Origin of the sequence: Actinoplanes sp. NPDC023801, assembly GCF_040639655.1 — a bacterium.
GTDB lineage: Bacteria > Actinomycetota > Actinomycetes > Mycobacteriales > Micromonosporaceae > Actinoplanes.
This window is the reverse complement of the sequence record NZ_JBFAAI010000002.1, coordinates 55,645-112,199: the sequence shown is the minus strand read 5'-3', so window position 1 is coordinate 112,199 and position 56,555 is coordinate 55,645. Positions and strand designations below refer to the sequence as shown.

53 protein-coding genes and 1 riboswitch (2 of these 54 only partly in view) are annotated in these 56,555 nt (G+C 70.8%); of the genes, 32 read left to right on the top strand and 21 right to left on the bottom strand.

Annotated features, from left to right (window positions below):
- Both AB0G04_RS05040 and AB0G04_RS05035 read left to right on the top strand, forming a co-directional pair.
- A protein-coding gene (locus AB0G04_RS05040) for a hypothetical protein (RefSeq protein ID WP_360976600.1) crosses the window boundary here: on the top strand, positions 1-346 show its 3' portion. The gene continues 341 nt to the left of window position 1, outside the view; 346 of the gene's 687 nt are visible here — the last part of the coding sequence; its start codon lies beyond the left edge, outside the window; its stop codon occupies positions 344-346.
- A gap of 80 nt (positions 347-426) precedes the next feature.
- Positions 427-1,116 (top strand): PilZ domain-containing protein, encoded by a 690-nt coding sequence (locus AB0G04_RS05035; protein ID WP_360976597.1) that lies wholly within the window; start codon positions 427-429, stop codon positions 1,114-1,116.
- 4 nt (positions 1,117-1,120) lie between these two features.
- On the opposite strand, the gene AB0G04_RS05030 is transcribed toward AB0G04_RS05035, so the two are convergent.
- Complete coding sequence (locus tag AB0G04_RS05030; RefSeq protein WP_360976594.1) at positions 1,121-1,495, bottom strand: spore germination protein GerW family protein; 375 nt, start codon at positions 1,493-1,495, stop codon at positions 1,121-1,123.
- Positions 1,496-1,521: 26 nt separating this feature from the next.
- Positions 1,522-2,592 carry a LacI family DNA-binding transcriptional regulator gene (locus AB0G04_RS05025; RefSeq protein ID WP_360976591.1) on the bottom strand — a complete coding sequence of 357 codons (1,071 nt, stop codon included), beginning with the start codon at positions 2,590-2,592 and terminating at the stop codon, positions 1,522-1,524.
- Between the two features lie 99 nt (positions 2,593-2,691).
- On the opposite strand from AB0G04_RS05025, the gene AB0G04_RS05020 reads away from it, so the two are divergent.
- The 4 genes from AB0G04_RS05020 to AB0G04_RS05005 are packed head-to-tail and all read left to right on the top strand — an operon-like array spanning position 2,692 to position 7,774.
- Positions 2,692-3,558, top strand: a complete 867-nt coding sequence (locus AB0G04_RS05020) for a sugar ABC transporter permease (RefSeq protein ID WP_360976588.1) — start codon at positions 2,692-2,694, stop codon at positions 3,556-3,558.
- Positions 3,555-4,415, top strand: a complete 861-nt coding sequence (locus tag AB0G04_RS05015; protein ID WP_360976585.1) for a carbohydrate ABC transporter permease — start codon at positions 3,555-3,557, stop codon at positions 4,413-4,415. Before AB0G04_RS05020 ends, AB0G04_RS05015 begins: the two co-directional genes overlap by 4 nt.
- A gap of 27 nt (positions 4,416-4,442) precedes the next feature.
- Positions 4,443-5,786, top strand: a complete 1,344-nt coding sequence (locus AB0G04_RS05010) for a sugar ABC transporter substrate-binding protein (protein ID WP_360976582.1) — start codon at positions 4,443-4,445, stop codon at positions 5,784-5,786.
- A complete protein-coding gene (locus tag AB0G04_RS05005) occupies positions 5,783-7,774 on the top strand; it encodes a beta-galactosidase (RefSeq protein ID WP_360976579.1) in 1,992 nt (663 codons plus the stop codon). Before AB0G04_RS05010 ends, AB0G04_RS05005 begins: the two co-directional genes overlap by 4 nt.
- Before the next feature lie 85 nt (positions 7,775-7,859).
- Here AB0G04_RS05005 and AB0G04_RS05000 read toward each other — a convergent pair whose 3' ends face one another.
- Positions 7,860-8,609 (bottom strand): AbfB domain-containing protein, encoded by a 750-nt coding sequence (locus AB0G04_RS05000; RefSeq protein WP_360976576.1) that lies wholly within the window; start codon positions 8,607-8,609, stop codon positions 7,860-7,862.
- Positions 8,610-8,958: 349 nt separating this feature from the next.
- Between AB0G04_RS05000 and AB0G04_RS04995 the strand changes: the two genes are divergently transcribed.
- Complete coding sequence (locus AB0G04_RS04995) at positions 8,959-10,155, top strand: hypothetical protein (RefSeq protein WP_360976573.1); 1,197 nt, start codon at positions 8,959-8,961, stop codon at positions 10,153-10,155.
- Positions 10,152-10,754, top strand: a complete 603-nt coding sequence (locus AB0G04_RS04990) for a class I SAM-dependent methyltransferase (protein WP_360976570.1) — start codon at positions 10,152-10,154, stop codon at positions 10,752-10,754. Before AB0G04_RS04995 ends, AB0G04_RS04990 begins: the two co-directional genes overlap by 4 nt.
- 122 nt (positions 10,755-10,876) lie before the next feature.
- On the opposite strand, the gene AB0G04_RS04985 is transcribed toward AB0G04_RS04990, so the two are convergent.
- Complete coding sequence (locus AB0G04_RS04985; RefSeq protein ID WP_360976566.1) at positions 10,877-12,073, bottom strand: hypothetical protein; 1,197 nt, start codon at positions 12,071-12,073, stop codon at positions 10,877-10,879.
- 199 nt (positions 12,074-12,272) lie between these two features.
- Between AB0G04_RS04985 and AB0G04_RS04980 the strand changes: the two genes are divergently transcribed.
- Genes AB0G04_RS04980 through AB0G04_RS04970 form a run of 3 tightly spaced genes read left to right on the top strand, consistent with a single transcriptional unit; the run spans position 12,273 to position 14,595 of the window.
- A complete protein-coding gene (locus tag AB0G04_RS04980; RefSeq protein WP_360976563.1) occupies positions 12,273-12,848 on the top strand; it encodes a sigma-70 family RNA polymerase sigma factor in 576 nt (191 codons plus the stop codon).
- Entirely contained in the window at positions 12,841-13,551 is a 711-nt protein-coding gene (locus AB0G04_RS04975; protein WP_360976560.1) for a hypothetical protein, read from the top strand. The genes AB0G04_RS04980 and AB0G04_RS04975 overlap by 8 nt, the downstream gene beginning before the upstream one ends.
- Positions 13,552-13,590: 39 nt before the next feature.
- Positions 13,591-14,595, top strand: a complete 1,005-nt coding sequence (locus AB0G04_RS04970; protein ID WP_360976557.1) for a glycoside hydrolase family 6 protein — start codon at positions 13,591-13,593, stop codon at positions 14,593-14,595.
- A 13-nt stretch (positions 14,596-14,608) separates the two neighbouring features.
- Here the strand turns inward: AB0G04_RS04970 and AB0G04_RS04965 are convergent, their stop codons facing one another.
- Both AB0G04_RS04965 and AB0G04_RS04960 read right to left on the bottom strand, forming a co-directional pair.
- On the bottom strand, positions 14,609-16,555 hold the full coding sequence (locus AB0G04_RS04965) for a galactose oxidase early set domain-containing protein (RefSeq protein WP_360976554.1): 1,947 nt from the start codon (positions 16,553-16,555) through the stop codon (positions 14,609-14,611).
- Positions 16,552-18,282: a glycosyltransferase family 2 protein gene (locus AB0G04_RS04960; RefSeq protein WP_360976551.1), complete on the bottom strand. Its 1,731-nt coding sequence runs from the start codon at positions 18,280-18,282 to the stop codon at positions 16,552-16,554. Before AB0G04_RS04960 ends, AB0G04_RS04965 begins: the two co-directional genes overlap by 4 nt.
- 180 nt (positions 18,283-18,462) lie before the next feature.
- Here AB0G04_RS04960 and AB0G04_RS04955 point away from each other — a divergent pair, with 180 nt between their 5' ends.
- The gene (locus AB0G04_RS04955; RefSeq protein ID WP_360976548.1) at positions 18,463-18,744 is read left to right on the top strand and encodes a hypothetical protein; all 282 of its coding nucleotides are present in this window, start codon (positions 18,463-18,465) and stop codon (positions 18,742-18,744) included.
- 134 nt (positions 18,745-18,878) lie between these two features.
- Positions 18,879-20,843, top strand: coding sequence for an acyl-CoA dehydrogenase (locus AB0G04_RS04950; protein ID WP_360976545.1), 1,965 nt, complete (start codon positions 18,879-18,881; stop codon positions 20,841-20,843).
- A gap of 33 nt (positions 20,844-20,876) precedes the next feature.
- Here the strand turns inward: AB0G04_RS04950 and AB0G04_RS04945 are convergent, their stop codons facing one another.
- Complete coding sequence (locus tag AB0G04_RS04945; protein ID WP_360976542.1) at positions 20,877-21,440, bottom strand: hypothetical protein; 564 nt, start codon at positions 21,438-21,440, stop codon at positions 20,877-20,879.
- Positions 21,441-21,522: 82 nt separating this feature from the next.
- Between AB0G04_RS04945 and AB0G04_RS04940 the strand changes: the two genes are divergently transcribed.
- Genes AB0G04_RS04940 through AB0G04_RS04930 form a run of 3 tightly spaced genes read left to right on the top strand, consistent with a single transcriptional unit; the run spans position 21,523 to position 24,233 of the window.
- Positions 21,523-22,647 (top strand): hypothetical protein, encoded by a 1,125-nt coding sequence (locus tag AB0G04_RS04940; protein ID WP_360976539.1) that lies wholly within the window; start codon positions 21,523-21,525, stop codon positions 22,645-22,647.
- A 38-nt stretch (positions 22,648-22,685) separates the two neighbouring features.
- Positions 22,686-23,153: a hypothetical protein gene (locus AB0G04_RS04935; RefSeq protein WP_360976536.1), complete on the top strand. Its 468-nt coding sequence runs from the start codon at positions 22,686-22,688 to the stop codon at positions 23,151-23,153.
- Positions 23,154-23,171: 18 nt separating this feature from the next.
- Positions 23,172-24,233: a hypothetical protein gene (locus tag AB0G04_RS04930; RefSeq protein ID WP_360976533.1), complete on the top strand. Its 1,062-nt coding sequence runs from the start codon at positions 23,172-23,174 to the stop codon at positions 24,231-24,233.
- A 171-nt stretch (positions 24,234-24,404) separates the two neighbouring features.
- Here the strand turns inward: AB0G04_RS04930 and AB0G04_RS04925 are convergent, their stop codons facing one another.
- Positions 24,405-25,139, bottom strand: a complete 735-nt coding sequence (locus AB0G04_RS04925) for a hypothetical protein (RefSeq protein ID WP_360976530.1) — start codon at positions 25,137-25,139, stop codon at positions 24,405-24,407.
- Between the two features lie 418 nt (positions 25,140-25,557).
- Between AB0G04_RS04925 and AB0G04_RS04920 the strand changes: the two genes are divergently transcribed.
- Complete coding sequence (locus AB0G04_RS04920) at positions 25,558-25,869, top strand: PadR family transcriptional regulator (RefSeq protein WP_360976527.1); 312 nt, start codon at positions 25,558-25,560, stop codon at positions 25,867-25,869.
- Positions 25,869-26,636: a hypothetical protein gene (locus tag AB0G04_RS04915; RefSeq protein WP_360976524.1), complete on the top strand. Its 768-nt coding sequence runs from the start codon at positions 25,869-25,871 to the stop codon at positions 26,634-26,636. Before AB0G04_RS04920 ends, AB0G04_RS04915 begins: the two co-directional genes overlap by 1 nt.
- A gap of 26 nt (positions 26,637-26,662) precedes the next feature.
- Here AB0G04_RS04915 and AB0G04_RS04910 read toward each other — a convergent pair whose 3' ends face one another.
- Together AB0G04_RS04910 and AB0G04_RS04905 are read right to left on the bottom strand one after the other, a co-directional pair.
- A complete protein-coding gene (locus AB0G04_RS04910) occupies positions 26,663-27,445 on the bottom strand; it encodes a hypothetical protein (RefSeq protein ID WP_360976519.1) in 783 nt (260 codons plus the stop codon).
- Between the two features lie 251 nt (positions 27,446-27,696).
- Positions 27,697-28,584 (bottom strand): isocitrate lyase/PEP mutase family protein, encoded by an 888-nt coding sequence (locus AB0G04_RS04905; RefSeq protein ID WP_360976515.1) that lies wholly within the window; start codon positions 28,582-28,584, stop codon positions 27,697-27,699.
- A gap of 108 nt (positions 28,585-28,692) precedes the next feature.
- Here AB0G04_RS04905 and AB0G04_RS04900 point away from each other — a divergent pair, with 108 nt between their 5' ends.
- Together AB0G04_RS04900 and AB0G04_RS04895 are read left to right on the top strand one after the other, a co-directional pair.
- The gene (locus AB0G04_RS04900) at positions 28,693-29,334 is read left to right on the top strand and encodes a DUF2461 domain-containing protein (protein WP_360976512.1); all 642 of its coding nucleotides are present in this window, start codon (positions 28,693-28,695) and stop codon (positions 29,332-29,334) included.
- 24 nt (positions 29,335-29,358) lie between these two features.
- Positions 29,359-30,456 carry a DUF6348 family protein gene (locus AB0G04_RS04895; protein WP_360976509.1) on the top strand — a complete coding sequence of 366 codons (1,098 nt, stop codon included), beginning with the start codon at positions 29,359-29,361 and terminating at the stop codon, positions 30,454-30,456.
- Positions 30,457-30,559: 103 nt separating this feature from the next.
- Here the strand turns inward: AB0G04_RS04895 and AB0G04_RS04890 are convergent, their stop codons facing one another.
- The 3 genes from AB0G04_RS04890 to AB0G04_RS04880 form a co-directional block, all read right to left on the bottom strand.
- The gene (locus AB0G04_RS04890; RefSeq protein ID WP_360976506.1) at positions 30,560-33,100 is read right to left on the bottom strand and encodes a M14 family zinc carboxypeptidase; all 2,541 of its coding nucleotides are present in this window, start codon (positions 33,098-33,100) and stop codon (positions 30,560-30,562) included.
- A gap of 94 nt (positions 33,101-33,194) precedes the next feature.
- Entirely contained in the window at positions 33,195-35,144 is a 1,950-nt protein-coding gene (locus AB0G04_RS04885; protein WP_360977856.1) for an ABC transporter ATP-binding protein, read from the bottom strand.
- A gap of 2 nt (positions 35,145-35,146) precedes the next feature.
- Positions 35,147-36,922, bottom strand: coding sequence for an ABC transporter ATP-binding protein (locus tag AB0G04_RS04880; RefSeq protein WP_360976503.1), 1,776 nt, complete (start codon positions 36,920-36,922; stop codon positions 35,147-35,149).
- A gap of 99 nt (positions 36,923-37,021) precedes the next feature.
- On the opposite strand from AB0G04_RS04880, the gene AB0G04_RS04875 reads away from it, so the two are divergent.
- On the top strand, positions 37,022-37,972 hold the full coding sequence (locus tag AB0G04_RS04875) for a lamin tail domain-containing protein (RefSeq protein WP_360976500.1): 951 nt from the start codon (positions 37,022-37,024) through the stop codon (positions 37,970-37,972).
- 10 nt (positions 37,973-37,982) lie between these two features.
- Here the strand turns inward: AB0G04_RS04875 and AB0G04_RS04870 are convergent, their stop codons facing one another.
- The 4 genes from AB0G04_RS04870 to AB0G04_RS04855 form a co-directional block, all read right to left on the bottom strand.
- Complete coding sequence (locus AB0G04_RS04870) at positions 37,983-38,603, bottom strand: thymidine kinase (RefSeq protein ID WP_360976497.1); 621 nt, start codon at positions 38,601-38,603, stop codon at positions 37,983-37,985.
- Between the two features lie 69 nt (positions 38,604-38,672).
- Positions 38,673-40,079, bottom strand: coding sequence for an NAD(P)/FAD-dependent oxidoreductase (locus AB0G04_RS04865; protein WP_360976494.1), 1,407 nt, complete (start codon positions 40,077-40,079; stop codon positions 38,673-38,675).
- Positions 40,080-40,147: 68 nt separating this feature from the next.
- Positions 40,148-40,561 (bottom strand): MarR family winged helix-turn-helix transcriptional regulator, encoded by a 414-nt coding sequence (locus AB0G04_RS04860; protein ID WP_360976491.1) that lies wholly within the window; start codon positions 40,559-40,561, stop codon positions 40,148-40,150.
- Positions 40,562-40,565: 4 nt separating this feature from the next.
- Positions 40,566-41,423, bottom strand: coding sequence for an alpha/beta hydrolase (locus AB0G04_RS04855; RefSeq protein ID WP_360976488.1), 858 nt, complete (start codon positions 41,421-41,423; stop codon positions 40,566-40,568).
- Positions 41,424-41,472: 49 nt separating this feature from the next.
- Between AB0G04_RS04855 and AB0G04_RS04850 the strand changes: the two genes are divergently transcribed.
- From AB0G04_RS04850 to AB0G04_RS04840, 3 genes are all read left to right on the top strand, one after another.
- Positions 41,473-42,012: a hypothetical protein gene (locus tag AB0G04_RS04850; protein ID WP_360976485.1), complete on the top strand. Its 540-nt coding sequence runs from the start codon at positions 41,473-41,475 to the stop codon at positions 42,010-42,012.
- Between the two features lie 17 nt (positions 42,013-42,029).
- Entirely contained in the window at positions 42,030-42,395 is a 366-nt protein-coding gene (locus AB0G04_RS04845) for an Mth938-like domain-containing protein (protein WP_360976482.1), read from the top strand.
- Positions 42,396-42,576: 181 nt separating this feature from the next.
- Complete coding sequence (locus AB0G04_RS04840) at positions 42,577-42,915, top strand: L-rhamnose mutarotase (RefSeq protein WP_360976479.1); 339 nt, start codon at positions 42,577-42,579, stop codon at positions 42,913-42,915.
- A gap of 46 nt (positions 42,916-42,961) precedes the next feature.
- On the opposite strand, the gene AB0G04_RS04835 is transcribed toward AB0G04_RS04840, so the two are convergent.
- Entirely contained in the window at positions 42,962-43,420 is a 459-nt protein-coding gene (locus tag AB0G04_RS04835) for a DUF1877 family protein (protein WP_360976476.1), read from the bottom strand.
- A gap of 194 nt (positions 43,421-43,614) precedes the next feature.
- Here AB0G04_RS04835 and AB0G04_RS04830 point away from each other — a divergent pair, with 194 nt between their 5' ends.
- From AB0G04_RS04830 to AB0G04_RS04815, 4 genes are all read left to right on the top strand, one after another.
- Positions 43,615-43,848: a hypothetical protein gene (locus AB0G04_RS04830; RefSeq protein ID WP_360976473.1), complete on the top strand. Its 234-nt coding sequence runs from the start codon at positions 43,615-43,617 to the stop codon at positions 43,846-43,848.
- Positions 43,849-44,271: 423 nt separating this feature from the next.
- Positions 44,272-44,427, top strand: coding sequence for a hypothetical protein (locus AB0G04_RS04825; RefSeq protein WP_360976470.1), 156 nt, complete (start codon positions 44,272-44,274; stop codon positions 44,425-44,427).
- A 63-nt stretch (positions 44,428-44,490) separates the two neighbouring features.
- Positions 44,491-46,134, top strand: coding sequence for an ATP-binding protein (locus AB0G04_RS04820; protein ID WP_360976467.1), 1,644 nt, complete (start codon positions 44,491-44,493; stop codon positions 46,132-46,134).
- 39 nt (positions 46,135-46,173) lie between these two features.
- Positions 46,174-47,826 carry an ATP-binding protein gene (locus AB0G04_RS04815; protein ID WP_360976464.1) on the top strand — a complete coding sequence of 551 codons (1,653 nt, stop codon included), beginning with the start codon at positions 46,174-46,176 and terminating at the stop codon, positions 47,824-47,826.
- Here AB0G04_RS04815 and AB0G04_RS04810 read toward each other — a convergent pair.
- On the bottom strand, positions 47,812-49,413 hold the full coding sequence (locus AB0G04_RS04810; RefSeq protein WP_360976461.1) for a glycoside hydrolase domain-containing protein: 1,602 nt from the start codon (positions 49,411-49,413) through the stop codon (positions 47,812-47,814). The two genes, AB0G04_RS04815 and AB0G04_RS04810, sit on opposite strands and share 15 nt — an antisense overlap.
- Positions 49,414-49,653: 240 nt before the next feature.
- On the opposite strand from AB0G04_RS04810, the gene AB0G04_RS04805 reads away from it, so the two are divergent.
- Positions 49,654-50,208: an HD domain-containing protein gene (locus tag AB0G04_RS04805; protein WP_360976458.1), complete on the top strand. Its 555-nt coding sequence runs from the start codon at positions 49,654-49,656 to the stop codon at positions 50,206-50,208.
- Here the strand turns inward: AB0G04_RS04805 and AB0G04_RS04800 are convergent.
- Together AB0G04_RS04800 and AB0G04_RS04795 are read right to left on the bottom strand one after the other, a co-directional pair.
- On the bottom strand, positions 50,197-51,270 hold the full coding sequence (locus AB0G04_RS04800) for a M20/M25/M40 family metallo-hydrolase (protein WP_360976455.1): 1,074 nt from the start codon (positions 51,268-51,270) through the stop codon (positions 50,197-50,199). The genes AB0G04_RS04805 and AB0G04_RS04800 overlap by 12 nt on opposite strands.
- Before the next feature lie 9 nt (positions 51,271-51,279).
- On the bottom strand, positions 51,280-52,065 hold the full coding sequence (locus AB0G04_RS04795; RefSeq protein WP_360976452.1) for a DUF1684 domain-containing protein: 786 nt from the start codon (positions 52,063-52,065) through the stop codon (positions 51,280-51,282).
- A gap of 74 nt (positions 52,066-52,139) precedes the next feature.
- Positions 52,140-52,254: riboswitch (SAM riboswitch) on the top strand.
- A 16-nt stretch (positions 52,255-52,270) separates the two neighbouring features.
- Between AB0G04_RS04795 and AB0G04_RS04790 the strand changes: the two genes are divergently transcribed.
- The 3 genes from AB0G04_RS04790 to AB0G04_RS04780 form a co-directional block, all read left to right on the top strand.
- Positions 52,271-53,494, top strand: a complete 1,224-nt coding sequence (locus tag AB0G04_RS04790; protein ID WP_360976449.1) for an aminotransferase class V-fold PLP-dependent enzyme — start codon at positions 52,271-52,273, stop codon at positions 53,492-53,494.
- Between the two features lie 99 nt (positions 53,495-53,593).
- Entirely contained in the window at positions 53,594-55,828 is a 2,235-nt protein-coding gene (locus tag AB0G04_RS04785) for a GH92 family glycosyl hydrolase (RefSeq protein ID WP_360977853.1), read from the top strand.
- On the top strand, positions 55,825-56,555 hold the 5' portion of the coding sequence (locus AB0G04_RS04780; protein WP_360976446.1) for a glycosyltransferase. 529 nt of this gene lie beyond the right edge of the window; the window shows 731 of its 1,260 coding nt (coding positions 1-731); it begins with the start codon at positions 55,825-55,827; the stop codon falls past the right edge of the window. The genes AB0G04_RS04785 and AB0G04_RS04780 overlap by 4 nt, the downstream gene beginning before the upstream one ends.

Below are 56,555 nucleotides of genomic sequence, written 5' to 3'. Positions count from 1 at the left end.
GGCCTGGGCGGTCGCGTTGCTGATGATGCTCACCGCCCTGATCGCGGCGCCGTTCGGCAGCCTGGTCGGCGCGTTGCTGCCGCGCGAGCTGGAGGGGGCTCTCGCGTTGCTCAGTGTCTGCGCGGTGCAGATGCTCGCCGACCCGGCCGGTTCGATCGCCAAGTTCCTGCCGTTCTGGTCGGCCCGGGAGATCGGTACGTACGCGGTCGACGGCGCCGCCGCCGACCTGCTGTGGCGCGGTCTTGCACACGCCGTCGTGGTCTGGATCCTCTGCACCGGGCTCACCCTGGTGATCTTCGCGCGCCGGCTGCGGCTGGAACGCTACCCCGAACCTGAGGATCACTAGGCGACCATTCACGTTCGGGCGCGGGCTGCCGATTTATGAGCCGTCACGAGAATGTGCAACGGCGTCCGCAGAGGTGAATGATGAGTAACGGTGCAGCTGGTTCGATCGCCCTTCCGCACGTGAAGGGAGGGCTGGCCGCGATCGACCTGCCGGCGGTCGGTTCTCCGATGTTCCTCGTCCTGGGTGACGGCGTGAACCTCCGCTCACGGCTCGAGTCCGTCGACGGCGAGACGTTCAGTGTCGCCGCCCCGCTGGAGACCAACGACGTGGCCGCCCCGGAACCGGGCCGCGAGTTCGAGGTCTTCTGGGTCCCGCCGCGCACGCGGGTCGTGCTGCCGGTCCGGCTGGTCGTGGTGTCGGGCAGCGCGCCACTGCGGTGGACGCTCGTGCCGACCGGCGGCGCTCGCAGCGACAACCGGCGCGAGTTCGTGCGCGGCGGCGCCGGCGCGGTCGTCCAGCTGGAGACCGAGGTGACCGGCCAGCCGGCCGAGGGCGTGCTGCTCGACATCAGCGAGGGCGGCCTGCGCTGCTGGATCGACGAGGTCACCTCGCTGAAACAGGGCGACCGGGTCGACGCCACGGTGTGGCTGGGTACCGCCGAGGCGAAGCTGAGCGGATCCGTCCACACCGTGCGCGAGGCCCCGCACGGCGACCCCGGCCAGCACCTGATCCTCACCTTCGACACCCCGGAGGAGGTGGCGCAGACCATCCGGCAGTACATCCTCGCCTGGGAGATCGGCGAGCGCCGCCGGAACAAGGGCACCGCCTGAGAGTTCAGCGGCGCCTGCGCCGCAGGACGGAACGGACCACCAGGAAGGCGGCGACCAGAGCGATCTGGCCGCCCAGGACGATCTTGTTGACGTCGACGGCGGGCAGCCATTGTGCCCGCCCGTCGCGGATCACGTAGACGCCGGCCGGGCGCGCGGTGAAACCGAACCCGCCGCCCGAGCCCTCGCCCTGCGGCTCGTCGCCGTCGGCCGGGGCGCCGCTGCCGCCGCCCGCCCCACCGCCCCCGCCGACGGTGGCTACCGGGACGACGGTGACGCCGTCGCGTTCGATCGGGGTGCCGAAGACACGGGCCACGGTGGCCGCCTCGGTGCCGGACCGGGCTCGTTCGAGGATCTCGGATGCACTGAGCTTCGATGACATGAGGTCACCATCCCACAGCGGTACGTCTACCCGCCTGTCCCGGAGGGCGGGGCGGTGCTGCCACGGATGACGAGGCGGGTGGGCACCAGGTCGGTACCGGGCCCGGCCGGTTCGTCGTGGATCTGGCCCAGCAGCGCGTCGACGCACCGGCGGCCGACCTCGGCGAAGTCCTGGTGGACGGTGGTGAGCGGGGGCAGGTAGGAACCCGCGTCGGCGATGTCGTCGAAACCGACCACACTGACGTCGGCCGGGACCCGGCGGCCGCGTTCGTGCAGGGCGCGCAGGACGCCGAGGGCCATCTGGTCGTTGGCCGCGAAGACCGCCGTGCACTCCGGGTCGCCGGCCAGGCGCAGGCCCGCGTGGTATCCGGAGTCGGCCGACCAGTCCCCACGTTCCGGTGGCAGGACCGGCCGCCCGGCCTCTTCGAGGACCTGCCGCCAGGCGCCGGCGCGGCGTTCGGCGGCGAACGACTCGACCGGCCCGGCCACGTGCCGGACCGTACGGTGGCCGAGTTCGAGCAGATGCCGGACCGCCTGCCGGGCGCCGTCGGCCTGGTCGGTGTCGACCACCGGGTACCGGTCGCCGGCGTCCGAGTCGACGACCACGACGTGCACGCCGGGTGGGATGGCGACCGCGGACGCGTCGAGCAGATGTACCTCGATGATGAGGACGACGCCGTCGACCGCGAGCTCGCCCATTCTTGTGAACGCTCCCATGACGTTGTCCTGGGTCGGCGCGCCCACCGGGATGAGGGTTATCGCGTAGCCCTCCGCGGCGGCGTGGGTGGCGATCGCCTCCACTGTGCGGCTGTTGCCGGTGGAGGCCAGCCCGAACAGGATGACGCCGATGGTGTTGAACCGCCCGTAGCGCAGCGACCGGGCCGCGCTGTTGGGCCGGTAGCCGAGTTCGCTCATCGCCGCGAGGACCTGCTCACGGGTGGTCTCGATGACGCCGGGGGAGCCGTTGGCCACGCGGGAGACGGTCTGCGAGGAGACCCCGGCGAGGCGGGCCACGTCGGCCATGGAGACGCGCTGTTTACGGCGGCCGCCCGGTACGTCCGAAGCGGCACGGAGCCGGGGTGGTTCGATCTTGATCACTCCTTGACCGTGATTTGTGGCCCGTGCCACTATACGGCAGTCATGTTTACGTAAACATGACGTCTATGTTTACGTAAACATCCTTGGGAGGGGGCAGAGTTGACCCGGCGTTCATGGATCGGCTGGCAGTTCACCGGTCCGTTTCTAGCGGTGTTCACGCTCGTCTTCCTGGCGCCGATCGCGTATGCGGCGTACCTCAGCGTGTTCCGCACCCGCCTGGTCGGCGGCACCACCTTCGTCGGCCTGGAGAACTACACCAAGGCCCTCGAGGATCCCCAGTTCTGGGAGGCCCTCGGCCGCGTCTCGCTGTTCCTGGTCGTCCAGGTGCCGATCATGCTGGGGCTCGCCCTGCTGGTGGCGCTCGCCATCGACAGCGGCCGGCTTCACGGCGCCGGTTTCTTCCGGATCGCGATCTTCCTGCCCTACGCGGTGCCGGCCGTCGTGGCCGCGGTGATGTGGGGCTTCCTGTACGGCACCCGGTTCGGGCTGGTCGGCAACTTCAACGAGGCCTTCGGTGTCACGCTGCCCGACCCGCTCGCGCCGGACCTCATCCTGGCCAGCATCGGCAACATCGTGACCTGGGAATTCATCGGTTACAACATGCTCATCCTGTACTCCGGGCTGCGGGTCGTGGACACCGCGCTCTACGAGGCGGCCGCCATCGACGGGGCCGGCCAGTTCCGGATCATCCGGGCCATCAAGCTGCCGGCGCTGCGCGGGCCGCTCGTCGTGGCCACCGTCTTCTCCATCATCGGCAGTTTCCAGCTCTTCAACGAGCCCCAGATCCTGGACACGCTCGCACCGAACTCGATCACCACCTACTTCACTCCCAATCTGTACGCCTACCAGCTCTCCTTCGCCGGGCAGCAGATCAACTACTCGGCCACGATCGCGCTGATCATGGGCGTGGCGACGACGGTCGTGGCGTACCTCTTCCAGCGCCGCACCATGCGGGGGATCTCATGAGGACCCGGACCCACCCCCGGAAGCGCAGCGTCACCCTGACCGTCGTGACCGGCGTGATGCTGGTCTACACGCTGCTTCCGCTGGTCTGGTTGGCGATCAGCGCGACCAAGACGCAGGAGGACCTGCTCGGCACGTTCGGCCTGTGGTTCTCCGGCGACTTCGCGCTCTTCGACAACATCGGCCGCACGTTCGCGTACCAGGACGGGATCTTCGGGCGCTGGCTGCTCAACACCCTGCTGTACGTGGTGGTCGGGGCGGGTGGTGCCACCATGCTGGCCGCGCTCGCCGGGTACGGCCTGGCCAAGTTCGACTTCGTGGGGCGCCGCGTGGTCTTCGCCGTGATCCTCGGTGGCATCGCCATCCCGGGTACCGCGCTGGCCGTACCGACGTTCCTGATGTTCGCCAGGCTGGGTCTCACCGACACCCCGTGGGCGATCATCATCCCGTCGCTGGTGTCGCCGTTCGGCCTCTACCTGATGTGGACGTACGCCACCGACGCGGTGCCGAACGAGATCCTCGAGTCGGCGCGCGTCGACGGGGCCGGCGAGTTCCGTGCGTTCTTCAAGCTCGCCCTGCCGCTGCTCGCGCCCGGCCTCGTCACCGTTCTGCTCTTCAACCTCGTGTGGACGTGGAACAACTTCTTCCTGCCGCTGATCATGCTGAAGGACCCCGATCTGTACCCGCTCACGCTCGGGCTCTACCAGTGGAGCGAGCAGGCCACCACGGTCGGCGGCGATGTCGTCTACGACCTCGTGATCACCGGATCACTGCTCACCATCATCCCCCTCATCGTGGCGTTCCTGCTGCTCCAGCGTTTCTGGCAGTCGGGCCTGGCCACGGGAAGTGTCAAACAGTAATCCCCCTCCTCCCGAAGGGAACCGTTGATGATGATCACCCGTCGGCGCGCGCTCGTTGGCGCCGCGCTGTCGATATCCCTGCTGGCCACCGCTTGCTCGAGTTCCGACGACGGCGACACCGGCGGCGGTGCGGCCGCGACAAGCGTCTCCGAGGCGGATGTCAAGGCCGCGCTGGATGCCGGTGGCAACCTGACGGTCTGGGCCTGGGACACCACGCTCACCAAGGTGGCGGCCGACTTCCAGACCAAATACCCCAAGGTAAAGATCAACCTCGTCAACGCGGGTACGGGTAACGACCAGTACACGGCCCTGCAGAACGCCATCACGGCCGGCACCGGAATCCCCGACGTGGCGCAGATCGAGTACTACGCGCTGCCGCAGTTCTCGCTCGCCAAGTCGGTCGCCGACCTCGGCGTCTACGGCGCGAAGTCGCTCGACGGCACCTTCACCCCGGGCACCTGGAACTCGGTGCAGGCCGGCGGCAAGATCTACGGGCTGCCGATCGACTCCGGGCCGATGGCGCTGTTCTACAACAAGGAGGTCTTCGACAAGCACGGCATCGCCGTGCCGACGACCTGGGCCGAGTACGCGGCGGCCGCCGAGAAGCTGCACACCGCCGACCCGAAGGCGTACATCACCAGTGACAGCGGTGACGCCGGGTTCACCACCAGCCTCATCTGGCAGGCCGGAGGCAAGCCGTACCAGGTCAGCGGCACCGACGTCACGGTCAACTTCGCCGACGCCGGCAGCCAGAAGTTCGCGACCGAGTGGCAGAAGCTCCTCGACTCCAAGCTGCTCTCCCCGGCCCCCGGCTGGACCGACGAGTGGTACAAAGGCCTCGGCGACGGCACCATCGCCACCCTGGTCACCGGCGCGTGGATGCCGAGCAACCTGGAGAAGGGCGCCGCGGCCGCCAACGGCAAGTGGCGGGTCGCGCCGATGCCGCAGTGGGAAGCCGGCGGCAAGGCCACCGCGGAGAACGGCGGCAGCTCGCTCGCCATCCCGGACAAGGCTCCGAACAAGACCCTGGCCTGGGCGTTCCTGAAGTACGCCGCGGTCGACGAGGGCGCGCAGGCCCGCATCGCCGACGGCGCCTTCCCGGCCACCACCAAGCACCTCGCGGACCCCGCGTTCCTGGGCAAGGAGTTCCCGTACTTCGGTGGCCAGAAGGTCAACGAGGTTCTCGCCGCGTCCGCCGGGCAGGTCGTCTCCGGCTGGTCGTACCTGCCCTTCCAGGTCTACGCCAACAGCATCTACAGCGACACCGTCGGCAAGGCGTACATCGGCCAGGGAAACCTGACCGACGGCCTGAAGGCCTGGCAGGAAGCATCCGTCAAGTACGGCACGGAACAGGGCTTCACGGTTAAATGACGCAGAGCAACGAGACGACCCGGCGCTGGCTTCGCCGCGCCGGGTCGGCGCGTCTGGAATTCGGCGCGGACTACAACCCGGACCAGTGGCCCCGCGAGTTCTGGGACGACGACGTACGGGCCATGCGGGAGGCCGGCGTCACCGTCGTGTCCCTCGCGATCTTCTCCTGGGCACGGCTCGAACCCCGCGAGGGGGCGTACGACTTCGCGTGGCTCGACGAGGTGATGGACCTGCTCCACGCCGGTGGCATCACGGTTGACCTGGCCACCGCCACCGCCTCACCGCCGCCCTGGCTCACCCGCAAGCACCCGGAGATCCTGCCGGTGACGCGTACCGGCGAGGTCCTGTCGCCGGGCGCCCGCCAGCATTGGCGGCCCACCTCACCCATCTTCCGGGAGCACGCGCTGCGCCTGGTCCGTGAGCTGGCCACCCGCTACGCCGAACACCCGGCGCTGGTGGCCTGGCACGTCAACAACGAGCTGGGCTGCCACAACATCTACGACTACTCCGACGACGCGGCCGCCGCCTTCCGGGTCTGGCTGCGGAACCGTTACCACGACGTCGAAGCGCTCAACCACGCGTGGGGCACCGCGTTCTGGTCGCAGCGGTACGACGACTTCGAGGAGGTTCTGCCGCCCCGGCTGGCCGCCTCGCACCCGAACCCGACGCAGCAGCTCGACTTCAAGCGGTTCTCCTCCGATGCGCTCAAGGAACACCTGCGCGCCGAGCGGGACCTGCTCCGGAGCATCACCCCGGAGGTGCCGGTCACCACGAACTTCATGGTGATGGGCGAGACGAAGGGAATGAACTACGCCGACTGGGCCGCCGAGGTGGACTTCGTCTCCAACGACCACTACGTGCTGCCCGGCCCGCAGGCCCGCGACGAGCTGAGCTTCTCGGCCAACCTGACCGGCAACCTGGCCGGCGGCCGGCCCTGGTTCCTGATGGAGCACTCCACCAGCGCGGTGAACTGGCAGCCGGTCAACGTCGCCAAGAAGCCCGGCGAACTGGAACGGGACTCGCTCACCCACGTCGCGCACGGCGCCGACGCGGTCTGCTACTTCCAGTGGCGGCAGTCGAAGGCCGGCGCCGAGAAGTACCACTCGGCGATGCTGCCGCACGCCGGGACCGACAGTGACCTGTTCCGGGCCGTGGTCCGGTTCGGGCAGCGGCTGCGCGAACTGGCGCCCGTCGCCGGTTCGCGCCGGCGCCGGGCCGAGGTCGGCATCGTCTTCGACTGGGAGTCCTGGTGGGTCGCCGAGCACGACTCGCACCCGACCGACCGGCTTCGCTACCGACAGGAGACGCTCGACTGGTACACCGCTCTGCTCGACGCCGGGGTCCGTGCCGACGTGCTGCCGGTGACCGGGCCGCTCGAGGAGTACCGGGTGCTGATCGCCCCGATCCTGCACGTCCTGCCGGCCCGGCTGGCCGTCCGGCTGCGCGACTGGGTGGCCGCCGGTGGGCACCTGGTCACCACGTACTTCTCCGGCATCGTGGACGAGAACGACCACGTGTGGCTCGGTGGTTATCCGGGGCCGCTGCGTGACGTGCTGGGCATCCGGATCGAGGAGTTCGGTCCGCTGCTCGACCACGAGAGCGTCGAACTGGACAACGGCACGACCGGCACCCTCTGGACCGACCGCATCGACGTGACCTCGGACGATGTGGAGGTACTCGCCCGGTACAAGACGGGCGAGCAGGCGGAACGGGCGGCAGTCACCCGGCGGCGGGCAGGTGCCGGGTCGGCGGCGTACGTCTCCACCCGTCTCGGCCCGGAGGGGCTCGGCCCGCTGTTGCCGGCCCTGCTCGGTCCGGCCGGGGTGCGTGGCGAACTGCCGCCCGAGCTGGCCGGCCGGGTGGAGCTGGCGATCCGCGGCGACCACTGGTTCCTGATCAACCGGACCGACGGGCCGGTGGACCTCGGCGCCCTGCCGGACGGCGGGATCCTCGAACCGCGCGGCGTGGCGATCCTGCACCGGCCGTGAGGCGTGGGGGATTCGGGCGCGTGATGCGCCCGAACCCCCCACGCGGGCCTGACCGGTGCCGGCCGGATGGGCCGGCCGGCACCGGTCAGAGGGGGGCCCGCGGGACGAAGGCGGTCGCCCTCGACGCGGAGGTCCGTACGATCTTCAGCCACTCGCCGTCGGCGGCCACGTGGTGATCCGGATAATTCTCCGACCGTAATGCCAGTGCGGCGCCTTGACGAATCGTCACGGCGCAGAAAGTCGAGTCCTGGCGGAATAGGGCGGAGCCGTCGTTCCTGTCGAGGCGTATTTCGAAATTTCGATGCCGGAGATAATATCCGGGAAAGTTGACTGATTCCAGCGAGACGCAGCCGTTGTCGGCGAGTCCGGAGCGTACCCGGAAAGCCGCGTCCGGGCCCCCGCCGCGGCGGATCGGCTCGAGCCGGCCACGGTAGTCACGATGCCGCACCCGATGCCCGGAGCGGTCCGCGGCCTCCAGCCCGACGGTCGATCCGACAGTCAGCGAGACCGGCGCGGGGGTGGCCGGCCGGGTTGTGGCGGGCGGTCCCGCGGTGGTGCGGGTGGCCGTCGGCGAGTTCCCCGGCGGTGACGGCGCGTCCTCCGCCGGAACATCCGGCAGGGTGGTGCCGGTCGGTGACGGCAGCACGCTGACCGGCACGTCCGCCGAGTCCAGCACGGGTGGGACGGGCTGCGGTGGCCACCCGGCGACCGGATGGGTGAACTCGGCGGCGACCGGCTCGGGACTCTGGGCCGCGTCGAGCAGCACGGCCGTTGCCGCGGTCGCCGCGCAGGCCAGGCAGAGAGCCGCGGCCAGGACCAGACGGGGACGCGTCATGGCCCTGCCGCGCAGGCGGGCCAAGGAGTCGTGGCGGGGACGGGCCACGCTCGGAACCGGGTGCGCGGTAGGCCGGATCGGCCCGGCGGGCGACCCGCCGGGTGAATACGGCGGAATCCAGCCGCCGACCCGCAGTCCGTTACGGGTGTCGTCTTCCGGCATCAATTTCGCTTCCGTGGGGGACGTTCACGAGAATCACTTAAGGATTCGATAAGGATCTACACGCTCGAGGCATGTGAAAGCAAGAGGGAACCTTGCCCCAATTTTTGGGAGCGCTCCAATCGAACCGAGGCGGCCTCACGTCCGTACCCCTGTGCGGAGTCATCCCGTGCGCTTCGAGGAGAGCTGCGTGGAAAGTCCTGCCGTCCCTGACATCGACACCGGCAACACCAGCGCCGGGACCATCGGTAACACCAGTGCCGGGACCACCGGCAACAGCGGCGCCGGCAACCCCGGCGCCGCCAACAGCGGCACCCCCGGCGCCGGCAATGCAGGCCACACAGGTGCCGGCCACGCGGATGCAGGCCACACAGGTGCCGGCCACGCGGGTGCCGGTCACGCGGGTGCCGGCCACATCCAGGCGACGCCGCCGCCCGCGGCGGGGCTGCCCGACATCACCGCCTACTGGCCCGACGCGCCGCACCGGGCCGGACCGCCGGCCGACCACTACGAGCCGGAGGACGCCGAACCGGTCCGGATCGAGACGCCCTGGCAGGACCGGGGTTCGCAACGGCCCACCATCGAATTGCGACTCGCCCCGCGGTCCCGCCGTACCGTCGGCAAGCCGGTCGCCGCCCTGGTCGCGGCCGTCCTGGTAGCCGGCGGGCTCACCTGGTACGCCACCCGCCCGTCGGATCCGGTCGCGAGTCCGGTGTTCACCGAGCCCAGCGTCGTCGTCCCGCCCGGCACCCCGCCCGTCTCGATCGGGACAAGCGCACCGGCCGGCGCGGTCCCGGCCGCGGCCACCTTCGAACTGGCCGACGGCACCACCGAACTCGACGTACGGATCGGTGCGGTCGAGGACGGCTGGTACCGGGTGTCCAGCCCTCCGGGCAGCGGCATCAACGTGCGGACCGAGCTGGCCGGCGGCGCCGTGCGGGTCTTCGTCGACGACACCGGCGAGGCCGGCACCGCCGAGGTGGACGTGGTGCTCAGCCCGGACGTCTCCTGGTCGGTGCTGATGCGCGGCGGCGTCCGGACCGCCTCGATCGACCTGACCGGCGCCCTCGTCGGCCGGGTGGACCTGCTCGGCGGCGCCGCCCGGATCGACCTGGCCCTGCCGCGACAGAGAGCGACCGTACCGATCTCGATGAGCGGCGGCATCCGGGACTGGCGGATCCGCACCGGCGGACGGGCACCGGTCCGCGCGGAGCTGCGGTCCGGCGCCGGGGCGGTGGTCGTCTACGGCAAACGCGACCAGGGCGTCGACAAGGGCGCCCGGATCACCGCGGGCAGCGGGGCCGGTGGCATCGACCTGGTCGCCGAGGAGGGCGTCGGCACCCTGACCGTGGCGGCGGGGCCGGGCGGGGGCACAATCTCGGGGTGACACGAGCAGCAGGCGACGCCACGCCACCCGACACGTCGGTCTCCCAGGACTACTTCACCGGGCTCTACCTGGCAAAGGACGACCCGTGGGACGTCGCCACCAAGTGGCACGACCGGCGCAAGTACGCGGTCACCGTGGCGAGCCTGCCCCGCGAGCGGTACAAACGCTGCTACGAGCCGGGCGCCTCGATCGGGACGCTCAGCCGCATGCTCGCCGGGCGCTGCGACGAGGTGCTCGCCACCGACAGCGTCCCCGAAGCCGTCGAGCTGGCCCGGCAGAACACCGTGGACCTGCCCGGCGTCCGCGTCGAGCGGGCCGAACTGCCGGCCGACCTCCCCGACGGTGTGTTCGACCTGGTGGTGATCGGCGACCTGCTCTACTACCTGTCCGGCGACGACCTGACCGCGACGCTGGACGGCCTGGTGAAGCGGCTCGAGCCCGGCGGTGACCTGGTGTCGGTGCACTTCCGCGACCGCGAGAACGGCGGCAACTACGACGGCTTCAACGCGCACGCCGCGCTGCTGGCCACCGCGGGCCTGGAGCCGGTCGTGCACCACGAGGACGAGTGGTTCCTGCTCGACGTCCTGCGCCGTTCCTGAGCCCGGCCCGTTTCCGCAACGCGCAGCTCCTGTAGTCGGGCAGCTCCCGGAGCAGGCCGGGCACTCCCGCAATCGAGCTGAGCTACCCCAAGGGAAAGCGCCGCTGGGCGAACCGCGGCCGCTCACACGACATGCCGGAGCGCGGTGAGGCCCGGCACGGCCACCTCGCCACGCTTTTCGCCGGTGGCGGTGTCCAGCCAGGTGACCCGGCCGGTACCGCCGGCGTAGAGGCGGCCGCCGTCCCGGCTCAGCCCCAGCCCGCGCACCGGGCCGGGTAGCTCCCAGCGGCCGCTCCGCTGCCCGGAGATCCGGTCCACGACCGTGACGCCGCCCGCCCCGACCAGGATCCGGCCGTCCGTGGTCAGCGCCAGGGCGGCCGACGACCCGGCGACCGGCGGCACGTCCACCACCCGCTCGATCGACAACGACTCCGGACTCGCGTAGGCAAGTTTCCCGGCGTTCAGGTCGGCCACGAACAGGTTGCGCCCATCGGCGGCCAGGGCGTGCCCGGCAGCCGGGCCCTCACCGAACGGGTGCGGCAGATCCAGGCAGTACGCCCATTGCTCGACCAGGTGCAGCACGTGCACGAAGGCGTGCGCGTTGCCGGGGCGGCCGGAGACCAGGTCGCGGGTGTGCCGGTGCCCGGGCTGGTGGGTGTAGAAGGTGAACAGCATCTTGCGGTCGGCGGAGAGCACCGCCTGCCGGCCGTCGCCGCGCATCTCCTCCTCGGCGCCCGCCGGCACCGGCGTCTTGTTCCGGGTGAACAGTGGCCGGATCTGGCCCGTTGCCAGATCGAGCAGCCGCACCCGGTAGTGGTCCGGTGCCGTGGCCGGCAGCCAGTCCAGTACGAACAGGCCGGTGTTGTCGGCCGTGAACGCGTCCGGCTCGACCACGCCGGGCAGGTCGAACCGCCGGTCCCCACCCGGCCCGGTGACGGCCAGGGTGGTCCGGGCGCGCGCGGCCGGCCGGTCGGAGGCCCCCGTCCCGCTCAGCGCGCACGCCCGGCCGTCGGTGGCGACCACCCGGGGCGTCCAGTCACCGGTAAGCGTGACCCGCCCGGCCGTGCGGCCGCTCGCCGGTTCGAGCTGGTCCACCCCGCCGGGCACGCTCGCGTAGAGGTGCGCTCCGTCGAAAGCGGCCGCCGCCACACCGAGCACCTGCTCGCCCGACGGTCCGAGCCGGAGCATCCCACGATCGGAGTCGGCGAGCAGTACGTCGGGCGCTGTGGTGGCCGCGCGGGCGGGGGTGTCCCGGCATCCGGCCGCCGCGAGAGCGAGCCCGGAGCCGGCCAGCAGAAGAAGTTCGCGCCGAGTAGTCATGTCCAGAAGACACCACCCACGCCTCCCCGGTTCCCGGCCGGCGCTCACCGTGGTCTCAGCTGCGCTGAAACAGCGCTGCCGCCCAGCCGCCGACCGTCTGGCTGGCGCTCACCGTGGTCTCAGCGCAGCTGAGACAGCGGTGGTGTCCAGCGGGGTGGGGTGGTGGGAACCGGATCGGGGTGGGCGGTGTCTTTAGGGTGTGTTGTCGGAAGGGGCGGCCATCGATATCGACGAGGCGACCGCTGTGGCCCGGGCCAGAGACGGTGATCTGGACGCCTACGAGGTGCTGGTCACGCGGTTCACCGCGCCCGCGCACCGGGCCGCGTTGCTGCTCGGCGCCGGATCGGACGCGGACGACGTGGTGCAGGAGGCGTTCGTGAAGGCGCATCGGCAGCTGGCCCGGTACCGCGGCGACGCCGGTTTCAAGGCGTGGCTGCTGGCCATCGTGGCGAACGAGACCCGCAACCTGGTGCGGTCCCGCCGCCGCCGGGAGGGGCTGTGGCTGCGTGCGGCGGTCCGGGAGGACCCGCTGCAGTGGGAGCCCGACCCGGCCGAGTCGGCGATGGCCCGGGAGAGGCGGCAGCTTCTCGTCGAGCAGTTGCGCGCCCTGGACCATCGGGACCGGGAGATTCTGCTCTGCCGTTACCTGCTCGACCTGTCCGAGGCGGAGACCGCGGTCACCCTGGATGTGCCGAAGGGGACGGTCAAGTCCCGGACGGCGCGGGCACTGGCGCGGCTGCGGGACCGGCTGCCGGAGGGGGTGCGCGGTGCCTGAACCCGACGACCTGATCGCCGAGTTGCGTGATCTCGGCGCGCGTCTGACCGTACCCGCGGCTGTTGATCAGAGGGAAGCGGTGCGGGCCCGCCTCCGGCACCCCGCACCGCGCCGGCGTCGCGTCCGTCCGCTCCTCGCCGCCCTGGCGGCCGCACTGGCCGCGTCGATCGTCCTGGTCGCGCCGGCCCGTGCCGCGGTGGTCGAGGTGATCGGTGACCTGCTGCGGGTCGCGGGCGTCGAGGTACGCCGGGACGAGCCCCACCGGACGCTGCCGGCCACACCGAGCGCGTTGCCGCAGGCGTCGGCGCCCGCCGCGTTCCCGATCGGGGTACCCGCCGAGCTCGGAGAACCGGAGCAGGTGGTGGGCTCCGACCCGGACGTGAGCGGGCGGCCGCGGGTGGTGACGCTCGTCTACCGGGGTGGCGCGGTGCGGCTCGACGAGTTCGACGGGCGGCTCGACACCACGTTCTTCAAGACCTCGCCGGAAGCGCGGTGGGTGGAGCCGTGGGATTCGGTGACCGGCGCGGCGTGGGTGCCGGGCCCGCACCCGGTGACCTATGTGGGCCGCGACGGCCGGGAGCGGACCGAGACGGCCCGCCTCGCCGGTCCCACGCTGATCTGGGCGACCGCGTCCGTCACCTACCGGTTGGAGGGAATCGGGACACCCGAAGAGGCGATTGCGGTGGCACGCTCGGTGCGCTGAGCCACGATCGGGTATGCGCGGTCGGTACCGTTCGTCCGGATGAGAAGTCTTCCTGCGATCTGCTGCCTGGCGACCATGGTCCTCGCCGGGTGCACCTCTGATCCGACCTCACCCGATCCGGCCGGTACGCCGCAGGCGAGACCGACGGTGACCGAGTCGACCGGGTTCTTCGTGGAGCCGGACGCGCCAGCGGCCCATCAGGTGGCGGCGTGGAAGGCGGCGGGCCGTGAGGCGGACGCCGCCGCGCTGCGCCGCATCGCCGAGTCGCCGACCGCCGTCTGGTTCGCCGACGCGAACCCGGGTTACCGGGAGCGGGCCCGCCGGCTCGTCGAGGCCGCCGCGGCGGCCGGGCGGACGGCCGTGCTGGTGCCGTACTGGGTGCCGCAGCGGGACTGCGGCGGTCACTCCGGTGGCGGCGCGCCGGACGCCGCGGCGTACCGGGCGTGGATCACCGACCTGGCCGCGATGGTCCGCGGGCACGACGCGATCGTGGTGCTGGAGCCGGACGCGGTGCCGCACGTGCTGGACGGCTGTGTCACCGGTGAGGCCGCACGGGAGCGGCTGGCACTGCTCGCCGAGGCGATCGGGCAGTTCAAACAGGGTCCCGGGGTGCGGGTCTATCTGGACGCCGGGAACCCCGGCTGGATCAAGGACGTGGACCGGGTGGCCCGGGCGCTGGAGGATGCCGGGGTGCGCGCGGCGAACGGGTTCAGTCTCAACGTGGCGAACTTCGAGACCACCGAGGCGAACGTCGCGTACGGCACAGCCGTCTCGGACCGGCTCGGCGGCATGCCGTTCGTGATCGACACCAGCCGTAACGGCAACGGGCCGGCCCCGGTCGACGCGCGGGACGCCGAGGGACACTGGTGCAATCCGCCGGGCCGCGCGCTCGGGCCGGCGCCGACCACGGAGACCGGCACGCCGCGGGTCGACGCCTACCTGTGGGTGAAACGGCCGGGGGAGTCCGACGGGGCGTGCCTGCCGGACGCCCCGCCGGCCGGTCAGTGGTGGCCCGAGTACGCCCTCGGGCTCGCCACCAACTGAGGATCCGCGAGGGCTACGCCACCCGGACCCAGCGGCCCTTGGAGGGCACGCCCTTGTCGTCGATCAGGAAGAGCATGTACCAGCCGGACGGCGCCAGGCCGGGGTCGTCCGGGACGGCGACGGTCACCCCGCCGGGAGTACGGCTGACGCCCAGCTCCACCGACCTCTGGTCCACGTCGGTGCCGTGGGTGACCGCGCTCGGCCGGACGAGGCGGGCACTGGTGATCCGGCCCGCGTCCGGCGTGGCGTAGGGTGCGCTGCGCCCGTGCTTGATCGTGCGCGGCCCGCCACTGAGCTGCGGCCGCTCGCCGTGGAACAGGTAGGGCGGGCTGTAGATCTCGATCCGCTGCTCGAATTTGCCGGGGTTCTTGCCGGTCTCGTCGTAGATCGGGTCGCTGCCCATGGTGACCACCCGCCCGTCCGGCAGCAGCAGCGCCTCGGAGTGGTAGTTGCGGCCCACGGTCGGTGCCGCCGCCTCGCGGAAGACCTCGCGGTCCGGGTCGTAGATCTGCGCGGTCAGCAGGTCGCTGCGGTTCTTCCCCTGGTACGGGCCACCCCGGTAACCGGAGGAGCCGCCGCTGGTGAACACGGTGTCGTCCGGCAGCACCACGGTGCTCAGGTAACGGGCCGGCGCCGGCAGGTCGGGTCCCGGCCGGTACCGCGGGTCCTTCTCGTCGAGGTCGGCGATCGCGGTCCGGGCCGTGGAGACCGGCGAGTCGCCGACCTCCCCGCCGCCCAGGATCATCACCTTCTGGTCCTGGGCCGGTGGCAGCATGACCGAGGCACTGGTCTCGGTCATACCGGCGTCCTCTAGCCCGGGAACCACCTGGAACTTGTTCTTCTTCACGTCCCACAGGCCGGGGGTACGGCCCTCGGTGTCGGAGCCGTAGCCCGCGTTGGAGCCGGAGAAGAACAGCCGGTCGTCCTGGGTCTGGAACAGCGCCGGGTAGGTCGGGAAGACCCGCCGCAGTTCCGGCGCGGGCACCCACTTGCGTTTGCTGACCAGGTAGCGCTCGTTGACGCCGGGCAGCATCCGGCCGAACTCGTCCAGTCCGGACACCGCGAGGATGTCGCCGTTCGGCATCGGGGCGAGCGTCGGGTACCAGCGGTGCTCGACCATGTCGCCGGTCCGGACGTAGCGCTCGGCGACCGGGTCGAACTCGTACGACGTCTTGTCGCCGCCGTACTCCTGCTTCTCCCGGGTGATCTTCTCGGCGATGCCGTACAGGTTGCGTGTGTCGTCGCCGGTCAGGCCCTCGATGGCGTACTGCGCGGGGGCCGTGACGATCGGCGCGTCACCCTTCTCGAGTGCGTCGACCCAGACCTCGGCCTCACCGGCGTGGACCATCATGTGGTCGCCGTGCCACATCTTGGCGGCGGCCGGCACGGTCACCTCGGCACGGGTCAGGTACACCCGTCCGTTGGCGCCGAGGAGGCGGGTGCCCTTCGCGAACGTGCGCGGGCCGTGGTCCGGTGACTCGTTCTTCACCTTCATCACCCCGGCGGCGTGGGTGATGTCGCTCTCCAGCACCTCGTACGACTTGGTGCCGCCGGCCACCAGCAGGTTGCCGTTGGGCAGGAAGGTGTGACCGGCGCAGAACAGGTCGGTCGGTGTCGGCACGTCCTTGAACTTGTCGGTGCGCGGGTCCCACAGGATGGTGCGGAACGTACCGGCCTCGAACTTCTCCCGGTCGTTTCCGGACCCCACGATGATGAGGACCTTTCCGGTACGCAGCATCGCGGCGTGGACGGCGTTGACCCGGAATCGGGCCGGCACCTTCAGCAGCGACCAGTGACCGAACTCCTGTTTGTACGACGGCCGGTTGATGCTGAACTCGTGGTAGCGGTCGGCCGCGAAGCTGACGATCGGCCGGTTCACGATCGCCACCGCGGCCATCACGGGCATCATCACCGCCAGCGTGAGCAGTCGGCGTGCCATGGTGGGGCGTCGCTGGTTCATACCGTGATCTCGATCATGTGAGGTTCCTTCTCGGTGACCTGGTTCGGGGGAGTGCGGCCGAGCGTCTGCAACGCCCAGATCGCCGGTGGGGTCAGGCAGAGGGCCAGGTTGAGTGCCGGCCACAGCCACATGAACCCGTGCGCGTGGCCGGTCACCGCGGCCACGGCCAGCAGGGCGGCGAAGAACGCCGCCCACCGCAGATGGGTACGGAAGGTGAGCAACCGGTCCGGGCTGGCCGAGTCACCCTTCGGGGTCACCACGAAACCGGCCCGCCGGCGCAGCACGGCCTGCAGGAACGAGGTGACGTAGATCGGCGCGCACAGCGTCGACAGCAGCATGCCGCTGAGTCCGGACGATCCGGCGTCCTCGTGCGGGCTGACGTTGTGCCGCCGGTTCCACAGGTAGAGGCCGATCTGGAAGAGGGCGGCGTCCACGTACAGCATCAGCCACACCTGCTGCGGTACCTGCACGCCCTTGACGCCGAGCACCACATGGCAGACCGCGGTGGCGGCGCCGAGGAGCCAGGCGAGCGCGGTCAGCGGGTAGTAGGCCATCAGCAGCGCGTAGTGCAGTGCCCGGCGCACGCCGAGCCGGTGAGCCATCTTCGCGAAGCCGGCCACCACCACCTCGTCGGTGCCGCGCGACCAGCGGTGCTGCTGGCTGAAGTAGTCGGTCCAGGAGGACGGGCCCTCCCCGACGGCCAGGACGTCGGGCGTGTAGACCGAGCGCCAGTGCCGGCCGGTGGCCGGGTTGCGGGCCGCGTGCTGGGCGAGGCTGGTCGCCATGTCCTCGGTGATCGAGTCCTGCAGACCGCCGATCGACTTCAGCGCCGCGATGCGTACCGCGTTGTTGGTGCCGACCAGCATCGGGATGCCGAGCTTGTTGCCGGCCCGCTGGAGCAGCGAGTGGAACAGGTACTGCTGGGACTCGGCCCAGCGGGTGATCACATTGTCGTAGTTGCCGTAGATCTGCGGTCCGATCACGAACGCCACGTCGGGGTCGCGGAAGTAGCCGAGCAGCCGTTCGCAGAAGTTCTCCAGCGGTACGTGGTCGGGGTCGACCGAGACGAACACGTCGTACCGGGCGCCGTGCCGGTCGATCCAGGAGTTGTAGTTGCCGTGCTTGGTCTTCGCCTTGAAGCCACCGGCGGGGGTGTTCCACTCCGGGACGCCCTTGCGGCTGAAGTGGTACGCGCCGACGCGCCGGCACATGGCCTTGACCTCGGGGTCGTCGCCCTCGTCGAGCAGCCACACGTGGTAGCGGCCGGGATGGCGGATCCGCATGGCGGCGCGCAGGGTCTTCTCCACCATCTCGATCGGCTCCTTGCCGGGGACGATCGTGGTCAGGAACGCGACCCGCAGCAGTTCGTCCGGCTCGACCGGCACCGGGTCGAGCGCCCGGATCGTGGCCAGGCACAGGGTCACGACGTTCAGCAGGCGGAACAGTTCGATGAGCGCGGTCGCGACGATCATGAAGATGGTGGCGGCGAAGAGCCCCGTTTGCATCCGGCGGTCCGGCAGTTCCACCGAGGCGAGCAGCCATCCGAAGAAGGTGCTCTCGAAGGCGAAGGCGAAAACCGCGATCGACGCGGTACGGACCGGGCGGCGCCGGGACAGCGGCCGCAACCGGACCCGGTAGTCGCCCTCCGGGACTCCTTCGGCATCACCGGCGAGGCGACTGAAGCCGTGATAATCCGGCAGGGGGGATATAACACTCTTTCCGGGCACCAAGGCAAGATAGCGAGGATTCGGCAATTCCGGGCTTATCTCGTACCTCGATCGTGTCGTGTCCCGTCATCGGACCCGGTGCACCGGTTCGGAACTTCATCGCTTTCCGTCACCGGAATCGTCGAACCGACACGCCCTGTGATCCGTTCTCTCTGTCAGGCGGGGCACGAGCGCCTCGCGGTGACCGACAAGGCGGTGGCAATGCTGATCCTGACCCTGCTCATCCTGGTGCTGGCTGCCGCCTGCGTGCTCGCGGTGCGCGGGGTGCGGGCGGACGTCGCAGCCGAGGAGCCGCTGACCGTCCCGGAGGCCCTGTTCGCCCCGGAGAGTCTCGAAGGTGTCCTCTGTACCCAGCTCATGGACGGCGAGATCACCCGCCGTCAGTACCTGCGCTCGATGGCCGGCATCGCGGCCCGTGACGAGGAGCGGCACCCCCTCTCGGTACCCGGATACGACGACTGACAGAGCCTCGGCCCCCGGAACCCGAGCCCGGTCCTCACGGACCGGGCTTTTCCGTGTTCGCGGCCCGGCGGCATGTGAGGTGAGCCGCATGTTCGTGTGGTTCAGTCAGGTTACTCGCGGGTAATATGGCGGCCATGAGCGATCGTGTCACCGCTGTACTCACCGAGGTGCTCGACGGCCGGTGGGCGCACATCCGGCAGGCCGTACGGGAACGGCTCGGCGCCGAGTTCGTCACCGTCCCCGGCGAAACTGGCGACCAGGCGCGCGAGCGTGTCAGCCGGCTGATCCGTGAACTGCCCACCGACGTGGGCGTGGCATCCGCGTTCCCCTCCCGGTACGGCGGATCCGACGACCCGGGCGGATCCACCGTCGCGGCCGAGATGCTCGGCCAGGTCGACCTGTCCCTCATGGTCAAGGCCGGCGTGCAGTGGGGACTGTTCGGCGGGGCGGTCGTCGCCCTCGGCACCGCCCGCCACCACGACGCCTACCTGCGCGACATCCTCACCGCGGACCTCATGGGCTGCTTCGCGATGACCGAGACCGGACACGGCTCCGACGTCCAGCAGCTGCGCACGACGTGCACCTTCCAGGACGGTCATTTCGTCCTGAACACCCCGCACGAGGCCGCCCGCAAGGACTACATCGGCAACGCGGCCCGCGACGGCCGGATGGCGGTCGTCTTCGCCCAGCTCATCACCGGCGGGAAGTCGTACGGCGTGCACGCGTGGCTGGTGCCGATCCGTGACCGGGACGGTAACCCGATGCCCGGCGTCACCATCGGCGATGCCGGCGCCAAGGCCGGGCTCCTCGGCGTCGACAACGGGCGGCTCTCCTTCGACCACGTGGTCGTACCCCGCGACATGCTCCTCGACCGGTACGGCCAGGTCGCCCCCGACGGCACCTACACCAGCTCGATCGAGAACGACACCCGGCGCTTCTTCACCATGCTCGGCACCCTCGTCCGCGGCCGGGTCACCGTCGGCGCCGCCGCATCCGCGGCCACCCGCAGCGCCCTCACCATCGCCGTCCGCTACGGCGAGACCCGCCGCCAGTTCACCTCACCGGGCGCCGACCGTGAGATCGCCCTCAACGACTACCTCGCCCACCAGCGCAAACTCCTGCCCGCGCTGGCCCGGTCGTACGCGTACGTGTTCGCCCAGGAAGAACTCGCCGCCACCATGGCCGAGCTGTTCGCCCTCGCCGAACCCGACGAGCACCGCCAACGCGAACTCGAATCCCGGGCCGCCGGCCTGAAAGCCGCGCAGACGTGGCACGCCACCCGCACCATCCAGATGTGCCGGGAAGCGTGCGGCGGCGCCGGATACCTGGCCGAGAACCGCATCGCCGGCCTCAAAGCCGACACCGACGTCTTCACCACCTTCGAAGGCGACAACACGGTACTGCTCCAACTCGTGGCGAAAGGCCTGCTCACCGGTTACCGCGACGCCTTCGGGTCGCTCGACGGCTGGGGCCGCGCCACGTTCGTCGCCGAACAGGTCACCGAGATGGTCCTCGAGCGTACGGCCGCGCGCTCCCTGATCCAGCGGCTCGTCAGCGCCGTACCCGGCCGTGACGAGGAAGTGGCCGTAACGGATCGCGGGTGGCACCTGGCCGCCTTCGAAGACCGCGAGAAGCACATCCTCGAAGGCGCGATCCGCCGCCTCCGCAACGGCGCCGCCACCAAGAAGGACCGCCCGTTCGACATCTTCAACGAGGTCCAGGACCACGTACTGGCCGCCGCCACCGCCCACATCGACCGGATCACCCTCGAGGCGTTCGTCGCAGGCATCGAACGCGCCGACGATCCCCAGGCCCGGGAACTGCTGTCCAAGGTGTGCGACCTGTACGCCCTGACCACCATCGAGGCGGACAAGGCCTGGTTCCTGGAGCACGGCCGCCTCACACCGGTCCGTTCCAAGGCCATCACGGCGGTCATCAACGACCTGCTCCGCGAACTGCGGCCACACATGCGCACCCTGGTGGACGCCTTCGCGGTCCCCGACGAATGGCTGAACGCCGCCATCCTCCGCGAGGAGCCGGCCCGCCAGGAGACGATGGCCAAGGAGGACGAGGCGGTCCGCGCCACCCTGCTCAGCTGATCGCCGCTTGCGGTGGCGCCCCGGTCCGGCGCGTCACCGCACCCGGTCGACCCAGGAGCGGGGGATACCGAGGTCGAAGTGCTCGGCCTTGAGCAGGATGAGCCTGCGTTCCCGATCCCGCATCAGGCTCGCGAACGCGGCGGTCACCTCACCGATGAAATCCCGTTCACGAAATTGCCGCAGGGCGCCGGATTCGATCTCCACCCGCCAATCGATCATGCCGAGCGTCCGAATGCGTAGAGCCGCAGATGGTGAAATCGCTTCGCACTCCAATTCCCGCAGATCCGCCGCAAATCTTTCCTGCCGGGAATCCCCCCGGGCTCGGCGTTCCTGTTCGGCTTCCTCGACGGTGAGCGATTGTGATCGGCGATAGATCTCTCGGCGCTCCCGCTCCCAGGCCACCCAGGTGTTCGTTCCCAGGCCGGCGAGTTGCCTGCTCAGGCCGTGTTCGTCGTACCACTCGAAGGTGCCCCGCGAAAAGGTGATCCGAAGATCGAGTGCACCGGAGATCATTGCCCGAATTTGACCATCCGGGGATGTTCCCGTCGCCGACATGCCGCGTAGTTGCTCGCCGAAGTCGGCGCCATCGGAACTCATGTCACCCTCCCACTATCGAGGCCGGCCCCCGAACCGATCGATGGCAACAAACGTATGCGCTGGTGTGTGGTACACAAAATTCGTGACACCTCGAAGAGGCGCGGCCGTTGTCTCGGTGCTCCTGGCTGTACTCGCCGTGCCGACCCCCGCGGCGGCCAAGGATGCTGCCTTCACTCTGGTGGCCGGGGGGAACGGGTCGGGCTTCGCCGGCGACGGCGGACCCGGAACGGCGGCGAAGATCTACGGCCCACACGATGCGGCGGTGGGCCCGGACGGCACGCTGTACATCGCCGACACCGGCAATCATCGAGTCCGCGCGATGACTCGCGGCGGCGTCATCAGCACAGTTGCCGGAGACGGCCGGGCGGATGGGGAGAAGGGCCCGGTAGCCGCCGGGATTCCGGGCTCGGCGATATCGCTGAAGCTTCCTACGGCGGTAGCGGTCGGCGGTGACGGAACCGTCTTCATCGCGGACAGTGGGGTCGGCGGGGTCTACGCGCTGGCACCCGATGGTTCGATCTCACTGCGGGCCGACGTGTCGGGCAACGGCCGGAGGCGGGAACTCCGAGGACTTGCGGTGGCTCCTGACGGCACTCTCTATGTCTCCGACCGTGCGGCTTCGCGGGTCCTCGCGTTCACCCCTGACGGAACCTCCAGTGTGGTTGCCGGCACTGGATCGAAGTCGCCCATCCCGCTGGTGGCGCCGGGTGACCTCGCCGTGGACGGCCAGGGAGATCTATGGATTGCAAGTCATCACCTGTTCCGGGTGCAACGCGGAGCGGTGGCTGCGGTCGCCCTGCCGGCGGACGACCGATGGGCCGTCGAAGGTGCCGAGTCCTGGCCTCTCGCGGGGAACGCGTTGGTCAACATCATCGCGGTCGGGGCGGGTGACGCCGGTCTCTACGCCTTGAGCGGTTCCCAGCGGAGCGTCCGCCGATTGAACCAGGACGGCGGAATCACCGCTGTCACCGACCTGCCGGCCGATCCCTTCGGTCGCACGGATCCGGTTCAGCTTGCTGCCGGGGGCGCCGGTGGTCCGCTCTACCTGATCGACACGGCAGGGAGCCGGATCTTCTCCCTCGAGCCGCCTTCGGCAATCGCCGACTCCTCCGGTGCCGATGTGCCCTTCTGGATCTGGCCGGCAGGTGGATTGGCGCTCGTGGTTCTTCTGGGGATCGGCATCGGACTGGCGCGACGTCGCCGGTAGGCACACAAATCCTGTCGGACAGAACGGGGGTACCAGCGATGGCGGAGAACGTAACGGGTGGCGACCTTTACCGCCTGTGGCGGGTCTCGGAGGTGAATCTGCCGAGGGTGGCGGACGTCTTCTACGACGCCGGGCACCTCCTTGGCGGTGCGACGGGAGGCTCCACCGCCTTTCCCGCGCACGACAGCGCCTATCCGGGAGCATCCGTCAAGGTGAGCGCCCTGGGATCGGCGTGGGAGGAACTTCGATCCAGCATGCTGAGCATCGTCACCCACATGGGCGATGTGGTGATGGAGACCGCTCGAGGTGTCAGGGTGGCACGAGAGATGTTCGACCGGGTCGACACCGAGAACGGCAAGAGCATCCTCGAGTCCTACATGGGACCGGCGGACGGAACACTGGCACCCGGTGCAAAGCGTGGACACGACTATTCCGAGCCGGCCTCCAACCCGCCGACTCCGGGCACCTCCGAACAGCCGGTCCGGCCGTATCAGGCCCCGCGATGAAGGCGAGGCAGGCACACCATGGGCAATGAGACGCCGAGACTGTTCGACATCACCACGCCGCCGGACCTCGCCGGTGCGGCCTACGAGAACCGGGTGCGAGAGCAGGCTCGCGTGCTCAAGAGCGAACTGATCCGGCAGACGCTGGAGGACAGTGCCTCATGGGCCAGGTCGGTCGAGGACAAGTGGGCGAACGACCACCCGGACCTTGCGCCCATTTTTCCGGTCACCGACCAGGAGATAGCGGAGTATCGCGAGCGGGTGCAGAACTCGGACTACGAGTGGATCATTCCGGCATTCGAGCAGTTCATCACACCCGATCCGGACCAGTTCACGCCGATCATCGCCGCCCTCGGCAAGATCGAGGCGAGCTTCGACGGCACTCTGGACGGCGAGGGCAACTGGACCGGCCCCAATACCAACCTGCTCCGGATCCATGACGTCCGTACCGACATGGACGAGTGGGCAGGCGCGTTCAAGAACAGCTTCATCGACAGGTTCCTCACGCCCTTCCAGGGAACCCTGTTGAAACACGCGGAGTTGGCGTTGATCGCCGGGGATCAGATGCGGCTGACGAAGGTCTGCTACATCCGTCAGCGTAAGTCAGTCCTCGAGCTGCTTGACCAGGCGATCAATGCGACTAGAGCCCTGAGCAATGGCGCCTGCTCTCCCGGCGACGTCCTCAAATGGGCAACCATCATGATGGTCGCCACCGGCACGGTCGTCGGTGCCTACGCCACCGGTGTGGGCATCGTCGCCGGCGCGGTCTGCCTCGAAGTCGCAGGAACGATCGGGCAGGGTCTGCTTCCTCAGCCTGAGGAGAAGCAGAAGCTTCCGCTCACCGCGCCGACGGCCAGTGAGGTGGCAATGAACGTGAGCCAGGCGATCAGCAGGCTCGCCAATGACCTCCACAACATGGAGCAGGTCGCCGCCAATGCCCTGCGGGAACTTCATTGGGCTGTCGAGAAGGAGCGCATCAGAGCGGCCACCTCGAATTTGCCGGGGACGTTCACGGTTCCCGCGCCACCGCTGGCGAACGCGACACCGGCGCAGACGGATCAGTCGTTCTTCCCCGACGAGTAGCCGCGGACGCCGGCGCCGAGAGAGATGTTGCCCGGCTGACGCTCCTGAACCACCGATCCAACACTCGGAAGGTCCTGATGCGACCGCGGTCGCACGGGAGAAGACGATTCAGGGGTGCGGGCGCCGCGCACAGCCGGGCCCACACCCCTGAATCGTCCGTACCGTTTGTCCTTACTTGCCCAGAGCGGCCTGGTCGATGACCTGGTCGGCGGCGGGCGCCGCGATGTCGAACTTGGAGCCGAACTCGCTGAACACGATGCCGTCGCCGGTGGCGGCCTTGGCGTTGCGCAGCACGTACGGCTCGCCGGTGGTGGCGACGAACAGCGAGGCCTCGGCGTCGCCGCTGTCGGTGAGGGTGATCGCCGGCTTGCCGTCGATCTGCACGATCTCGCCCTTGGCCACCTTGCCGGTCGGCTTCAGCAGCTCGTCGACGTCAGCGGCCGCGAAGAGGCTGCTCGTCGTGTCCTTGGCCGGGACCAGCACCCACTTGCCGGCGGTCGCCGCGGCCATCGTCTTGGCCTGCTCCGGGCCGGCCAGCATCGCCCAGAAGCCTTCGCTCGGCTTCATGTACTGCTTGCCGCCGACGGCCAGGATGTCGACGTCGGCGCCCTCGCCCATCGACATCTTGCCGGACAGGTCCTTGCCGGAGATCTTGAAGTCCATCGTCATGGTCGTGCCCTCGGAGGTGCCCGAACCGGCCATGTGGAAGGAGCCGGCCTTGGTGAGGGCCTCCTTGGCCTTCGCCAGGATCTCGTCGGCGGTCAGGGCGGCCACACCGTTGTCGGCGGGAGCCTGCGCGGTGGCGCCGGGCTTCGGCTCGGCGCTGTCGCTGCTGCTGCAACCGGTGAGCAGCATCGTGGCCGTGGCCAGGGCGGCGATACCGGCCCGGAACGCAATCTTTGTCATCAGATCTCTCTCATCACCGCGGCGTGGACGCCCGCGCCGCCCAGAAATTCTTTGTTGAGCTGCGCGAATCTATCGGCCCAGGACAACGAATCGATCACCTTTGCGCGGCAAATGCTGCGGCAAATCACACATGTGCCGGGTTTCCGGATCAGACCGGCGCTCTGCTTCCGGCCGAGTATCTCGGACAGTTCGATCAAATGGCCGGCGGCAGGCCCGGTGACCTGAGCGAAGGTTTCCCGGAGTCGCTGAACACGCCGAGGCCGGCCACTCCGTTCTCGATGGCGTCCACGGACGTTGCCGCGAGGGCGGCCGGGGTGCTGCCGGAGCCGCCGCCGGGAATGGCCGGCTCTGGCGGAACGAAGGGCCGGCCGGGTTCACAAAACCGCGACCCCCTATATAGAGTACGAGTATGCCCCGGATGACATTGCAGGTGCGGCTGGTGCTCAGCGCCCTGGCCGACGAGCCCGACCGGCAGCTGTACGGTCTGGAGATCATCGAGACGACCGGCCTGCTGCCCGGCACCATCTATCCGATCCTGGCCCGGCTGGAAGCGGCCGGCTGGGTGGTCAGCGAGTGGGAGGTCGTCGACGAGCGGGAGGCCGGCCGGCCTCGCCGGCGCTACTACCGCCTGACCGCCGACGGGCTGACCGTCGCGGAGGCGTCGGCGGTGGCCCGCGGTGCCCGGCCCCGCCCGGCCCGCGGCCGGGTCATCCCGCGGGAGGCGTTCTGATGCGGCTTCTTCGTGTGGTCCTGACGTTTGCCGCTCTCGCCCTGCCGGCCGGTCACCGGGCCCGGTGGCGCGAGGAGTCGCTCGCCGTGCTGACCGCCGTGCACGGGTTGCGCCGCTGGTGGTTCGCGCTCGACATGATGGTCAAGGCGCCGCTGCTGGCGGGGGCGCTGCGGCGGCCGGTGACCCCGCCCGGCCGCTGGCTGTCCGTCCTGGCCGGGGCGGGCCTGATCGCCACCTCGGTCACCGCGGTGGCGGCGCTCGCCCTGCCGCCGGTCATCGGGGAGGACGCGGCGGAGCTGCTCTTCCTGCTGTCGCCGTGCGGGCTGCTCGGTGTCGTCGCGGCACGGTCCGTCGCGACGGCCCGGTCCTACGGCGGCGGACCGCTGCCGTACCTGACCGCCGCGACGGTCACCGTCTTCGCCGGCACCGGCCCGGTCGCTGCCGGGGCCCTGTCGGTCGCCACCGGTGTGACCGCGATCGCGATGGCCGGTGCCGTCGTGCCCGGCCTCTGGCTGCTCACGGTCAACGCGACGGCGCTGGCCCGGCGCTCCGGCCCGCCCGCCCTGGCGCTGGCCGGTGTCCTTGCCGGTGCCGGTCTCCTCGGCGTCCTGGTGGGACTGCAACTGGTGACCCACGTGCCGGCCGCCCGTGGCGTCGCGTCACCGGTCACCGCGCTGTCCCTGGCACTGCTGGTGCCCGCCTGGACGGTGTGGTCGCTGTGGAACGGCATGCGGCTGATCCGGCTCGGTCACACTCCCGGCGTCTGAGGCGACGATGAGGCGGGCGTACCCGGTCAGCTGTTGAGCATCGTGTAGACGACGTCCGGCGCCTTCTTCGCCTTCGGCGCGGACGGCGTCCGGGCCTTGCCGTACTTGCCGTAGGTCATCGTGCAGGCCTTGGCCGACGGCGGCATGATCTTCATGGTGGTCAGGTTCCCGGCGTTGTCGACGACCGCCTCGAACGGCACGGTCTTCGCCTTCTCGCCCAGTTCGGACAGGGTCGCCGACGCGATCGGCGACTCGTCCTCGACGATCCTGGTCAGGTCCACGGTCCCGGTGAACTTCGCACCGGCCTGTCCCGCGCCGGACTGGACCACGCCGGAGGCAACCGTCGCCAGCGCGCCGACTCCCATCGGATCGAGGCTGCGTTCGGTGAAGGTCACCAGGCCGTCCTGGGCGCCGGCGAGCTTCGCCGGGTTCATCCGGACCCAGCTTCTCGGGATTCCCGCCCGCGTCAGCAACGATGCCGGCTTGGAGGTGATCCGGGCGTAGGAGCCGTCGGTGCCGAACGCCAGGAATGACATCGTCACGGTGCCGTGCGGTGTCTTCACGATGGTGGTGACCTGCGCGGTCTCGGACGCGGCGTCGATGATGCCGGAGAAGGTGGCGACGCAGCCGCCCTTCGCGGTGAACGCGAACGCGGGCGTCGTCGCGTCCGGCGCCGCGGCGACCAGGTTCTGGGCGGGAGTGGGTGCGGCGGCTCCGCCGATGCCGGCTTCCGCGGTGCCGCAGGCGGCGGCGCCGAGAGCGAGGACGGTGACAGTGGCCAGGCCGGCCACGCGACGAGGGGTGCGCACAGGTGACTCCGGGGAGGGCGAGGGAAGGGTGGCCTCCGCACGGCTCGCCCGGGGCGGTCCGCCGCCGGGTCCGCGGTTCTCAACGGCCACCACATACCGTACGGACCGTCGCGAACCGTCACCAACCTGTGAATATGCTGTTCACGCCGCCCGTACGACAGGGGTGGAGAACTTCGTGGATCCTTTCCTCGTCCGTTCCGGCGAGCTGATCCACCGCGAGGTGCGGCGCCGGGCGGAACGCCGGGTGGTGTTCACGTGTCCAGCCCCCGGGGCACGTAGCGGGCCTCGTGCTGGACGGCCTCGTCCTGCCCGGCCAGCGCGGTGATCGCGGCCCACGGCATCCGGTCGGCCGGTCCGGCGGTGCCGGTGTCCGCGATCGACCGGTAGACGAGCGAGGCGGCCCGCACGGCCGCCAGCAACGCCGCCACCGGATGCAGGACGAGCCGGACACCGGCTTCGGTCAGTGCGGCTTCGGTCAGTGCGGCGTCGTTCGCGGCGGGCCGGTCGCCACCGGCCTCACTGCGATCGACCACCAGCGGTACGCCGGGAAGCGCCTCGTGCAGACGTCGCAGCTCGTCGAGACGGCCCACGCCCGCGGGCAGCACGGCGTCCGCGCCCGCGTCGGCGTAGGCACGGCAGCGCACGATCGTCTCGTCCAGTCCCTGCGCCGGGTAGGCGTCGGTACGGGCGATCACCACGATCTCCGGCGCCTGGCCGGCCAGGGCGGTGATCTTCGCGGCCGCCTCCCCGATGCCGATCAGCTCCCGGCCGGCCGGATGCGCGTAGCCCTTCGGGGTGACCCGGTCGCCGAGGTGCAGGCCGGCGATCCCGGCGCGGGAGTACGCCAGGGCCGTCCACACCGCGTGCGGTGGAGTCGCGTACCCGGTGTCCGCGTCGGCGATCAGCGGGATGCCGTCCAGAGCCGGGACCAGGGTGGACGCCCGGTCGGCGATCTGGGTGCCGTTGACGGCCCCGACGCCGGGACGGCTCAGCATGATCGCTGAGACGGCTGCTCCGGACAGGTGCACCGCCCGGTGCCCGGCCGCCACGGCGAGGGCCGCGGTCAGCGGGTCGTAGATGCCGGGCACGTGGGTGACCCGGCCGGAGGCGAGAATGGCGCGCAAGGCGGTGGCAGTCATGGTGGGATCTTCCTCGCCGCGCGCGGGCACCGCTCGGTGCGGTGGCTCGTCGTGCCCGGGTCCACAGCCGCCGCAGCCGGTGAGCCGGGTGGTGGCAGACTCACACCAGTGACGTTCCGTGGCTGGCCGAGTGAGGCGCTCGAGTTCTACGAGGGTCTCACCGCCGACAATTCGAAGACGTACTGGACCGCGCGCCTGCCGTTCTACGAGGAGCAGGTTCGTGGCCCGGGCCTGGCGCTGCTGGCGGAGCTGGAACCCGAGTTCGGTCCCGGGAAGATCTTCCGGCCGTACCGCGACGTGCGATTCAGCCACGACAAGACCCCGTACAAGAACCATCTCGGCATGTGGCTCGAGTTCGGTGGTTACGTGCAGCTTTCCGCGGACGGCCTGGCGGCTGGCTGCGGCATGTACCAGATGGCCCCTGACCAGCTTGAGCGCTACCGCCGTACGGTGGCCGACCCGCGCCTGGGCCCGTCCCTGGCCGACCTGGTGGCGAAGATCGAGAAGGCCGGCGCCGCCGTGCACGGTCACGGCACCCTCAAGACCGCTCCGCGCGGCTATCCGAAGGACCATCCCCGCATCGAGCTGCTGCGGCACAAGGGCCTGACCACCTGGCAGGAGTGGGAGCCGGCCGCGTGGATGGGCACCGCCGCCGCCAAGGACCGCATCGCCGCCTTCCTCCGGACGAGCCGCCCGCTGCGTGACTGGCTGGACCACCACGTCGGCCCCGCCGCCGCCAGCAGCCGGTGATCAACTGGCGGGTACGCTCACGCGATGTCCGAGAATCCCAGGCCGTCCGACGAAGCGGTAGTGGTGGGGATCGCGGCGTTCCATGAGGGCGCGGAACCACCGAGCGACGACGAGGTCTTCTATCGTCTGCGGTCGGCCGGTGTGCAGGAGTGGCTGGCCGAGCGACTGATCGCCTTCCTGCCGCTCGCCTTCGGCCGCCGGTTGCTGCCGGGTGTGACCCTTGCGGACAGTTTCGTCGACGGCGGCACCGAGCGTCCGCTCGCCTCGGAACCGGTCTTCCTGGCGGCGGCCGCCGCGGCGGAGATCGCCGGACGTGACGACATCGAGCGGATCGGGCTGCGCAGCGCCGAGTTCCACGTCGTCAACCAGGCGTTGCATGCCGGCGCGCAGATGACCGACCTGATGATCAAGCCGGTGAACTTCCCTGACCCGTTGCCGCCGGTCGAGGACGGTGACGGGGGTGTGCCCTCCCCGGCCGAGATGTTCGCGGCCCTCCTGAGCGGGCACGGCCTGCCGGTCGAGGGCCCGGAGGAGGGCCGGCTGCGCGTCGGTGACGCGTCGTTCTCGGCCCGGCTCATCGCCCACCCGAGCCCGATGGAGGGCGTCCTGATGGCCCAGGTCGACGTGGCGGTCGACCACCCCGAGATGGCCGAGCCGTGGATGGTCGAGAGCTGCGCCGGTGTGGGCCCGACCTGGCGGGAGGCGATCCATCAGGCGATGGTCATGTTCGAGCGCGGCGTGGTGCATCCGATCGTGGAGGCGCTGCTGTCCCGGGGTGCCGCCGGCGACCAGGTGAGCTGGGAACGCTACGAGCACCCGAGCGGCGCGTTCGACCTGTGCCTGGGTGCCCAGCTGACCCTGTTCACCGCCGAACCGGTCCCGTCGGCCGAGCCGCTGCTGGACCGCCTGCTGACCGAACTGCGGGAGGTCCCGCTGAGCCGGGCGGTGCACGCCCTGCGGGTCTTCACCTGCCACCGCGACGGCGAACTGATCAACAACGAGCTGCTGCTCGACGGCGAGCCCTGGGAGGCCGGCGCCCGGGTGGTGGCGGCCGCCCCGCCCCCGCTGCCGGCCGGCATGGTGGGGCAGCGCCTCTTCGGTCTGCTGGTGCCCGCCGCCTGAGCCTCCGGCGGTCGCCTGAGGTTCCTCATCCGGCCGATGAAGCCGGTGCCGCAGGTAGTAACCCGGCGGGGTGGTGACGCCGCAGCGCCACCACCCCGGTTCGTCAGCTCGCGGTCCAGAACAGGGCGCGGGCGTACGGAGCGAACAGTCCCTTCGGGTGGGCGCGGAACAACGGTTCGGTGCCGAACAGGACGGCGTTGCCGCCGCCGGCCGTCACACCGGAGACGACCGCGGCCTGCCCGGCGGCCTGGGCCGGGCCGTTGGTCCCGGTGTCGCCCGGCTGCCAGTGACCGGCGACCAGCGGGGTCGCACCCGCCCGGTACCGCTGCTCGACGGTGAAGCCGGTGCCGGTGAACCAGATCGGCGAGTAGACGAACGAGTGCACCGGTGAGCCGGCACCCACGATCGGGCCCTCGCCGGTAACCGCGACCACGCCGTTGGCGTCGCCGCGGCCGGCTGTCGCGACGGCCGGCAGCACCTTAGCGGCGGCGTTGAAGTTCGCGCCGGTGGCGCCGCGGGTCAGTACGCCACCGCCCCGGGTCAGGTACGCGTCGACCGCGGCCTTGGCGGCGGCGTTCAGCGCGGTGTAGGACAGACCCGACGAGACGATCAGGGTGTCCACCCCGGACAGGTCGAATCCGGCGTTCAGGACGGCCGTCGACACGGTCCGCACCTCGAAGCCCATCTGCCTGAGCACGAACAGTTCGTCGGCGGAGACCGCCGCGGCGATCACCGGCCGGTCGAACACCTCACCCTTCGTGCCGCGCGGCGCCGCGGTGAACCGTACGCCCAGCGACCTGGCGATCGACGAGGCCTCGGGCCGCGCGTCGGCCGGAACCACGACGGTGCTCGCGTCCGTACGGCTGAGCTTGATGCCCTGATCGAGCAGTTCGTTGACCGCACGCACGTCGTTGCCGTCGCGCAGCTTCAGCAGCAGGTCCCGCCCGCGCGGCGCGTCGACCGAGCCGGTCGGGTCGGCCTTCGCCGCCGCCCGGGTGGCGACCCGCGGGTACGCCGTGCGGCTGCTGTCGACGGACGCGCCCCACAGCAGGCCGTTGCTCCAGCCGGAGATGTCGTACATCTGCGGGACCAGGTCGGAGATGTCCCGGCCGGCCTCCAGCAGCACGTTGGCCAGCCCGCGCTTCGGCTGGCGCATGTCGACGACGTAGTCGCCGCGGTCGTAGCGGTGCCCGTTCAGGGTGAAGCCGGACAGTGCCTTGCGCACCCGCACGTCGTTGGCGATCAGATGGTCGACCAGGCGGGCGGCGGCCGGGGTGCCGGCCGGGATGACGTACGCCCGCGGGAACGTCGTCGAGTAGCGGTCCTCGGGACCGAACCCGTCGACGAAACCGTCCGGGATCACCGGCGACGGCTCGCCCGCCCACCCGCGGCGGAACTGCTCGATCTGGTCGGTGAGCAGCGTGCCCCGGTTGGTGTCGGCGTAGGTCAGCGCCGCCTCGATCGTCGCGGCGGCCACGTCGGTGTTGATCCGGGACCGGCGCTGCAGTTCCTCGACCGGCAGGTTGTTGTAGTCGGCGTTGTTCACCCGCAGCGGGATCTCCACGGTGTGCCCGACCGCGCCCTGATAGATCGCGTACATCGGCGTGAAGATCGGCGGCCAGTCGTCCCAGTCGCCGGGAGCGTAGTCCCGGAACGGGATGTCAGCGCGGGTCGTCTCCGCGTGGCCGAGCTGCTGGATGGCCTTCTCCATGCCGAGCGCGTTCGGCAGCGCATGCTTGATGTAGAGGTCGTACTCGTAGTTCTGCCCGTGCGGCGGGGTGGCCGGTTCGATGAGCGTCGTCCCGGTGTAGCCGTGCTCGTCGAGCATCACGAACGGCTGCGTCGCGATCACCACGTCCCGCGCCATCCGGGACTCCGGCTGCGAATTCGTCGCGAAGTCCCGGTTGATGTCGAAGCCGGCGCCGTTCGCGCGGGTGCCGGCGACCCGGCCGTCGGGGTTGAGGCTGACGCTCACGTACACCCGGCTGCGCTTCAGGAACGCCGCCGTGGCCGGGTCGGTGGCGGTGGCCAGGCGCTCGATGACGCGCAGCGCGCCGTCGGTGCCCTCCCACTCGTTGCCGTGGATGTTCGCGTTGATCCAGACCGGCGTCTTGTAGCCGGCCCGCAGCGAGCGGTCCCGCTTGGCGGCGCCCGGATTCTCCTCGATCAGCGCCCGCCAGTGGTCCTGACGGGCGGCCTCCCAGGGGCTCTCCGGTGCGGTCACCGTCACCAGGTACAGATCCCGGCCTCCGGCGGACTTCCCGGCAATCTCGGCGGAGACGCGGTTCGAGGACTTCTGCAGGGCGTTCAGTTTCGGAGCGATCGAGTGGTACGGGACGAGCCCCAGCTTGATCGATCGGTCGTCCGGATTCTCCGGCTGGACGGGCAGGACGTTCTGCCTGGGGTAGCCCCGGTGTGATCGCAGGCTCCACGTGGAAGCCGCCGGCGGAACATCAAGGGTCCGGGCCGAGAACGCGCCCGTCGACGCCTCGTCGACGGCGGCTGTCTCGTTGCGTTCGGGTCCGTTGCCGAAGTCACGGGTCGATGGCGGGGTGTCGCCGGGCGCCCCTGCCGCCGGGTTGGCGAGCAGGGCCGTGGCGAGCAACGCGGCACCGATTCCGGTCAGCGTTCGTGACAGGTCCACAAAGCACCTCCGTTGGGATGCCCCGACCCTTCCTGTCCCATCGACCGATGCGCAACGATCTATGAGCTTGATTTCTATACCGTTAGGGTCATCACTACCGGTGGGTGGTGTGTGACTCCCAGGTCGCGTACATGGCGGCGTAATGGCCCCGGGCGGCGATCAGTTCCTCGTGGGTGCCCTGTTCGGCGATGCCTCCACGGTCCACGACGATCACCCGGTCGGCGCGGCGGGCGGTCGACAGGCGGTGCGCGACGAGGATCGCGGTACGCCCTTCGAGCAGCCGCTGGATCGCGGCCTCGACCCGCAGTTCCGAACGCAGGTCCAGGCTCGACGTGGCCTCGTCGAGGACGACCACCCGGGGTTCGGCCACGAAGACCCGGGCCAGCGCGATGAGCTGCCGTTCGCCCGACGACACCGACTGGCCGCGTTCGTGCAGGATCGTGTTCAGGCCGTCGGGGGAGCGGCCGACCAGGTCGCGCAGGCCCACCGCGTCCACGGCGGCCTCGACCAGCTCGTCGGGGGCGTCCGGGCGGGCGAAGGCGATGTTGTCGCGCAGCGTGCCGGCGAACAGGAACGGCTCCTGCGGGACCACGCCGATCTGGCGGTGCAGCGAGTCCAGGGTGACGTCCCGCAGGTCGTGGCCGTCGATCAGGACGGCGCCCGCGTCCGGGTCGTAGAGGCGGGCCACCAGCTTGGCCAGGGTCGACTTGCCGGCTCCGGTCGGGCCGACGCAGGCGACGGTCTCGCCGGGGGCGATCCGCAGGTTCACGTCGTGCAGGACGGGACGCGTCTCGTCGTACCCGAAGGTGATCTCCCGCAGTTCGATGGCGCCCTCCGCCGGCGGCAGCGGCATCGCCCCGGGTTTCTCCCGCACCGCGGGGGAGGTGTGCAGCAGGCCGCGGAGTTTGCCGAGCGCGGCGCGGGCCTGCTGGTAGTTGGTGTAGAGCTGGACGAGCTGTTGCACCGGCTGGAAGAACGCGTTCAGGTAGAGCACGAACGCGGTGAGCTCGCCGATCGTCAGGGTGCCGTTCAGGACCATCCGGCCGCCGATCAGCAGCAGGGCGGCCAGGCCGAGCAGCCCGATCACCGAGGTGCCGGGTCCGTAGACGGCGTTGATCCGCCCGGTGTGGTCGTTGGCGTCGCGGTAGCCGCCGACCACCTCGCGGTGTTCGGCGACACTCCGGTCGCGCTGGTTGTGAGCGGTGATCACCCGTACGCCGTAGAGGCTCTCGGAGAGGTGGGTGAAGAGCGCCGCGATGGTGTCGCGCTGACGGTTGTAGCCGACGTCGGCGGCCTTGCGGAACCACAGTGACAGCGCCAGCAGCGGCGGGACGACGAGCAGCAACGTGATCACGGCGAGTGTCGCGTCGTAGTGGAACAGCACCGCGGTGACCACCACCATGGTCAGGCCATGGATCAGGAACTGGGCGAAGCCCTCGGAGAGCAGATGCTGCAGCGCCTCCACGTCCGAGGTCATCCGGGTCATCGTGACGCCGGCCTTCTCGCGGGTGTAGAAGTCGAGGCTGAGGCGCTGCAGGTGGGCGAAGACACGGACCCGCAGGTCGCGCGTGGCGTAGGCGGAGAGCCGGCCGCTGGCCCGGATGCGCACACCCGACGCGACGGCGGTCAGGACCACCGACACCAGGAACGCGACGGCGGCGAAGACCAGCCACGGCACCTCGCCGGCCACGATGCCGTGGTCGATGCCGATCTGTACGAGGTACGGCCCGGACTGCAGCAGCAGCGCCTCCAGCAGGACGGCCAGGGCCGCGGCCACGAGCAGCCCGGGGCGGCCGGACAGCAGCGACCACAGGGTGAGCCGGCCGCTGTCCGGGTCCTGGCTGAACGGTTCGTCCGGTTCGGGGCGCACCGGCTCGCGTGCCTCCAGGGCCGTGACGCCGGCGATCAGCTCCTCGGGGATGCCCGCGAAGGGGGTGCTCGTGCCCTGCCGGCGGTCGCGGCCGCCGGCGCCGGTGCCGCCGAGTCCGCCGATCGCCCCGGAACCCGATCCGCCGCCCGGTCCGCCGAAACCGCCGCCGAACATGCTCACGCGACGGCCTCCCGAGGTGTGCTCGCCAGGACTCTGCGGTACCGCGGCTCGGTCTCGAGCAGCGACGCGTGGGTGCCGTCGGCGACCGCCCGGCCGTTCTCGATCAGCACGACGCGGTCGGCGAGGCCGATGGTGGCCAGCCGGTGGGCGACGACGATCGTGGTGCGGTCGCGCATCAGGTCGCGCAGTGCTTCGTGGATGCCGTGCTCGACGCGGACGTCGATGGCGCTGGTGGCGTCGTCGAGGATGAGCACCGGGGGGTTGACCAGCAGCGCGCGGGCGATGGCGATGCGCTGCCGCTGGCCGCCGGACAGGGTGTAGCCGCGTTCGCCGACCACCGTGTCGTAACCGTGGGGCAGGTCGGTGACGAACCCGTCCGCACCCGCCGCCCGGGCTGCCGCGACGACCTGCTCGCGGGTGGCCGACGGCCGGCCGAAGGCGATGTTGTCGTGCAGCGACACCGAGAACAGGAACGGCTCGTCCGGCACGATCCCGACCCGGTCCCGCAGCGTCGCCAAGGGGTATTCGCGCACGTCGACGCCGTCGACGAGGATCCGCCCGGCCGCCGGATCGTAGAACCGGGCCACGAGCCGTGCCACGGTCGACTTGCCGCTGCCGGTCGCCCCGACCAGCGCCACCGTCTCACCGGGCCGGACGCGCAGATCAAGGCCGTCGAGGGCGACGGTCCCATCGGGGTACGCGAAACGCACGCCCTCGAAACGTACGTCCCCGCGCGGTTCCGGCACGACCGGGGCCGCCGGTTCGACGATGTCCGCGGGGGTGTCCAGGATGTCGTAGATGCGCTGCGCCGAGGCGGCCGCCCGCTGCCCCATCATGATGATCATGCCGAGCATCCGGAACGGCGGCTGCAGCATCAGCACGTAGGAGTTGAACGCCACGATCGTCCCGACCGTCGCGTTCCCGTCCAGGACCATGAGACCGCCGATCAGCAGCACCATGGCCAGCCCCAGCCGGGGCAGGTTGTCCATCACCGGCAGCCACCGGCTGCGGATCCGGGAGTCGGCGGTGTAGGCCCAGCGCACCCCGTCGGCCGCCCTGGCCAGGGTGTTGAGCTGCCGTCGCTCGGCCGCGAACGACTTGACGATCCGCACGCCCTGGATGTTCTCGTCGACCACGGTCGCGACCCCGGCCAGCCTCGACTGGATGAGCCACGAGACCGGGAAGATGGCCTTGCGCATGCGTACGCCGAGCACCGCGATGACCGGCATGGTCAGCATCGCGACCACGGCCAGGGGAGCGTTGATCGACACCATCAGGGCGAAGGCGATACCGGCGATGGTGCACTGGACCAGGATCGACGGGCCGAACGCCAGGTACATCTGCACGGCCCGGATGTCGCTGGTGGCCCGGGAGATCAGCTCACCGGACTGCACCCGGTCGTAGAAGGCGTACGACATCCGCATCATGTGGGCGAAGACGAGGTTGCGCAGGTCGTACTCCATCTCGTACGCGGTGCGCAGCAGGTACAGCCGGGCCAGGAAGTTGATGACGCCCTGGACGACGGCGAGGACCGCGATCAGCCACACGTACTTCTCGAGCCCGTCGGTGCGGTCCACCAGGGCCCGGTCGATGCCGATCCGGATCAGGTCGGGGATCTGCACCTGGACGACGAGGCCGGCGAACGACAGCGCCAGCGAGGTGAGCAGCAGGGCACGGTGGGCGCGGACGATCGGCCATGCGCGCCGCAGCCAGGTCTTCGAAGGATCAGGGTGGATGCCGGCCCTGGGGGCACGGCGTGGGGCTGCGGTCAAGCTCCTGCTCCTTACACCACGGTCGGTCCTTAGCCTAGCTAACGACCTTGGTGGAGGAAAGACCCTCAAGCGCCGGTCGCCGGGACCGATGGATCCGTCATGCTCCGCCGCCTCGCTGCCCTCGCCGCCGTCACGACGCTGACCGTGACCGGGCTCGCCGCTCCCGCCGAAGCCGCCGCCACCACCGCCTGCACGGCGGAGTCCGGCAGCCCGCGCTGTCAGATGTGGACCGGAAAGGTGGACTGGACCCCGGACGGCGACACCATCCGGGTGGACCTCGCCGGGGACGGCGCGAAGAACCTCGTCTCGGTACGGATCCTCGGCATCCAGGCGATGGAGATGAAGACGTATTCGCACCACCCGGAACGGCGGAAGGGCGACTGTCACGCCGTCGCCGCCAACGTGCGCCTCGAGCAGCTGATCAGGGCCGGCGGCGGAACCGTGCGCCTCACCTCGCTGAAGGCCGCCAGCAAGAGCGAGGGCCGGCCGCTGCGCTCGGTCGCGGTCAAGGTAGGCGGGCAGTGGCGTGACGTCGGGGAGCAGCTGGTCCGCGAGGGCCATGTCCTCTGGCAGGCGTGGCCCGGGGAGTGGGCCATGGACGGGGTCTACCACCGAGCCGCGCAGGAGGCCGCCGCCGCCGGCCGTGAACTCTACGACACCGACAGCTGCCGGTCCGGCCCGGCTCAGAGCAGCGGCCTCACCCTGACCGTCAACCCGGACGCCGACGGCGTCGACCAGGAGAACCTCAACGGCGAATATTTCAAGATCCACAATCCGTCGGCCGCGGGCGTCCCGATCGGCGGCTGGTGGGTGCGCGATTCCGGGCTGCGCCGTTACACCCTCCCGGCCGGAACCGTGGTCCCGGCCGGCGGCGACGTCCACGTCCACATCGGCAAGGGGAGGAACACCGCCACCCACAAGTACTGGGGCCTCACGAAGCCGATCTTCACGAACGTCGACCCGGCAAACCACAGCGTCGGCGACGGCGGCTACCTCTTCGACGTCCACGGCGACCTGCGCGCCTGGATGATCTACCCCGAGGTGGGGTGACCGGCGGGTCTCAGGCGGGGCCGGCGTCCCCGTCGCGCCAGTGACGCCGGCACAGCACCCGGTAGGTGACCTCGGCCGCGTCCGAGGTGTCCCCGACCGCCACCTGCGCGCCCGAGCGGGCCACCCGGCCGTCCTCGATCCGCGCGTTCTGCCGCCCCGGGCGGCCGCACCAGCAGGTCACCTCGACCTGCAGGGACACGATGTTGTCGGCCAGCTCCAGCAGCCGCTGCGCGCCCGGGAACAGCCGCGACATGAAGTCCGTCGAGATCGCGTAGCAGTCCACGTCCACGCACAGCTCGTCGACCGCCCAGGCCAGCTGCTCGACCTGCTCGGGTCGCAGGAACTGAGCCTCGTCGACGATCACGAAACCGCCGGCCGGCACCTCGTCGGCGATCAGCACGGTCAGCTCGGTGCCGTCGGTCACCTCGAAGGCGTCCGCCTCGACACCGAGCCGCGACGACATCACCCCGGCCCCGGCCCGGTCCATGCTGGTCAGCAGAATCCCGGGCCGGCCGGCCTGACGGCGGTTGTACGCGTTCTGCAGCGCGAGCGTCGACTTGCCCGCCCCCATGCTGCCGTGGAAGAGCGTCAGCTCGTGAAAGACCGGGGCGAGGGTCCTGGCGCGGGACACGACGGGGGTGCTGACGGTGACCGGTACCAAGGCGAGCCTTCCTCATGACTTTCAGCGGGCCGGTACACGCTACCCGGCCTGCCGGACCTCCGTCGTCCTGGTCACGCCCGCCTGGACGGCCGGGGTCTGTGAACCGGACTGAACGGCCTCGGCCCGGCGGAACGGATCGCCGTACGCCCGGATCGCCTGGCGGGCGAACGCCTGCTGCTGGGTGGCCACCCGCTCCGACCGGCCGCGGCCGAGGAAACTGACGAACCAGTGCAGCACCGCGGTCACCCGGTTCTTGAAGCCGACCAGGTAGAACAGGTGCACCGCCACCCACACCACCCAGGCCGGGAAGCCGGACAGCCGCAACTTCCCGATGCTGGCGACCGCCGAGAAGCGGGAGATCGTCGCCAGGCTGCCCTTGTCGAAGTACCGGAACGGCTGGCCGGTCTCCTTGCCGGCGAGACGGCGCTTGATCTGGCCGGCGGCGTGCCGGCCGCTCTGGATGGCCACCTGCGCCACCCCCGGCAGCGGCTTGCCGTCCTCGCCGGCCAGGTTCATCATGTCGCCGAGCACGAAGATCTCCGGGTGACCCGGCAGGCTGGTGTTCGGCTCGACCTGGATCCGCCCGGCCCGGTCGGTCTTGGCGCCGGTCGCGGCGGCCAGTTTCGCGGCCAGCGCGGGCGCCGCGACCCCGGCCGCCCAGACCTTGGTCATCGCCGGGATGCGCTCGCGCCGGCCGTCCGACTCGACCTCGATGCCGGTCGAGTCGACGGCGACGACCTTAGTGTTGGTACGAACCTCGACACCCAGCTTGTCGAGCTGCTTCTCGGCCTTCGCGGAGAGCTGGTCGCCGAACGTGTTCAGCACGGCACCGACCGCGTCGACCAGCAGGATCCGCGCCTTGCGGGAGTCGATGTGCCGGTACTGCCCGCGCAGCGTGCGGTGGGCCAGCTCGGCGATCTGACCGGCCATCTCGGTGCCGGTGGGCCCCGCGCCGACGACCACGAACGTCATCCAGCGCTCGATCGTCTCCGGGTCGGTGTGCAGGTCGGCGACCTCGAACGCGCCGAAGATCTTGGCACGCAGCTCCAGGGCGTCGTCGATGCTCTTCATGCCGGGTGCGTGGTCGGCGAACTCGTCGTTGCCGAAGTACGACTGGGAGGCGCCCGCGGCGACGATCAGCGTGTCGTACGGGACCGTGTAGTCGATGCCCGGCCCGGCCACCGACACCACCTTCGCCTCCACGTCGACGTCCTGCACCCAGCCGAGCCGGACGTCCACGTTCTTCTGCCGGTGCAGCACCTCACGGATCGGCGGCGCCACCTCGCCCTCGGACAGGATGCCGGTGGCGACCTGATAGAGCAGCGGCTGGAAGAGGTGGTACGCCGTCCCGTTGATCAGGGTGATCTCGACGTCGGCACGGCGCAGCGCCTTGATCGCGAACAGGCCGCCGAAGCCGGCCCCCACCACTACCACTCGATGACTCATCAGTACTCCCTCGCCTCACGGCACCCGGTTACCACCTTGGTATGCCCAGAGCCCGCGGGGAAGTGCGGCTAGGCCAGACGTTGTGTGATATGTCCCAGCCAGCGGGAGACGACGGCCATTTCCGCCGCGTCGAACCCCTCGGACATCTCGGCGTTGAGCTCCCGTACCACCGCCTTCGCCGTGGCCACCGCCTCCCGCCCGGCCGGCGTCAGTGACAGCCGGACCGCCCGCGCGTCGCCCGCATCCGGCGCCTTCGCCACGAAACCGCCCTTCTCCAGGCGGCTGACCAGCCCGCTGATCCCGGACGGCGACGCGCACAGGGCCGCCGCCACGTCACCGACCAGGGCGTCGTCGTGGCCGGCGAGATGAAAGAGCACTCCCGCGCCCGCCGCCCCGATGCCGCTGTCACCGGAGCGGGCGTCGATCCAGCGCCGCACCGAGCGCTCGGCGGTCATCAGGTCGAAGACCAGTCGGTTGTTCACCCGGTCATGGTGTCGCGTTCGCGATCCGCTTCTGCAACCAGGTCAGCAGTTCCGGCCAGAGCGTCTCCCGCGCGCTGCGGCGCATGAACCCGTGGTGACCGATCCGGTTCACGCCCGCCTCCGCCGGCGTGAAGATGCGGCGCTCGACGGACGCGTTCACGAGCCGCTCCGCGAGCCGGTCGACCTGGGCCTGCGTCGCCCACGGGTCGTCGCTCAGCCCGATCACCAGCACCGGCTGGGTGACCTCCGCGGCCCGCTCGGCACCGCGCATCTCCGGGTCGGAGAACAAGTACTCCGGCAGCCGCCCCCAGCCGGACCACTGCCGGACGGCGGCCACCGGGATGTCCTCGCCGAGCCCGAGGCGCCGGGCCGGGACGTAACCCAGCACCGCGGCCAGGGCCGGACCGAGAACGGACAACACCAGGCGTACGCGCAGACGCTCGATCCGGCCGGGAACGGCGGCGATCGACGCGACGTGCGAGGCGACCAGGGCGAACGCTGTCAGGCCGGGCCCGCCTCGCCCCAGGGCCAGCGCGTGCCCGCCGACGCTGTGCCCGACGGCGAGCTGCGGCAGCCCCGGAAAACGGCCGGCGGCCCACGCCGTCACGGCCGGCACGTCCTGTTCGATCCACTGCCGCATGCCGGCGTCCCGGTGGTCGCGCGGCGAACCGGACCGCCCGGTGCCCCGGTAGTCGTAGGTGATCGCGGCGATCCCGTTCTCCGTCAGGTACGTCGCGAACGCGGCGTAGAACCCGGCGGGCGTCGCCGTCGCCGGATGGATCACCACGACCGCAGCCGGCTCGCCGGCCGGCTCGAAGAGGGTTCCGGCGAGCCCGGCGATCTCGATCGAACTATTTCGCATGCGATATAAAGTAACGGACCGGCCGGACGGTCCGCTACGGTGGTCCGCCGTGACCTCCCGATGGCGGCGGCTGGCCGTGTTTCCCCTGGTGGTAGCTTTCCTGACCGGCTGCGTACGCCTCGTCCCGGCATCCGCGGACGATCCCTGCGCCGTGCCGGAGCCGATGCCGTCCGGCGCCCCGGAACGGATCGCGATCGAGCCCGACGATTTCCAGGCCCGGCACGTCGGGCACACCGCGGACGGCCGGCAGTTCTTCCTCACCACGCCGTTCGAACCCGGTGCCCGCGAATTCGTGGCGCTGTATCTTTTCCGGGCGGACGGTATGTTCACCGAGGCCCGGATCGACGCCTTCGACCCCGGCGAACGGGCGGCCGCCGACCGGGCCCACCGCCGGCTGCTCCGGGAGCTCGGTGACGTGACGATCGGCCGGATCTCGGTCGCCCCGTTCGCGGTGGAACGGTTCGGCACCACGTTCGGGCTGATCAGCGCGCCGCCGCAGGGCCCGGACGATGTCTGGTGGGTCACCGCCGAGCCCGGCGACTACATGGCGTTCTCACCGCCGTGGGACTGCGGGACGTACGACACCTGATGTGGGGGAGGCGCACCATGGCGACATCACCGAGGATCGCATCGGTCTCCTGGGGCCGGATGGAGGTCGAGGGCCTCGAACCCGGCAAGGACTTCAAGCTCTACCCCGGTGGCGGCCGGCCGTGGGACTGGAGCGAGACCGGCACCGGGCACAGCCCCGGCATCCAGCCCGCCGACGTCGAGGAACTGCTCGACAACGGGGCCACCGTGGTCGTGCTGTCCCGGGGCATGGAGCACCGCCTCGGGATCGACCCGGCCACCCTCGCGTTCCTGCGCGAGCGCGGTGTCGAGGTCCACGAGGCGGAGACGACCGAGGCGGTCCGGCTCTACAACGAACTGGCCGGAACGCGGCCGGTCGGCGGACTGTTCCACTCCACCTGCTGAGCGCACTCGACCCGCGGCGCCCCTGCTGAGCGCATTCCGTCCGCGGCGCCCCTGCTGAGGGCACTCCCATCCGCTGCGCCCTTCGCCGTTGATCGGCCAAGTGTCCGTTGAAACGTTATTTCGTTCCGGGCCGGCAGGCGGCAGGATGGCGGGGGAGCCGTGCTGAGCGAGGAGTGCCCGGATGACGTACGTGTGCTTCACCCTGCAGGTCGACCCGTCGAGACTCGATGCCTACCGGGAGGCGCACGCCGCCGTCTGGCCGGAGATGCTGCGGGCCCTCGCCGCGACCGGCTGGCACGACTACCGGCTCTTCCTCCGGCCGGACGGCCTGCTGGTCGGCACCCTGCGGACCGACGACTTCGCCGCCGCCCAGGAGGCGATGGCCCGGACCGAGGTCAACGCGCGCTGGCAGGCGGCCATGGCCGAGTTCTTCCCGGCCCTCGGCGAGGCCCGGCCCGACGAGGGCATGCTCGTCCTCGACCAGGTGTTCCACCTGGAGGAGCAGCTCGAACGGCTGTGAGCTCGCGGCCGGCCCTCAGTTCCGGTACACCTCCTCGGCCAGGCCCTCAGTTCCGGTACACCAGGAGCGGGTCGCCGGCCGCCGCCGCCTCCCGGAACACCGCGGTCAGGCGTTCGTAGTTGTCCTCCAGGTACGACAGCGCCCAGTCGGCCTCCCACAGGTCCTCCGGGTAGACGCCGATCGACTCCAGCAGCGCCCGGTCGTAGCCGGTGGCGAGTGCGCTGAACGGCGTGGTGGCCAGGAACCCGGCGGCGGTCGCCACGTCCTCCGCCGGGAGCAGCCGTACCGGATGCGCGCCGGGAAGCCTCTCGCCTCCGTTGATCACATCGACCGGCGGGTTGAGGCCCAGCAGCAGGAAGTGCAGACCGGCCCACGCCCGGTCGACATGACCGCCGGGCAGCCCGTCCACCCGTTCCAGAGCGGCCGTCACGTCGGAGTCCAGCAGTTGTCGCAACTCGTCCAGCTCGGCCGCCGCCGGACGGCGGTAGTAGGTGATCACGCTCATCGCCGGATTGTGCCGGTCGGCCCGGACCGGCGGGCGGCCGTCCCAGCCAACGGGCGGCGAATCCGGTCGGCCCGCAGAGGCGGCCGTCTCAGGCAACGGGCAGCGAACCCACAGACCGGCGTGGAAGTGGCGGCCTACGCTGGAATCCGGACGGCGCGCTGGACTCGCGGGCCAGGTCAGCGGAGGAGACTGCGGTGGGGTTCGTCAAACGGTTCGTGCTCTCGATGGTCGCGTCGAAGCTTCAACGGATGTCCCACGGGCGGCACAACCCGGCGATCGACGGGCTGCTGCGAGAGGTCAACCACCGGATCGCCCGGCAGCACGGACACGGCTACCACCACCCGGGCGCCTACGGGCACCCGGGCGCCTACGGGCATCACGGCCACTACCGGCACCACGGCCACTACCGTCGCCGGCGCTGGTTCTAGGACCGTCTCCGCCGGCCCGGGAACACGGCCTGGCGGATGCGCCGCCTCTCCTTCACCCTGGAGCCGGGTGGAGTGAAGGAGGCGAGCGATGGCCGCCACGTCGATCTCCGGTGTCCCGCGGGGCCCGCTCCGGCCGGGTGGCAACAGGGCCGGGCGATGACCGGGACTGGGACTCTCCGCGATCGTGGTCGCGCTGATGAACATGTTCCTGGTCGGCCGGTACACCCGGGGCGACGGGGAGACCGGCCGCGCCGAACTGCTGCCCGGCGCGGGCGTCCCGTGCGCTCGCTTCGGTCACCGGGCTGGCGTGGCGGCTGCAGCGTGGTGCGCTCGCCGGCTGGGTGGCCGGTGTGGCGCTGCTCGGGACGGGGTACGGCTCGCTCCGCGACACCATCGAGCAGTTCGTGATCGACAACCCGGGAGGTGGCCGCGTACCCGCCCGGCGGGGCGGACCGGATCGCCGATGCGTACCTGGCGCTGACGATCACCGTGGGGGCGCTGCTGGCCGTCACCGCGGTGGCCGCCGCCCTGGTTCTGGCCGGTGTCGCCGGATTCCGCCGTCGAGACGCGGGTTGTTGAGATACCGGCCGGCGTGGACCGGCTACGCGTCAGTGGTGCCGTCCGGGTGCCGATAGGTAGCAGGTGGAGGACCGGTCGGAAGGTGGTACGGAACGGGAGCGCGTCGCGGTCCTGCGTGAGTACCACCTGTTCGACACCCCGCCCGCCGCCGAGCTGCAGGCCGTCGTCCGGGTCGCGGCCGAGATCGCCGGGGTACCCACCGCCACGCTCAACCTGCTCGACGACCTCACGCAGTACCAGCTGAGCACGGCCGGGTTCGCGGGGCAGCGGTGCGCGCGCGAGGACTCGATGTGCGCGGTACGGCTGGGCCGCCGGGAGTTCGTGCACGTCGTCGACGCCCGCGAGGAACCCGACTACCGGGACAACCCGTGGGTGACCGGGGCGCTGGGCCGCCTCGTGTTCTACGCGTCGGCGCCGCTGATCACACCGGGCGGGCATGTGATGGGCACCCTCTGCGTCTTCGACACCCGGCCGCGGCGCCTGAGCGAGGAGCAGATCGAGCGGCTCCGGGATCTGGCCGGGATCATCGTGGCGTTCTTCGAACGGCGGCGGCAGTCCCGGCTCGCGGCCCGGCTCAGGGCTACCATCCACGCCCGCGAACAGTGGACCCGTACCGTGTTGGACAGCCTCGACGAGGCGGTGATCGGGGTCACCGCCGACGGCCGGGGCACGCTTGTCAACCGCGCGGCCCGCGAGCTGCACCCGGAATCCGGCAAGGCCCAGGGCCCGGCCGGTTCGGCCCGCCGCTACCGGTTGTACGAGCCGGACGGGCGGACCCCGGTCCCGGACGACGAGGTGCCGCTCGTGGCGGTGATGCGCACCGGCCAGCCGGTCACCGGCCGGGAGATGGTGATCCGGGAACGGGGCCGGGAACCACGGTCGGTGCGCGCGAACGCGGCGCCGCTGCGAGCCGCCGACGGGTCGGTGAGCGGCGCCGTGGTCGCCCTGCACGACATCACCGCGGAACAGGCCCGCCGGCGGATCATCGGGGAGGCGCACGAACGTCTGGCCGCGGCGAACACCGAGCTGCGCCGGTCGAACGCCGACCTAACCGACTTCGCCGGAGCGGTCAGCCACGACCTGGTCGCCCCGCTCGCCGCTGTCGGCGGATATCTGGAACTGCTCGGGGACTGCGACGACATCGGTGTGGACGACCCGGAACGGCGCCAGCGGGTGGGTGAGTGGGCCGAGGTGGCGGCGCGGGCGGTCACCCGGATGCGGGAGCTGATCGACGCCCTGCTCGACTACGCGCGGGCCGGCAGTGCCCCGGTGCGTGCTCTGTCCGTACGGCTGGATGAAGTTTTTGATCAGGTTCTGCACGACCTGGCTCCGGCGATCGATGCCGCCGGCGCGCGGATCGACGTGGCCGGCCCGTTGCCGGTCGTGATCGGTGATCCGGTCCTGCTCCGGCAGCTGCTGCAGAATCTGATCAGCAACGCGGTGAGATACCGGCAGCCGGACCGGCCGTGCCTGATCGACGTGCGCGGTGACGGCGGCCTCCTCCGGATCGCCGACAACGGCATCGGTATCCCGCAGGACCGCCGGGAGGAGGTCTTCGACATGTTCGGCCGTGCCGGCGACAGTCGGACGGGGCACGGCATCGGGCTCTCCAGCTGCCTGCGGATCGTCGAACGGCACAGCGGAACCATCACGATCGAGGACACTCCGGGCGGCGGTGCCACCGTCATCGTCGCGATCGGGACCTGAAAGGGTCAGATCCGGGCGGATGCTGCCGATGGAGATCAGGTGGATCTGGCTGAGCGTGTGTCGGAACGGGAGCGTCAGCGCCTCGCCGCACTGCACGAGTACCGGCTGCTCGACTCGCCCGCCGGCGACGAACTGGAGGCGGTCGTACGGGTCGCGGCCACCGTGGCCGGGGTGCCGCACGCCACGCTCAACCTGATCGACGAGAACCGGCAGTGCCAGCTCACCACGGTCGGCTTCGAGGGCGCCGACTCGGACCGTTCCGACTCGATGTGCGCCATCCGGTTCGAGACCGGCCGGTTCACCTATCTGCAGGATGCCGGCACCGATCCCGTCTACCGGGACAATCCGTGGGTGACCGGGGTGCTGGCCTCGGTCCGGTTCTACGCGTCGTTCCCCCTGGTCACGCCGGAAGGGCATGCCCTCGGGTCGCTCTGCGTCTTCGACCGGGAACCGGGCGAGCTGTCCGGCGAGCAGATCGCCCGCCTGCAGGACCTGACCCAGATCATCCTGGCGCTGTTCGAGCGGCGCCGCCAGGCCCGGATCAACGCCGAGCTGGCCGAACTGGCCGAGGAACGGCAGCGGTGGACCGACACGCTGCTGGAGACCATCGACGTGGCGGTGGCCGCGGCCGACCAGGAGGGGCGGCTGACCCTGTTCAACCGGGCCGCGCGCGAGTGGCACGGGAGGGATGCCGACCCCGGCCTCGCCCCGGCCGAGCTCCCCGGGCACTACGGGCTTTTCGAGACCGACGGGCGTACGCCCCTGGCACCGCACCGCATGCCGCTGATGCGGGCCCTGCACGACGGCGCCGTCAAGGACGCCGAGATCGTCATCAAGGGTGTCGACCGTGCGCCGGTGCACGTCAGCGTCAGCGGCCGCGCCCTGATCGGGCCGTCCGGCGAGCCGCAGGGAGCGGTCGTCGCGATGACCGACGTCACCAGCGCCCGCGCGCAGCAGCGGGCGATCGAGGACGCCCGGCGTGAGCTCGCCGCCGCCAACGCCGACCTGCGCCGCTCCAACGCCGACCTGAGCAACTTCGCCGGCGCGGTCAGCCACGACCTGGTCAGCCCGCTGACCGCGGTGAACGCGTACCTGGAACTGATCGCCGAGGAGGTGGAGGGCAGGCCGCGGCAGTGGGCCGAATCCGCCTGCCGGGCGGTCATCCGGATGCGGGACCTGATCCGGGCCCTGCTCGACTACGCCCAGGCCGGCAGCGCCCCGGTGCGTCGCGAGCCGGCCGACCTCACCGCCATCTTCGAGCACGTCCGCGTCGATCTGCGCCCGGCCGCCGAGGCCGCCGGAGCCGAGATCACCGCGACCGGCACGCTTCCGGCGGTGGCCGGCGACCCGGTACTGATCCGTCAGCTGCTGCAGAACCTGATCGGCAACTCGATCAAATACCGCGATCCGTCGCGGCCGTGCCGGGTCACGGTGACCGCCGAGCGGGCCGGCGGGGGATGGACGGTGGCGGTCGCCGACAACGGTCTGGGCATCCCGCCCGAGCAGCGACGGCGCGTCTTCGAGATGTTCACCCGGCTCGGCACCGCGACGGCGGGCGGGCACGGGATCGGTCTCTCCACCTGCTGGCGGATCGTGGAACGGCACGGCGGCGACATCCGGGTGGACGAGACCCCCGGCGGCGGCACCACCGTGTTGTTCACCCTCCCCGGCCCGGCCTCAGAAGAGAGGTGACCGGCCCTTGTAGCCGGTGCCGATGCGCACCCCGGCGCCGAGGATCCGCCCGTTGCCCCGGAACAGCGTCAGGTTGCCGGTCGACGACTGCACCGCGGCCAGGTCGGTGTACCCGTCCCGGTCGAAGTCGCCGACACCGAGGAAGTCGCGGAAACCGGCCGCCGAACCGATCCGTACCGGGCTCTTGAAGCCACCGGACTTACCGGGGAACAGGTACAGGCCGTTGTTGCTGTTGAGCTTGAGCACGAGGTCCGGGAAGCCGTCGCGGTCGAAGTCGCCGGCGCCGGTGAACTCGCTGCGCTTGGTCCAGTCGCCGTAGGCCAGCGCCTTGCGTGCCCCGAACCGGGCACCCTTCTGCCCCGGATAGAGGTACACGTTGCCGTTGCTGGTCTGCACGGCGAGCAGGTCCGGGTAGCCGTCCCGGTTGAAGTCACCGATCGAGGTCAGCTCGCGCATGTGCCCGAAGTTCTTGTACAGCTGCTTGCGGGTACCGAACTTGCCGCTCGACAGGCCGGGGTAGAACCAGACCGCCCCGGCGCCGGTGCGGGCGATCAGGTCGGCGTGACCGTCCCGGTTGAGATCCATCCGCAGCAGCGCGTTCGCCGACTTGTACGCCCCGACCTTGGTGCGGGCGCTCTCGGTGACGTGGTTGCCGTTGCCCGGGTACGCGAACAGGTTACCGGTCGACGAGGTGCGGGCCAGGACGTCCGACCAGCCGTTGCGGTTCCAGTCGGACAGCTTGGCGGCGGGCAGCCGGGCGAAGTCGAGGTAGTCGTTGTCGATGTTGATGGTGACGCCGCCCCACGTCTCCTGGTGGGCGCCGCGGTACTGCTTCATCCGCCGTTTCGGCTGCCAGTAGGACGCCGGGATGACCTTGTCGGTGACCGTGACGACCTGGTCCCAGCGGGCGAAGTCGACGTAGTCGGGCCGCACGTAGCCGGGCTGGTGGTAGACGGCCACCTGGTCGGCGATGCCGGAGGCGGCGCTGGAGTAGTAGCCGGAGAAGTAGCCGAAGTCGTGCAGCCGGGCCGACCACGCGCTCATGAACTGCAGCACACCGTTGCGGCAGGCGGCGTCGTTCGTCCGGTACGACTCCATGTCGTAGATCAGCACGCTCTCCCGGGCGAGCCCGAGAGCGGTGGCCTGCCGGACGGCGTCCTCGGCGGTGGCCCGGCCCTGCGCGGCCGCCTTCGTGTTGTCGATCAGGTTCCGCTTGCCGGTGATCGTGGTGCAGCTGGCCTGCGGGCCGACGTAGAGCGGGATCAGCCGCCAGCCCCGGTTGACCTGCTCGCGTACCCAGCCGGCGGTCAGGTTCTTCTGCGTGCATCCGCGGTTGTTGCCGCCGAAGTAGATGCCGGCCGCCCGGTACGGCGACGACTTGAGCCACGCGGCCATCGCCTCGCTCGACGGGGCGGTGCAGGCGTCGAACCCGTAGCCGGTGAAGTTGCCCGGCTGCGGCGCGAGCGCGGTGGCGGCACCCGCATTGCCGTTGATCAGGGCCAGCGGGCTCAGCGAGATCGTCACGACCACCGCAGCGAGAAGCCGCCTCCGGTATCTGACGACGCCGGCGGTGAACTTTCGCAACATAGGGACCTGCTTCGTCGACTGGGAAGGCCCATCGAGGTAAACAGATGGATCAAGCCGGGCACAGGGCCGATCGGCTGGTTGTCCGCTGTCCGAAAAGGCCAAGACCGTCCGTGATCCGGCGGGCCGGTTTCGCCCCGGAAATCCGTCGCCGTCCGGCCCGGGCCCACGCGTAGCCGGTGATTCGGTCCGCGGACACGCCTCGGCCACCCGCCGTTAACCTGCGCGGACCACCATCCGGCGATGACCGCTGTTCTCGCACCCACCCGGGCCCTGCTGGCGCGGGCCGTCGCCGAGTCCCTGATCGGTGACAGCGGCAATCGCTGGCGGCACACCGCCGGTGTGGCCGAGAAGGCGGGTGAGCTCGCCGACCGGCTCGGCCTCGACCCGGACGTCCTGGTGGCGGCCGCGTGGCTGCACGACGTCGGCTATGCGGCGCCGATCGCGCTGACCGGTTTCCACCCGCTCGACGGTGCCGTGCACCTGAGCGCCGAGGGCTGGCCGGCCCGGATCGCCGGACTGGTCGCTTTCCACTCCGGCGCCCGGTTCGTGGCCGCGGCCCGCGGTCTCGGCGAGCAGCTGGCGGCGTTCCCCGACGAGCGCAGCCTGATGGCCGACGCGCTGACGTACGCCGACCAGACGACCGGCCCCAGCGGCCTGCGGGTCGACCCGGAGGCGCGCTACACCGAGATGCTGCTGCGCCACGGTCCCTGCTCGTGGAACGCGAAGGTCGACGGCGCCCGCCGCCCGCACCTGCGTGGGGTCACGGCCCGCGTCGAGCACGCGCTAGCCGCCTAGGGCCCTCAGGAAACCGGCGAGCGCCTGCCGGTACGGCCCGAGCGTGCGCAGGTCGACATACTCCTCCGGCCCGTGCTGCCCGTCGCCGCCCGGCCCGAAGATGACCGCGTCCACGCCCTCCGCCGAGTAGAAGCGCCCGTCGGCCGCCCCGTGCTTGCGCAGCAGCGACCCGTCGAAGCCGGCATCGCGTGCCGCCGCCTGCAACAGCCGCACCTCGGGGCTGTCCGGATCGGCGTGATGCGGCGCTCCGACGGCCTCCACCACCACGTCGGCCTCACCACCCGTGACGGCCCGCAGGTGGGCCGCCACCTCGTCGGGCCCGCGCCCGGCGAGATCGGGGTCCGACGGCGGGAACCGGATGTCGAGCAGCGCCGACGCCGCGGCCGGCACCACGTTGGCGGCCCGGTTCGGGGTCTCGATCCGGGCCACGTTGACGGTCGTCACCCATTCCTCCGCGGCCGGCACCGGATAGCGGTCGAGCAGCCGCCGCACCGCCCCGGTCACCGTCAGCAGCGCGTTGGAGCCGAGCCACGGGTAGGCGGCGTGCGCGGTGCGGCCGGTCGCCGACAGCCGGGCCCGGATGATGCCCTTCGACTCGGTGACCACCCGCAGGCCGCTCTGCTCACCGATGACGACGAACCCGGCCCGGACCCCCTGCGCCACCTGGTACCCGGTCCCGTCGAAGCCGCCCACCTCCTCGTCGGTGACGAGCTGCAGCCCGAGCCCGTACGGCAGCGTGCCGGCCACCTCCCGGAACACCCGGGCCATCACCAGGGCAGCGGCCTTCATGTCGTGGGTGCCGCGCCCGTAGAGGCGGTCGCCGTCGAGCCGGGCGGTGAACTGGTGCGGCTCGCCGGGAACCACGTCCAGGTGCGCGTTGAGGATCACCCGCGGTGGCAGGCCGTCGCGGGTGACGAGCGCGCTCGGCTTGCCACCGGACTCGAACCGGCGTATCCGGAAGCCGGGGCCGGCGACGGCGAGCACCAGTTCCAGCGCGCGCCGCAGGTCGTCCGGGCGATCGGCGGTCGAGCGGATCCCGATCAGCTCGGCAAGCTGCTCCATCGGCCGAACCTACCGCGGGATCCGTTCACCCGCCTCGATCGCGACGGCGAGCCTGTTGCCGGCCGGCGGCAGCGGGCAGGTGGCGAACTCGGTGTAGGCGCACGGCAGGTTCGTGGCCCGGTTGAAGTCCAGCTCGACGGCACCGTCCGCGGCGGGCGGGGCGATGAACAGGCTCCGGTTCGCGGCGTAGGTGGTCAGCCCGGACGTCGCGTCGGTGAACAGCACGAACAGCGACCCCGGCGCCGCACCGTTGAACACGGTGAGCGAGAACGTCTTCCCGCCGATCCCGAACTCGACCCGGCCCGGTGACTCGTAGACGTGCTCGATGCCCTCGGCGACCGAACCCACGGTGATCGGCTCCGGCTCGTCGAACGGCAGGTAACGCCCGGCCACCACCCACTTCTCGTCGGCGGGGTAGGCGGGTGTGCCGGGGTAACCGGTCAGCACCGGGTTCGCCGGGTTCCGTGGCCGCACCACGTCGTACCCGCCACGGCGGGCGATCTCGATGCGGATGTCGCCGTGTTCCACGGTGCGGTCGGCGCGCTCGGCAAGCGGCTCGAACGTGTGCGTGCCGGTGACGGTGGCGCCGTCCACGACGATCGACTCGCCGCCGCCGAGCGCCACGGTCACGCCGGCCGGGCTGGTGCTCCACTCACCCGGCGCGTCCGGGAAGCTCCGCGGCTCCTCGGTGAGCCAGTGCAGGCCGGTGATGGAGAGGAAGCCGTGCGGGTCGGCGCGCCGTTGCTCGTGGCCGGCGTGCCATTGGTCCCACTGCTCCTGGAACGAGGTCGTCATGGAGCATGACCCTAATCTCTACTTGCGGCATGGGATATGGCCGTGCGCTGTGACTTCTGCTAATTTCGACGGCAGGTCATGAGTGCCAGCGCGAAGCCCCGGCTTGCTGGCCGGCAACCCTTCCGTTCGCGACGGGGTGCCCCGGGTGAGGACCGGGCCGGTGTCGCCCGACACCGGCAAACGGCGAACCCGTGGAGGCGCGGTCATGTCCTTTTCCCCTCTCGATGTCATCGGTGACGGCAGCGACTTCGTGCACCTCGACTACGCGGCCTCGGCCCCCTGCGTGCGGGCGGCCGCCGACGCCGTCGCGGATCTGCTGCCGCGGTACGGCAGCGTGCACCGGGGCACCGGGGTGCGGTCACAGGCGTCCACCGTCGCGTACGAACTCGCGCGCGACGTGGTCGCCGAGTTCACCGGAGCCCGCCCCGGCGACACGGTGATCTTCACCCGGAACACCACTGACGCGCTGAACCTGCTGGCCCGCGCCCTTCCGCCGGGCACCACGACGGTGCACTTCGACGGCGAGCACCACGCCAACCTGCTGCCCTGGCCGAACCCGCTGCGCCTGCCCGCCCCGGCCTCACCGGACGAGGCGGTCAGCGCGCTCAAGTCGGCGCTCGACGGTCTGACCGGCCCGGCCGTGCTGACGGTCACCGGGGCGAGCAACGTGACCGGCGAGCTGTGGCCGGTCCGGGAACTCGCCGGCGTGGCCCACTCGTACGGCGCCCGCGTGATCGTCGATGCCGCCCAGCTGGCCCCGCACGTGCCCGTCGACCTCGACGACCTGGACGCCGACTATCTGGCCTTCTCCGGTCACAAGCTGTACGCCCCGTTCGGCGCCGGAGTGCTCGCCGGCCGATCCGACTGGCTGGACGCGGCCGACCCGTACCTGGCCGGTGGCGGTGCCAGCGCTGCCGTCGGTGACCGGCCCGGTGATCTGACCTGGGCGACGGGGGCGGCCCGGCACGAGGGCGGTACCCCCAACCTGCTCGGCGCCGTGGCGCTGGCCGCCGTCTGCGAGGCCCTCACCACGGCCGGCCGGCACGAGGTGCGCGTCCACGAGCAGAAGCTGCTGGCCCGGCTCCGTGCGGGTCTGACCCGGGTGCCCGGCGCGACCGAGGTCAGCCTGTTCGGCCCGGACCACCCGCGGGTCGGCATCGTGTCGCTGGCCCTGCCGGGGCACGACCCGGCCGAGGTGGCCCGCCGGCTGGGGCGGGAGCACGGCATCGGCGTCCGGGCCGGGCAGTTCTGCGCCCATCCGCTGGTCCGCCGGCTGTCCGGGGCCGGCCGGACCGGCGCCTGCGGTGACGGCGTGCCCGGCCTGCTGCGCATCAGCTTCGGCCTGGGCAGCACCGGAACCGACGTGGACCGGGTGGTGACCGCGCTGGCCGCCGTGCTGGCAACGGAATCCGGGACTGATCGCACCTGAGCCACGGCCGCCGACTTCGACCGGATGCTCAAAGCCTGCTTCGAGGGAGTTCACCTGCGCGAAACCATCGGGGCATCCGTGGCCGGTTAGAGTCCGGCCATCCTCGACAACGTTGATCCCTTCATCGGTACGGCGGCCACCGATCTGCCCCGGGCACACGGTCTCGCCGCTACCTGGTGGTGGCCGAAACCGCAGGTGGGTAACACCCACCCGGGCGCCACCTCCCCCCTCGGCATGGTCTCCGCGTGCGCCTACTCGGGGGCGTACCCGACGGGATACGGCCGGTACGCCAAGAACACCGAGGGCGTGCCGGAGGAGATGTTCGAACGGCACCAGGCCTCCGGCTTCACCCATTTCCAGCAGTCCGGCACCGGCGCGATCCGCAAGTACTACAACTACGTGCGGGTCACCCCGATGGTGCAGCCCCTCGACGACCTCGGTCAGTCGTGGCCGCTGGAGGACGAGCGGGCCGAGGCCGGCTACTACGCGGCCAACCTCGACACCGGGGTGCGCTGCGAGATAACGGTGGGGGAGAAGGTCGCGGTCCACCGCTACACGTTCCCCGACCACCACAGCGCCCGGGTCGTCATCGACCTGTCCTGCGGGGGGCTCGGCATCGACCTGGGCCGGACCATCCCGCTGCGCGCGCAGGCCGAGAGCATGGGTCACGGCCGCGCCCAGGGCACCGTGGTGATGGAGGGTATCCCGCTCTCGGTGTACATCGAGGTGGAGAGCCCCGGCTGGCGGCAGATGCTCTGGTACGACCGGCGGCTCATCCCGGGCGGCACCCGCCTCGACTTCGACAGCATCCGGCACACCACGCTGCGCCCGTTCGGGATGCTGTTCATGGGAGCGGCCCGCGCCGGGCAGACCATCGAGGTCCGGATGGGCTTCTCGTTGCGCGGCTGCGACCAGGCCCGGCAGAACCTGGAACGCGAGTGCGGCACCGGCGTCGCTGCGTTCGAGACGGTCCGGGCGCGGACCCGGTCGAGCTGGCGCGACCACCTCGGCCGGATCCAGGTCGACGGTGGCACCCAGGCCCGGCGGACCGTGATGGCGACCGCGCTGTACCACTCGCTGGTCAAGCCGTGCATCGCCGCCGACGAGAGCCCCAGCTGGCCCGATCCCGGCCCGTACGCCTTCGACATCTGCACCATGTGGGACATCTACAAGACCCAGATGCCGCTGCTGTCGGCGATCGCCCCGGACCGGTACGGCGACATGCTGGAGTCCCTGATCCGGGTCTGCGAGGAGGAGGGCAACTTCCCGATCGGCTACCGGATGGCCCGCGGCGCCGACCGGTTCTTCCGGCAGGCCAGCGCGCTCGCCCACACCGCGCTGGCCGACGTGCACGCCCTGAAACGACCAGGTATCGACTGGAGCTGGGCGCTCGTGCACATGGTCGACGACCTACGCCGGATGTACGGCGAGGACTTCTGGGAGCACGGGGTGGTGCACCCGATCACGCACACCCTCGATCTCTCGTACGCCCACCACTGCACCGCCAAGGTGGCCCGCGCCCTCAACGACCACCGTCTCGCCGCCGACCTGGAACGGCGCAGCCGCGACTGGGTCAACGCCTTCGACCCGAAGACCGGCCTGCTGCGCGACTCGGAGTTCTACGAGGGCGGCAAGTGGAACTACTCGTTCCGCCTGATGCACGACATGGCCGGCCGGATCGCGCTGGCCGGCGGCGACGGGGCGTTCAGTTTCATGCTGGACCGGTTCTTCGGCTACGGCGCGGCCCCGGTGAAGCAGCCCGGCCGCTGCCCCGACCCCGCCGAGATGGCCGCCGGCTACGCGCTGAACCGTTTCGAGGGCCTCAACAACGAGCCGGACATGGAGGCTCCCTGGGCCTACCACTACTCGGGCCGGCCGGACCGCACCGCCGAGGTGGTCAGCTCGGCGCTGACGTGGCAGTTCGGCACCGGGCCGGGCGGCCTGCCGGGCAACGACGACTCCGGTGGACTGAGTGCCTGGTACGTCTGGGCGTCGCTGGGTCTGTTCCCGGTCGCCGGGCAGAACCTGTTCCTGGTCAACGCACCCGCCTTCGCCCGCGCCGCGATTCAGGTCGAGGGCGGCGAGTTCGTCGTCGAGACGTCGGGACACCGGGAGACGCCGATCGGTGTCGACGGGATCGACCGTGATCCACCACCCCAGTACGTGCAATCCGCGACCCTCAACGGAAGGCCCCTGCACGCCACCCACCTGAACGCGGCCGACGTCCATCAAGGCGGGCGGCTGCACCTGCGGCTGGGCCCCGAACCCTCCACCTGGGGACACGGGATCCGGCCGCCATCCCTCTCAGATTCCCACCCTAAGGAACAACGATGAGCCGACCGACCCGCCGCCTCGTCATCGCGGTACGCGCCGATCCGGTCATCTGCGGCCACTCCGGCGAGGCCCGCAACCTCGCCGAGGTGGCTCTCACCCGGGGCTTCGACGACGTACGGTTGCTCACCTGGCCGATCCCCGCCCTCCAGTCGGCCGGACTGCCCCTCAAGCCGCTCGACCGGCTCCTGCCGTACAGCCCCGGCATCACCGTGGAGCGCCCCGAGGCGGTCGGTGACTATCGCGTCCCGGACGGCCGGCATCTGGCCGGGCTCACCGGCCGGCTCGTCGAGCTGCTCTCCGAACCGGTTCCGACCGTCTGCCTGTCGATGTACCTGGTGCCGCACACCCAGGTGATCAACGACGCGGTGACCGCGGCCCGTGCCGCCGGCTTCGCTCCCGACGTGCGGACCATCGCCAAGGCGGTCGGCTCGGACGTCACCAACGTCATCCGTTCCTGCCTGCGCGAGGGCCGCTTCGGCGCGGCCACCGTCCTGCTCACCACGTTCCTCGCGAGCGACGAGGTGGTGGCGGTCTCCGAGTACACCCGTGACGAGATCATCGCCTCGGCCGAGGAGGTGGACGCGCACTGCGGCACCACCTTCGCGGCGCAGTGCCGGGAGCGGGTCACCGTCAGTTATCCGCCGATCGACTCCTCGGCGTTCGCCGGCCTCGACCCGGCGGCGGTCGACGAGGCCCTGGAACGCCGCGGTCTGAAGCGGGACCAGTA

Bases quoted from the DNA above. Each gene is read 5' to 3' on its own strand.
- AB0G04_RS04800 (WP_360976455.1), bottom strand. From the start codon at position 51,270: ATGGAGCAGCTTGCCGAGCTGATCGGGATCCGCTCGACCGCCGATCGC.
- AB0G04_RS05010 (WP_360976582.1), top strand. From the start codon at position 4,443: ATGATGATCACCCGTCGGCGCGCGCTCGTTGGCGCCGCGCTGTCGATA.
- AB0G04_RS04810 (WP_360976461.1), bottom strand. From the start codon at position 49,413: ATGTTGCGAAAGTTCACCGCCGGCGTCGTCAGATACCGGAGGCGGCTT.
- AB0G04_RS04930 (WP_360976533.1), top strand. From the start codon at position 23,172: ATGGGCAATGAGACGCCGAGACTGTTCGACATCACCACGCCGCCGGAC.
- AB0G04_RS04950 (WP_360976545.1), top strand. From the start codon at position 18,879: ATGAGCGATCGTGTCACCGCTGTACTCACCGAGGTGCTCGACGGCCGG.
- AB0G04_RS04845 (WP_360976482.1), top strand. From the start codon at position 42,030: ATGGCGACATCACCGAGGATCGCATCGGTCTCCTGGGGCCGGATGGAG.
- AB0G04_RS04925 (WP_360976530.1), bottom strand. From the start codon at position 25,139: ATGACAAAGATTGCGTTCCGGGCCGGTATCGCCGCCCTGGCCACGGCC.
- AB0G04_RS04970 (WP_360976557.1), top strand. From the start codon at position 13,591: ATGAGAAGTCTTCCTGCGATCTGCTGCCTGGCGACCATGGTCCTCGCC.
- AB0G04_RS05030 (WP_360976594.1), bottom strand. From the start codon at position 1,495: ATGTCATCGAAGCTCAGTGCATCCGAGATCCTCGAACGAGCCCGGTCC.
- AB0G04_RS04840 (WP_360976479.1), top strand. From the start codon at position 42,577: ATGACGTACGTGTGCTTCACCCTGCAGGTCGACCCGTCGAGACTCGAT.
- AB0G04_RS04790 (WP_360976449.1), top strand. From the start codon at position 52,271: ATGTCCTTTTCCCCTCTCGATGTCATCGGTGACGGCAGCGACTTCGTG.
- AB0G04_RS04885 (WP_360977856.1), bottom strand. From the start codon at position 35,144: ATGTTCGGCGGCGGTTTCGGCGGACCGGGCGGCGGATCGGGTTCCGGG.
- AB0G04_RS05005 (WP_360976579.1), top strand. From the start codon at position 5,783: ATGACGCAGAGCAACGAGACGACCCGGCGCTGGCTTCGCCGCGCCGGG.
- AB0G04_RS04945 (WP_360976542.1), bottom strand. From the start codon at position 21,440: ATGAGTTCCGATGGCGCCGACTTCGGCGAGCAACTACGCGGCATGTCG.
- AB0G04_RS04875 (WP_360976500.1), top strand. From the start codon at position 37,022: ATGCTCCGCCGCCTCGCTGCCCTCGCCGCCGTCACGACGCTGACCGTG.
- AB0G04_RS05000 (WP_360976576.1), bottom strand. From the start codon at position 8,609: ATGACGCGTCCCCGTCTGGTCCTGGCCGCGGCTCTCTGCCTGGCCTGC.
- AB0G04_RS04915 (WP_360976524.1), top strand. From the start codon at position 25,869: ATGCGGCTTCTTCGTGTGGTCCTGACGTTTGCCGCTCTCGCCCTGCCG.
- AB0G04_RS04795 (WP_360976452.1), bottom strand. From the start codon at position 52,065: ATGACGACCTCGTTCCAGGAGCAGTGGGACCAATGGCACGCCGGCCAC.
- AB0G04_RS04855 (WP_360976488.1), bottom strand. From the start codon at position 41,423: ATGCGAAATAGTTCGATCGAGATCGCCGGGCTCGCCGGAACCCTCTTC.
- AB0G04_RS04835 (WP_360976476.1), bottom strand. From the start codon at position 43,420: ATGAGCGTGATCACCTACTACCGCCGTCCGGCGGCGGCCGAGCTGGAC.
- AB0G04_RS04920 (WP_360976527.1), top strand. From the start codon at position 25,558: ATGACATTGCAGGTGCGGCTGGTGCTCAGCGCCCTGGCCGACGAGCCC.
- AB0G04_RS05015 (WP_360976585.1), top strand. From the start codon at position 3,555: ATGAGGACCCGGACCCACCCCCGGAAGCGCAGCGTCACCCTGACCGTC.
- AB0G04_RS04905 (WP_360976515.1), bottom strand. From the start codon at position 28,584: ATGACTGCCACCGCCTTGCGCGCCATTCTCGCCTCCGGCCGGGTCACC.
- AB0G04_RS04895 (WP_360976509.1), top strand. From the start codon at position 29,359: ATGTCCGAGAATCCCAGGCCGTCCGACGAAGCGGTAGTGGTGGGGATC.
- AB0G04_RS04935 (WP_360976536.1), top strand. From the start codon at position 22,686: ATGGCGGAGAACGTAACGGGTGGCGACCTTTACCGCCTGTGGCGGGTC.
- AB0G04_RS05035 (WP_360976597.1), top strand. From the start codon at position 427: ATGAGTAACGGTGCAGCTGGTTCGATCGCCCTTCCGCACGTGAAGGGA.
- AB0G04_RS04985 (WP_360976566.1), bottom strand. From the start codon at position 12,073: ATGACTACTCGGCGCGAACTTCTTCTGCTGGCCGGCTCCGGGCTCGCT.
- AB0G04_RS04805 (WP_360976458.1), top strand. From the start codon at position 49,654: ATGACCGCTGTTCTCGCACCCACCCGGGCCCTGCTGGCGCGGGCCGTC.
- AB0G04_RS04865 (WP_360976494.1), bottom strand. From the start codon at position 40,079: ATGAGTCATCGAGTGGTAGTGGTGGGGGCCGGCTTCGGCGGCCTGTTC.
- AB0G04_RS04965 (WP_360976554.1), bottom strand. From the start codon at position 16,555: ATGAACCAGCGACGCCCCACCATGGCACGCCGACTGCTCACGCTGGCG.